The sequence below is a fragment of the Bacillus sp. SRB_331 genome, from assembly GCF_003264175.1.
Taxonomy (GTDB): Bacteria; Bacillota; Bacilli; order Bacillales; family Bacillaceae_G; genus Bacillus_A; species Bacillus_A mycoides.
Map to the genome: position 1 here is coordinate 1 of NZ_NADV01000047.1, position 57,671 is coordinate 57,671.

At 34.0% G+C, this 57,671-nt stretch carries 54 protein-coding genes and 1 pseudogene (1 of these 55 running past the window's edge); 14 read left to right on the forward strand and 41 right to left on the reverse strand.

Features of this window, described 5'->3' with window-relative positions:
- Window positions 1–106: 106 nt before the first annotated feature.
- From entD to gabP, 8 genes are all read right to left on the reverse strand, one after another.
- Window positions 107–1,072 (reverse strand): cell wall-binding protein EntD, encoded by a 966-nt coding sequence (gene entD, locus B5P42_RS27170; RefSeq protein WP_113735691.1) that lies wholly within the window; start codon window positions 1,070–1,072, stop codon window positions 107–109.
- Window positions 1,073–1,420: 348 nt separating this feature from the next.
- Window positions 1,421–3,280, reverse strand: a complete 1,860-nt coding sequence (locus B5P42_RS27175; protein WP_088034660.1) for a PTS fructose transporter subunit IIABC — start codon at window positions 3,278–3,280, stop codon at window positions 1,421–1,423.
- A 13-nt stretch (window positions 3,281–3,293) separates the two neighbouring features.
- Complete coding sequence (gene pfkB, locus B5P42_RS27180) at window positions 3,294–4,205, reverse strand: 1-phosphofructokinase (protein ID WP_002128626.1); 912 nt, start codon at window positions 4,203–4,205, stop codon at window positions 3,294–3,296.
- On the reverse strand, window positions 4,202–4,954 hold the full coding sequence (locus B5P42_RS27185; RefSeq protein WP_002128628.1) for a DeoR/GlpR family DNA-binding transcription regulator: 753 nt from the start codon (window positions 4,952–4,954) through the stop codon (window positions 4,202–4,204). Before B5P42_RS27185 ends, pfkB begins: the two co-directional genes overlap by 4 nt.
- Window positions 4,955–5,112: 158 nt before the next feature.
- Complete coding sequence (locus B5P42_RS27190) at window positions 5,113–6,276, reverse strand: iron-containing alcohol dehydrogenase (RefSeq protein WP_113735692.1); 1,164 nt, start codon at window positions 6,274–6,276, stop codon at window positions 5,113–5,115.
- Window positions 6,277–6,392: 116 nt separating this feature from the next.
- Window positions 6,393–6,935, reverse strand: a complete 543-nt coding sequence (locus tag B5P42_RS27195; protein WP_113735693.1) for a DUF420 domain-containing protein — start codon at window positions 6,933–6,935, stop codon at window positions 6,393–6,395.
- 316 nt (window positions 6,936–7,251) lie between these two features.
- Window positions 7,252–7,590: a hypothetical protein gene (locus tag B5P42_RS27200; RefSeq protein WP_078175321.1), complete on the reverse strand. Its 339-nt coding sequence runs from the start codon at window positions 7,588–7,590 to the stop codon at window positions 7,252–7,254.
- 133 nt (window positions 7,591–7,723) lie between these two features.
- Window positions 7,724–9,118: a GABA permease gene (gabP, locus tag B5P42_RS27205; RefSeq protein WP_000360102.1), complete on the reverse strand. Its 1,395-nt coding sequence runs from the start codon at window positions 9,116–9,118 to the stop codon at window positions 7,724–7,726.
- A gap of 269 nt (window positions 9,119–9,387) precedes the next feature.
- Here gabP and B5P42_RS27215 point away from each other — a divergent pair, with 269 nt between their 5' ends.
- Complete coding sequence (locus B5P42_RS27215) at window positions 9,388–10,470, forward strand: chitinase (RefSeq protein WP_113735694.1); 1,083 nt, start codon at window positions 9,388–9,390, stop codon at window positions 10,468–10,470.
- A gap of 54 nt (window positions 10,471–10,524) precedes the next feature.
- On the opposite strand, the gene B5P42_RS27220 is transcribed toward B5P42_RS27215, so the two are convergent.
- Together B5P42_RS27220 and B5P42_RS27225 are read right to left on the reverse strand one after the other, a co-directional pair.
- Window positions 10,525–11,736 carry a M20 metallopeptidase family protein gene (locus B5P42_RS27220; RefSeq protein ID WP_113735695.1) on the reverse strand — a complete coding sequence of 404 codons (1,212 nt, stop codon included), beginning with the start codon at window positions 11,734–11,736 and terminating at the stop codon, window positions 10,525–10,527.
- Window positions 11,737–11,860: 124 nt separating this feature from the next.
- A complete protein-coding gene (locus B5P42_RS27225) occupies window positions 11,861–12,754 on the reverse strand; it encodes a metallophosphoesterase (RefSeq protein WP_113735696.1) in 894 nt (297 codons plus the stop codon).
- Window positions 12,755–12,950: 196 nt separating this feature from the next.
- On the opposite strand from B5P42_RS27225, the gene B5P42_RS27230 reads away from it, so the two are divergent.
- Both B5P42_RS27230 and B5P42_RS27235 read left to right on the forward strand, forming a co-directional pair.
- Window positions 12,951–13,766, forward strand: coding sequence for a formate/nitrite transporter family protein (locus B5P42_RS27230; protein ID WP_113735697.1), 816 nt, complete (start codon window positions 12,951–12,953; stop codon window positions 13,764–13,766).
- A gap of 141 nt (window positions 13,767–13,907) precedes the next feature.
- Window positions 13,908–14,180, forward strand: a complete 273-nt coding sequence (locus B5P42_RS27235; protein ID WP_002033657.1) for an HU family DNA-binding protein — start codon at window positions 13,908–13,910, stop codon at window positions 14,178–14,180.
- Window positions 14,181–14,199: 19 nt separating this feature from the next.
- On the opposite strand, the gene B5P42_RS27240 is transcribed toward B5P42_RS27235, so the two are convergent.
- From B5P42_RS27240 to B5P42_RS27265, 6 genes are all read right to left on the reverse strand, one after another.
- Entirely contained in the window at window positions 14,200–14,679 is a 480-nt protein-coding gene (locus B5P42_RS27240; RefSeq protein WP_113735698.1) for a GNAT family N-acetyltransferase, read from the reverse strand.
- Between the two features lie 214 nt (window positions 14,680–14,893).
- Window positions 14,894–17,314 (reverse strand): heavy metal translocating P-type ATPase, encoded by a 2,421-nt coding sequence (locus tag B5P42_RS27245; RefSeq protein ID WP_113735699.1) that lies wholly within the window; start codon window positions 17,312–17,314, stop codon window positions 14,894–14,896.
- A gap of 94 nt (window positions 17,315–17,408) precedes the next feature.
- A complete protein-coding gene (copZ, locus tag B5P42_RS27250) occupies window positions 17,409–17,615 on the reverse strand; it encodes a copper chaperone CopZ (protein WP_002033654.1) in 207 nt (68 codons plus the stop codon).
- A 195-nt stretch (window positions 17,616–17,810) separates the two neighbouring features.
- Window positions 17,811–18,113, reverse strand: a complete 303-nt coding sequence (locus tag B5P42_RS27255) for a metal-sensing transcriptional repressor (protein WP_002014668.1) — start codon at window positions 18,111–18,113, stop codon at window positions 17,811–17,813.
- A gap of 292 nt (window positions 18,114–18,405) precedes the next feature.
- Entirely contained in the window at window positions 18,406–18,633 is a 228-nt protein-coding gene (locus tag B5P42_RS27260; RefSeq protein ID WP_002190443.1) for a hypothetical protein, read from the reverse strand.
- Between the two features lie 308 nt (window positions 18,634–18,941).
- Entirely contained in the window at window positions 18,942–20,012 is a 1,071-nt protein-coding gene (locus B5P42_RS27265; protein ID WP_113735700.1) for a helix-turn-helix transcriptional regulator, read from the reverse strand.
- Between the two features lie 87 nt (window positions 20,013–20,099).
- Between B5P42_RS27265 and B5P42_RS27270 the strand changes: the two genes are divergently transcribed.
- Window positions 20,100–20,789 carry a class I SAM-dependent methyltransferase gene (locus B5P42_RS27270; protein WP_044439841.1) on the forward strand — a complete coding sequence of 230 codons (690 nt, stop codon included), beginning with the start codon at window positions 20,100–20,102 and terminating at the stop codon, window positions 20,787–20,789.
- A gap of 37 nt (window positions 20,790–20,826) precedes the next feature.
- On the opposite strand, the gene B5P42_RS27275 is transcribed toward B5P42_RS27270, so the two are convergent.
- The 6 genes from B5P42_RS27275 to B5P42_RS27300 form a co-directional block, all read right to left on the reverse strand.
- A complete protein-coding gene (locus B5P42_RS27275) occupies window positions 20,827–21,645 on the reverse strand; it encodes an alpha/beta hydrolase (protein ID WP_060752168.1) in 819 nt (272 codons plus the stop codon).
- Between the two features lie 16 nt (window positions 21,646–21,661).
- Window positions 21,662–22,483: an ABC transporter ATP-binding protein gene (locus tag B5P42_RS27280; protein ID WP_113735701.1), complete on the reverse strand. Its 822-nt coding sequence runs from the start codon at window positions 22,481–22,483 to the stop codon at window positions 21,662–21,664.
- Between the two features lie 14 nt (window positions 22,484–22,497).
- Window positions 22,498–23,520, reverse strand: coding sequence for a FecCD family ABC transporter permease (locus B5P42_RS27285; protein WP_044439847.1), 1,023 nt, complete (start codon window positions 23,518–23,520; stop codon window positions 22,498–22,500).
- Complete coding sequence (locus B5P42_RS27290) at window positions 23,513–24,520, reverse strand: FecCD family ABC transporter permease (RefSeq protein ID WP_002014660.1); 1,008 nt, start codon at window positions 24,518–24,520, stop codon at window positions 23,513–23,515. Before B5P42_RS27290 ends, B5P42_RS27285 begins: the two co-directional genes overlap by 8 nt.
- Before the next feature lie 27 nt (window positions 24,521–24,547).
- Window positions 24,548–25,513 carry an iron-hydroxamate ABC transporter substrate-binding protein gene (locus B5P42_RS27295; RefSeq protein WP_002014659.1) on the reverse strand — a complete coding sequence of 322 codons (966 nt, stop codon included), beginning with the start codon at window positions 25,511–25,513 and terminating at the stop codon, window positions 24,548–24,550.
- A 302-nt stretch (window positions 25,514–25,815) separates the two neighbouring features.
- Window positions 25,816–26,574 carry an exodeoxyribonuclease III gene (locus B5P42_RS27300; RefSeq protein ID WP_044439849.1) on the reverse strand — a complete coding sequence of 253 codons (759 nt, stop codon included), beginning with the start codon at window positions 26,572–26,574 and terminating at the stop codon, window positions 25,816–25,818.
- A 154-nt stretch (window positions 26,575–26,728) separates the two neighbouring features.
- Here B5P42_RS27300 and B5P42_RS27305 point away from each other — a divergent pair, with 154 nt between their 5' ends.
- Genes B5P42_RS27305 through B5P42_RS27315 form a run of 3 tightly spaced genes read left to right on the forward strand, consistent with a single transcriptional unit; the run spans window position 26,729 to window position 28,744 of the window.
- Window positions 26,729–27,301, forward strand: coding sequence for a bifunctional transcriptional activator/DNA repair enzyme AdaA (locus tag B5P42_RS27305; protein WP_113735702.1), 573 nt, complete (start codon window positions 26,729–26,731; stop codon window positions 27,299–27,301).
- 4 nt (window positions 27,302–27,305) lie between these two features.
- Window positions 27,306–27,830, forward strand: a complete 525-nt coding sequence (locus tag B5P42_RS27310) for a methylated-DNA--[protein]-cysteine S-methyltransferase (RefSeq protein ID WP_002087987.1) — start codon at window positions 27,306–27,308, stop codon at window positions 27,828–27,830.
- Between the two features lie 2 nt (window positions 27,831–27,832).
- Window positions 27,833–28,744 (forward strand): DNA-3-methyladenine glycosylase 2, encoded by a 912-nt coding sequence (locus B5P42_RS27315; RefSeq protein WP_044439851.1) that lies wholly within the window; start codon window positions 27,833–27,835, stop codon window positions 28,742–28,744.
- A 34-nt stretch (window positions 28,745–28,778) separates the two neighbouring features.
- Here the strand turns inward: B5P42_RS27315 and B5P42_RS27320 are convergent.
- Together B5P42_RS27320 and pepT are read right to left on the reverse strand one after the other, a co-directional pair.
- Window positions 28,779–29,843: pseudogene (locus B5P42_RS27320) on the reverse strand (lactonase family protein).
- Between the two features lie 100 nt (window positions 29,844–29,943).
- Window positions 29,944–31,176 carry a peptidase T gene (gene pepT / locus B5P42_RS27325; RefSeq protein WP_113735703.1) on the reverse strand — a complete coding sequence of 411 codons (1,233 nt, stop codon included), beginning with the start codon at window positions 31,174–31,176 and terminating at the stop codon, window positions 29,944–29,946.
- 182 nt (window positions 31,177–31,358) lie between these two features.
- Here pepT and B5P42_RS27330 point away from each other — a divergent pair, with 182 nt between their 5' ends.
- Window positions 31,359–32,003: a YczE/YyaS/YitT family protein gene (locus tag B5P42_RS27330; RefSeq protein WP_088034632.1), complete on the forward strand. Its 645-nt coding sequence runs from the start codon at window positions 31,359–31,361 to the stop codon at window positions 32,001–32,003.
- 67 nt (window positions 32,004–32,070) lie between these two features.
- Here the strand turns inward: B5P42_RS27330 and B5P42_RS27335 are convergent, their stop codons facing one another.
- Together B5P42_RS27335 and B5P42_RS27340 are read right to left on the reverse strand one after the other, a co-directional pair.
- Window positions 32,071–32,646, reverse strand: coding sequence for a histidine phosphatase family protein (locus B5P42_RS27335; RefSeq protein WP_113735704.1), 576 nt, complete (start codon window positions 32,644–32,646; stop codon window positions 32,071–32,073).
- A gap of 222 nt (window positions 32,647–32,868) precedes the next feature.
- Complete coding sequence (locus tag B5P42_RS27340) at window positions 32,869–33,258, reverse strand: VOC family protein (RefSeq protein WP_002014647.1); 390 nt, start codon at window positions 33,256–33,258, stop codon at window positions 32,869–32,871.
- A 426-nt stretch (window positions 33,259–33,684) separates the two neighbouring features.
- Here B5P42_RS27340 and B5P42_RS27345 point away from each other — a divergent pair, with 426 nt between their 5' ends.
- A complete protein-coding gene (locus B5P42_RS27345) occupies window positions 33,685–36,405 on the forward strand; it encodes a putative bifunctional diguanylate cyclase/phosphodiesterase (RefSeq protein WP_113735705.1) in 2,721 nt (906 codons plus the stop codon).
- Between the two features lie 107 nt (window positions 36,406–36,512).
- Here the strand turns inward: B5P42_RS27345 and B5P42_RS27350 are convergent, their stop codons facing one another.
- Genes B5P42_RS27350 through B5P42_RS27365 form a run of 4 tightly spaced genes read right to left on the reverse strand, consistent with a single transcriptional unit; the run spans window position 36,513 to window position 39,861 of the window.
- Window positions 36,513–37,577: an undecaprenyldiphospho-muramoylpentapeptide beta-N-acetylglucosaminyltransferase gene (locus tag B5P42_RS27350; RefSeq protein WP_113735706.1), complete on the reverse strand. Its 1,065-nt coding sequence runs from the start codon at window positions 37,575–37,577 to the stop codon at window positions 36,513–36,515.
- A 48-nt stretch (window positions 37,578–37,625) separates the two neighbouring features.
- Window positions 37,626–37,970: a DUF6572 domain-containing protein gene (locus B5P42_RS27355; protein ID WP_181458839.1), complete on the reverse strand. Its 345-nt coding sequence runs from the start codon at window positions 37,968–37,970 to the stop codon at window positions 37,626–37,628.
- The gene (locus B5P42_RS27360) at window positions 37,970–38,878 is read right to left on the reverse strand and encodes an SDR family oxidoreductase (RefSeq protein WP_113735708.1); all 909 of its coding nucleotides are present in this window, start codon (window positions 38,876–38,878) and stop codon (window positions 37,970–37,972) included. The genes B5P42_RS27355 and B5P42_RS27360 overlap by 1 nt, the downstream gene beginning before the upstream one ends.
- Window positions 38,875–39,861, reverse strand: coding sequence for a UDP-N-acetylglucosamine 4,6-dehydratase family protein (locus B5P42_RS27365; RefSeq protein WP_002142824.1), 987 nt, complete (start codon window positions 39,859–39,861; stop codon window positions 38,875–38,877). The genes B5P42_RS27360 and B5P42_RS27365 overlap by 4 nt, the downstream gene beginning before the upstream one ends.
- Before the next feature lie 467 nt (window positions 39,862–40,328).
- Between B5P42_RS27365 and B5P42_RS27370 the strand changes: the two genes are divergently transcribed.
- Entirely contained in the window at window positions 40,329–41,507 is a 1,179-nt protein-coding gene (locus tag B5P42_RS27370; RefSeq protein WP_113735709.1) for a DUF2515 domain-containing protein, read from the forward strand.
- A complete protein-coding gene (locus B5P42_RS27375) occupies window positions 41,482–41,883 on the forward strand; it encodes a CBO0543 family protein (RefSeq protein ID WP_044442960.1) in 402 nt (133 codons plus the stop codon). The genes B5P42_RS27370 and B5P42_RS27375 overlap by 26 nt, the downstream gene beginning before the upstream one ends.
- 27 nt (window positions 41,884–41,910) lie before the next feature.
- On the opposite strand, the gene B5P42_RS27380 is transcribed toward B5P42_RS27375, so the two are convergent.
- The 10 genes from B5P42_RS27380 to B5P42_RS27425 form a co-directional block, all read right to left on the reverse strand.
- Window positions 41,911–42,333 carry a YfmQ family protein gene (locus tag B5P42_RS27380; protein WP_002088014.1) on the reverse strand — a complete coding sequence of 141 codons (423 nt, stop codon included), beginning with the start codon at window positions 42,331–42,333 and terminating at the stop codon, window positions 41,911–41,913.
- Window positions 42,334–42,398: 65 nt separating this feature from the next.
- The gene (locus tag B5P42_RS27385) at window positions 42,399–43,070 is read right to left on the reverse strand and encodes an LrgB family protein (protein WP_002137893.1); all 672 of its coding nucleotides are present in this window, start codon (window positions 43,068–43,070) and stop codon (window positions 42,399–42,401) included.
- A 23-nt stretch (window positions 43,071–43,093) separates the two neighbouring features.
- Window positions 43,094–43,450 (reverse strand): CidA/LrgA family holin-like protein, encoded by a 357-nt coding sequence (locus B5P42_RS27390; RefSeq protein WP_002190466.1) that lies wholly within the window; start codon window positions 43,448–43,450, stop codon window positions 43,094–43,096.
- A 33-nt stretch (window positions 43,451–43,483) separates the two neighbouring features.
- Window positions 43,484–44,917 carry a MocR-like pyridoxine biosynthesis transcription factor PdxR gene (gene pdxR / locus B5P42_RS27395; RefSeq protein WP_113735710.1) on the reverse strand — a complete coding sequence of 478 codons (1,434 nt, stop codon included), beginning with the start codon at window positions 44,915–44,917 and terminating at the stop codon, window positions 43,484–43,486.
- Between the two features lie 67 nt (window positions 44,918–44,984).
- Complete coding sequence (locus tag B5P42_RS27400) at window positions 44,985–45,782, reverse strand: alpha/beta fold hydrolase (RefSeq protein WP_113735711.1); 798 nt, start codon at window positions 45,780–45,782, stop codon at window positions 44,985–44,987.
- Window positions 45,782–46,462: a bacillithiol biosynthesis deacetylase BshB2 gene (gene bshB2 / locus B5P42_RS27405; RefSeq protein WP_113735712.1), complete on the reverse strand. Its 681-nt coding sequence runs from the start codon at window positions 46,460–46,462 to the stop codon at window positions 45,782–45,784. The genes B5P42_RS27400 and bshB2 overlap by 1 nt, the downstream gene beginning before the upstream one ends.
- A 32-nt stretch (window positions 46,463–46,494) precedes the next feature.
- The gene (locus tag B5P42_RS27410; RefSeq protein ID WP_002033711.1) at window positions 46,495–46,689 is read right to left on the reverse strand and encodes a hypothetical protein; all 195 of its coding nucleotides are present in this window, start codon (window positions 46,687–46,689) and stop codon (window positions 46,495–46,497) included.
- 194 nt (window positions 46,690–46,883) lie between these two features.
- Window positions 46,884–47,591: a GntR family transcriptional regulator gene (locus B5P42_RS27415; RefSeq protein ID WP_002033710.1), complete on the reverse strand. Its 708-nt coding sequence runs from the start codon at window positions 47,589–47,591 to the stop codon at window positions 46,884–46,886.
- Between the two features lie 30 nt (window positions 47,592–47,621).
- Complete coding sequence (locus B5P42_RS27420; protein WP_113735713.1) at window positions 47,622–49,031, reverse strand: glycoside hydrolase family 1 protein; 1,410 nt, start codon at window positions 49,029–49,031, stop codon at window positions 47,622–47,624.
- Window positions 49,032–49,236: 205 nt separating this feature from the next.
- Window positions 49,237–50,226, reverse strand: a complete 990-nt coding sequence (locus tag B5P42_RS27425) for a phosphatidylinositol-specific phospholipase C (protein WP_113735714.1) — start codon at window positions 50,224–50,226, stop codon at window positions 49,237–49,239.
- Between the two features lie 380 nt (window positions 50,227–50,606).
- Here B5P42_RS27425 and B5P42_RS27430 point away from each other — a divergent pair, with 380 nt between their 5' ends.
- The 3 genes from B5P42_RS27430 to B5P42_RS27445 all read left to right on the forward strand — a co-directional run bounded on the left by B5P42_RS27430 (window position 50,607) and on the right by B5P42_RS27445 (window position 55,457).
- Window positions 50,607–51,404: a cell wall hydrolase gene (locus B5P42_RS27430; RefSeq protein WP_002088026.1), complete on the forward strand. Its 798-nt coding sequence runs from the start codon at window positions 50,607–50,609 to the stop codon at window positions 51,402–51,404.
- A 301-nt stretch (window positions 51,405–51,705) separates the two neighbouring features.
- Complete coding sequence (locus B5P42_RS27435) at window positions 51,706–53,043, forward strand: NAD(P)/FAD-dependent oxidoreductase (protein ID WP_113735715.1); 1,338 nt, start codon at window positions 51,706–51,708, stop codon at window positions 53,041–53,043.
- A 494-nt stretch (window positions 53,044–53,537) separates the two neighbouring features.
- On the forward strand, window positions 53,538–55,457 hold the full coding sequence (locus B5P42_RS27445; protein WP_113735716.1) for an LTA synthase family protein: 1,920 nt from the start codon (window positions 53,538–53,540) through the stop codon (window positions 55,455–55,457).
- 99 nt (window positions 55,458–55,556) lie between these two features.
- Here the strand turns inward: B5P42_RS27445 and B5P42_RS27450 are convergent, their stop codons facing one another.
- On the reverse strand, window positions 55,557–57,671 hold the 3' portion of the coding sequence (locus tag B5P42_RS27450) for a dynamin family protein (protein WP_113735717.1). It continues 669 nt past the right edge of the window; 2,115 of the gene's 2,784 nt are visible here — the last part of the coding sequence; its start codon lies off the right edge, out of view — the gene reads right to left on this strand; it ends in the stop codon at window positions 55,557–55,559.

Sequence of the window (57,671 nt, forward strand, 5' to 3'; positions counted from 1 at the left end):
ATCGGAACCACCTTTTAAGTGCTTGATTTTTCAGGGCTTTTTTATTAAACTGTCCATTTTATAGGGTACAGTTCATTTTCAAGCAGCCGTTTTTTATTTTAATAAATTATTTTATAACTTTCACTTTAACGGATTTACGACCCCAACTATCAGCAGTGCTATCTGAACCAACTAAAACATCAATACGGTTTCCTTTAATCGCGCCACCAGTATCTCCAGCAATTGCTTCTCCATATCCTTCCACCCACACTTTTGATCCGAGAGGAATTACTTTCGGATCAACAGCAATAACTTTCATATTTGGATTCGCTGTTAAATCATGCCCCATCGCAGTTAACACACGACCACCATATGTGCCATTTTCACTCGGGTGAGCTGTGTAAGCTGTCGCTTCTACTGTTATTTCACGACCAGCAGGTTCACTTGTTTCAGTAGATTTCGCCACTGGCTTAGTTGCCGGCTTCGCTTGCGCTACTGGTTTACTTGATGCTCCACTTTTAACTGATTCTTTTCCGTTAACTGCCGTATCATTTTTAGCCGGCACTTTCACCTTAACTGATGTATCATTTTTAACCGCCGTTTTCACCTTAGTTGGCGCTTCATCTTGAGCTGGAACTTCTTTTCTTTCAATAACAGGTGCTGTACCTGTTAAAAATGGTATGTGAACATACGCCGCTTTCCCGCCATATTCGAATTGTAACCATTCGTTTTGTACTTGATTTGTCGTTTCAATCAAGTCATCTTTTTTAAGCGTGCCAAGAATTTCTGAATCAGTATTCGCTCCAGCACGAATGTTTAATACGTTTGCTGTTACATAATAAGAACTTTTCGTAAACTCAGCACTTACAAAAGCTTCTTTACCATCTAATTTAATTTTGGACCATCCGTTTTCTGTATTTATAACATCTAATTTATTTCCACTTAACATTTTACCTACAAGTTTTGATTCTACAGTTGGGTTTTCTCTAACGTTTAATACATCTGTTGTTACAATCGTTTCCGCTTTAGCAGAACCTGCAAAAATCCCAAGACCAAAAACTGCTGCTGTTGCTATACCTAATAATTTTTTCATGAATAGCCTCCATTTGCTTTGTTTTCGTGTTCTCATTATAGCAACAGTTTTTTGTAGAATTTCGAAAATCACACAATTACAAAGCATTCGTAATAAACGATTAATGATTTGTAACATAAATTTCCATATTAAAGAATTGTATTTCTACCAAAATTAGCAATAGTTTTCATATATTTCTCACAAATTAGTATAAGAATTTTTTTCCAGAAAAAATTACAGTATTACTTTTTTGTTACAAAAAAATCACTTTTCATTACATCTTTTACCAAAATCCATCATAATCCAATTATTAAATTACTTTTTGTAACGAAAAAGGAACAACTCCTATTAGCTGTCCCTTTTTATCGTTTATTTAACTTTCTTCTTCCAAACACCTATCATAATAGCTGAAACAATCGTTCCAATTAATATAGAAACAATATATAGCAACGGTTTATTCACTAATGCGATAACAAACAATCCACCATGCGGTGCCGGCAATGTAATTTGGAATAACATAGATAAGGCACCCGCGATACTTGAACCAACAACACAACTTACTATTACTCGAACCGGATCGGCAGCTGCAAATGGAATCGCACCTTCTGTAATAAACGATGCTCCCATAATATAATTTGTTAAACCAGATTTACGTTCTGCTTCTGTAAATTTTGTTTTAAAGAATGTGGTTGCGAATGCAATCGCAAGTGGCGGTACCATACCACCAGCCATAACTGCTGAGTGCACTCCAAAATTCTGTGCTTCTATTGCAGCAATACCAAATGTAAATGCCGCTTTATTAATTGGACCACCCATATCAATTGCCATCATACCGCCCAAAATAAGACCTAATAATATAGCATTCGTACCGTTCAAACCATTTAACCATCCTGTTAACATTTCATTTAATGCTACTACAGGCGGATTTACTACTTTTTGCATAACAACTCCTGTAATCAACAATCCAAAGACTGGATATAACAAAACAGGTTTAATTCCTTCTAACTGTACTGGTAATCCTGAAAATAATCTTTTCAATCCTAAAACAACATATCCAGCTAAGAAACCAGCAATTAATCCACCTAAAAATCCCGCATTCGCTTGTGCTGCTAAAAACCCACCTACAACACCAGGCATAAAACCAGGACGATCAGCAATAGAACTCGCAATAAATCCAGCTAAGATTGGTACAAGGAATAAAAACGCACCTGTTTTTCCTCCCCCAATAGACATGAACAATTCAGCTAAAGGACCTTCCGCTTTTATACCACCAAACGAAAACGCTAGCGCTATTAAAATCCCGCCACCAACAACGAATGGAAGCATATTACTTACACCGCTCATTAAATGCTTATAAATTCCTAGCCCTTTTTCTTTCTCTACATGTTCTGCCTTCCCATTCTCTTTGACACCTTTAAAGATTGGCGCATCTTGTTTTACAGCTCGATTAAGAAGGAATTCAGTTTTTCTAATACCATCAGCTACTGGCACTTGAATGACATACTTCCCCGCGAAACGGTTCATTTCTACCTGTTTATCTGCCGCAACGATAATCGCTGTTGCGCGTTCAATATCCTCTTTCGTTAAACCGTTCTTTACACCTGTTGATCCATTCGTTTCAACTTTAATCGCAATCCCTAACTCTGCCGCTTTTGCTTTTAAACTATCCGCAGCCATATATGTGTGAGCGATACCAGTCGGACAAGCTGTAACAGCTAATACGTATGGCTCATTCCCTTCCGGCTTTGCTACTTCAACTTCTTCGTCTTCTTTTTCATTCTCTTTTTCATCAAATAAACGGAGAAGCTCATCCTCATCCTTTGCTTCTAATAATTGCTTGCGGAACCCTTCATCCATCAATAACGTAGAGAGACGAGATAACGTTTCTAAATGAGTATTATTCGCCCCTTCACTCGCAGCAATCATAAAAAACAGATGTGCAGGCTGTCCATCAAGCGACTCATAGTTGATACCGCTTACACTTCTACCAAAACAAATCGATGGTTGTTTAACGGCATTCGTCTTCGCATGAGGTATAGCAATACCTTCACCAATTCCAGTTGTACTTTGTGACTCCCGCTTTAGAATAGCTTCTTTAAATTCAGCTTTACTATTTAAACGATTAGCACCATTTAATTTCTCAACTAATTCATCTATGACAGCTTCTTTATTTGAAGCTGTCAAATTCATAATGACTGTATCCCTTTTTAATAGTTCTGTAATTTTCATATGTTGCTTCCCCCTATCGCTTAGTTACAATTACTTGCGACAATAATTCTTCTACTTTTTCTTTTTCACATAAATCAGCTGAAAATGCTGTTGCACTCCCTGTTGCAACGCCATATTGAAATGCCTTTTCAATATCTTTTGTCTGTTCATATTTACCTACAAATCCTGCAACGAGAGAATCTCCGGCCCCAACCGAATTAATTACAACACCTTTTGGAACAGTTGCTTCATATATACCTTGTGCCGTAAATAATAAAGCCCCATCTCCAGCCATTGATACGATAACATGCTCTACACCTTGTTCAACTAATTTTCTTCCAAACGGTAAAACATCTTCTACTGTTGAAATCTCTACTCCGAATAACTCACCAAGTTCATGATGATTAGGCTTTATTAAAAATGGTTTATTTTTAATTACATGTTGCAGCGCACTTCCACTTGCATCGACTACTACGCGAATACCTTTCTCAGCTCCGAGCGCTGCGATTGATTCATAAAAAGTAGTTGAGATAGACGCCGGTACACTTCCAGCTAGTACAACACAATCTCCCTGCCTCATACTTTCGATTTGTTTCATTAATTGTTCAAATTGTTCATTTGTCACATTAGGACCTTGCCCATTTAATTCTGTCTCTTCTTGCCCTTTTATTTTCACATTAATTCGGGAATCACCGTCTACTTGGACGAAGTTTGTTGTTACACCTTCCGCCTGTAATACATCTTTAATAAATCGACCGGTAAATCCACCAGTAAATCCAAGCGCTACATTTTCAACACCTAAACGATGAAGAACACGAGAAACGTTAATGCCTTTCCCTCCAGGAAATTTCATATCTTTCTCTGCTCGATTTACTGCGCCTAAATCGAAGGAATTAACTTGTACTACATAATCAATAGATGGGTTTAAAGTAACTGTATAGATCATTGTTTATCAGCCTCAATTACATTGGTTTGTCTTTTATATTTTTCTAAATCAATTTCTAAATGGTTTGTAATAATATTCGCTTCTTCAACATTGGCAATTTTCGCAAATGCAACTTCTGAGAACTTACTTTCATCAATTAAGAAATATCCTTCGTTCGCAAATGTTAATGCCATTTGTTTTAAAAGTGCCTCTTCTGGATCTGGAGTTGTAAAACCAAGCTGTTCATGTACACCATTTGCTCCTAAGAAACATTTATCAAAACGGTACTTTTGCATGCTTTCCTGTGCCATAGCACCAATTAAAGCTTTCGTCCTACTTTTCATCATCCCGCCTAGTAAATATGCACGAATATTATTTTCAACTAAAGCTTCAATATGCATAAGTCCATTCGTAACGACAGTAACATCTTTATTTATTAAAAATGGAATCATTTCAAATGTTGTACTTCCTGCATCTAAATAAACGCAATCCCCTTGTTCAACAATACTAGCCGCATACTTGGCAATTTGTTGTTTTATTTGAATGTTTTTGGATGATTTTTCAATCATCGTTGGCTCCTGTCCTTTTCCTGTTAAAACAGAGGCACCACCATGAACTCTTTTTAATAACCTTTGTTTTTCTAATTGTGCTAAATCACGACGAATTGTCGATTCAGAGCTTTCTGTTCTTTCAACTAATTGCTGCAATTTAACAACTTTTTGTTCTTTTACAAGTTGCAATATCATTTGATGACGTTCAGGAGTTAACATTTTCTTCACCTCTTCTTTGATTACAGTATAATGAAAACGATCACAAAAATCAACCATAAACATTCACAAATAACCAAAACCAGTCACAAACAGTTATAGACAACAAAAAAGAAACCCATTTGATTGTTATATCAAATGGGTTTCTTTTTTCGATTCACTTATAAAGAAGCTTTATATATACTTAAAACATCGTCTTTATTTAATTTTTTAAAGTTACCGAATTCACCATAAGCCATCGCTTTATCCGCCATTAAGTCAATTTCACTTTCTCTAATAGCGTAATCAGCTAATGTTACTGGAGCTTCAATTGAAGTCCAAAATTGACGTAACGCCTCAATTCCCTCTAATGCAACCTCTTTATCTGTCTTCCCATCTGTTTCTACATCGAATACACGAATAGCGAACTGTTTAAAGCGACTCACATTTTCATCTATAACATGCTTCATCCAATTTGGGAATAGAATCGCGAGTCCGCCCCCATGCGGTATGTCATGAACAGCAGAAACTGCATGCTCAATATTATGAGTTGCCCAATCTCCTTTTACTCCCATCGCTAAAATGCCGTTTAACGCCATAGTACCGCAATATAAAATTGTTTCCCTATGCTCATAATTTTCTAGATCACTTAAAAGCTTAGGAGCTGTTTCAATTACTGTTCTTAAAACAGATTCACAATAACGATCTTGTAATTCTGTATTCATGCCGTGATGGAAATATTGCTCTAATACGTGCGACATAATATCGACCATACCATAAATCGTTTGATCTCTCGGCACAGACGAAGTATGTAGTGGATCTAAAATTGAAAACTGAGGGAATGTAACTGGACTGCCCCAGCCGTACTTTTCATTCGTTTCCCAGTTTGTAATTACAGATCCTGCATTCATTTCAGAACCTGTTGCCGCAAGAGTGAGTACAGTACCGAACAGTAACGCCTCGCTAGCAAATGATTTTTTCGTTACAATATCCCATACATCTCCATCATATTTACTACCAGCAGCAATCGCCTTCGTACAGTCGATTACACTTCCTCCGCCAACCGCTAAAATAAATTCGACTCCATTGTCTTTACAAATTTGAATCCCTTTCTTTACTGTTGATAAACGCGGATTCGGTTCAACTCCTGTCAACTCAAATACTTCCGCATTTATATCCTTTAAAATAGAAATTACATTATCATAAATACCGTTTCTTTTAATACTGCCCCCTCCATATACGAGAAGGACCTTTTTACCGAACTGTGGAATTTCAGTTTTTAACTGCTCTAATTGTCCTTTACCAAAAATAAGTTTTGTTGGATTACGAAATACAAAATTTTGCATATACCTTTACCATCCCTTCCATATGAAAAGCAACTATACTTTTGTATACCACACTTTTTTAATTTCACAAACAAATTTGCTTAACAAAAAAATCCCAGCCTTTAGGCTGAGATTTTTTATTGATAATAAGGTGAGATCATTAAGTAAACAATAACCCCAGATAAGCTTACATATAACCAAATCGGCATCGTCCAACGTACAATTTTACGGTGACGTGTTAATTGATTCGTAAAACCAAATACAAGTGCGAACAATGCAAGGGGTACAATAATCGCCGCAAGGATAATATGTGTAATTAAAATGATGAAATACACATATTTAATGAATCCTTCTCCACCGAAATGTGTTGCCGGTGCCAAGTAATGGTACGATAAATATGACACACAAAATAATAAAGTCGTTGTAAATGCTGCAAGAATAAAACCACGGTGCATCTTTACATTCTTTTTAATAATAGAGAATAAAGCTGCTAATAAAAATACAAACGTAAAACTATTAAAAATTGCGTTTAACATTGGTAAGATAGTTACATCAAAATGTACTTCCCCTTCATAGCCAACAGGTCCAAAGAACAAAAACAAAATAATCGTATTTACAATTACAGAAAGCGTTATCACAATAGGAGCATAGCTTTTCTGATTCGTTGATTGATCCACCAAATTGGTCACTCCTCTTCTTTCAAATATGTATAATTAACCTCACTATTTTAACATATTATTCACGGTGTAAATGTGACAATAGTTTGACACAGTAAGACAGGGCAAAGAAAAAACCCTTCTTAACAATACTTCTTAAGAAGGATTTTATCGCTTTATTATTCAAATAGCAATGCGATTAGTTTTTGTTAAAAAACGTACTGCTATACGCTTGATATATTTCAGACACTTGATATCCCATTAATGAAATTGCTGTTAATGAAAAGAAACCAATCATAAGAAATCGAAACCACATATAAATCTCCTCCTTGTATTTAGCTTAAAAAGCAGTCGCTATATTACAAGTTGAGTGGCACTCTTCATCGTCACTTTCCTTTTTCTTTACAATTGCTGTTATAAATCGAATCATAAAGAAAATCACAAAAGGAAATTGTTCGTAATTTACCTTGGCATAGTTTGGCAACGGCTCGCGCTGCACATCGAACGGAGATGAGAAGGAATAGAACATACCTTGCTCTTCCATATATACAATTACAATTTTCATACAAAACATTATTCCTAGAAATGAAACAATATCTTGCCATTCTGTCGTATATAAAAAGTTATACAGCTCTAATACGTACTCTTCCATCGTCATCCCCCCTTCCTTTTTTACCATTTTGCTCGCCTTCATATAAAAAGTCAAGAAAAAAGTTTATATTCACTATGACAATAGTAATTACTTGTTTCTATGATTATATATGATTCTTTTATAGCAATGATTGGGTGTAACTCTCTTCTAAAACAAGAAATTAGAATCGAACAGATTCCTCATTCTTACTTTTAGGATTCAACAATGTACTATTTTTATTTCTATTAAAAATAAAATAAGAAATTATTATAAGAACAGTAACAAGCATTGTTAAAAGCGCTTGTGAACGTAAAGATTCAATTGCGAGCATGGCAACTAAAACTGCTATAATCGCAGCAATTGTAACATATGTTACATATGGAAAAAGCCACATTTTCACTTTCAAATTTTGTTGTTCCGCTTTCCCCATTTTTTTACGTATCTTGAAATGTGAAACTGCTATAACGAGATAAACGAGTAACGCAATCCCGCCAGATGCATTCACTAAAAATAAAAATACTTTATCTGGAGATATGTAACTAAAAACAACTCCAATGTAAGCAAAGAAAGTTCCAAATAAAACCGCCCGAACTGGAACACCACTACTATTCAATTTCAAAAATGCCTTTGGCGCATCTCCTCTTTCTGCCATTGAAAAAAGCATTCTTGAGTTCGTATATAAACCCGAATTTAAACAAGAAAGTACAGCTGTTAAAACGATAAAATTCATAATTTGCGCTGCCGCTGGTATCCCTATATGTTCCAGTACCGCCACAAATGGGCTTTTTAGTATGTTCGCCGAATTCCACGGAAGGAGTGTAACAACTACAGCGATCGATCCAATGAAAAATACGAGAATACGCCAAATTACACTATTTGTTGCTGTTTTGACTGCCTTTACAGGTTCGGCAGACTCTCCAGCGGCCACTGCAACAATCTCAGATCCCATAAATGAAAATATAACGACGGTGATTCCAAGTAACACCGAACTTATACCATTTGGCATAAATCCTCCTTGACCTACCAAATTCGAAGTGCCAGGTGCTTCCGTTCCTGGTACAAATCCTAAAATAACAGCTAGTCCAAGACAAAGGAACAAAACAATACTTATTACTTTAATAAATGAAAACCAATATTCAAATTCTCCAAATGATTTCACCGAGAAAACATTCGTCAACGTTAATAAAATCGTTAATATTAAGCTTAATAACCAGAGTGGGATTTCTGGAATCCAGTATTGAATAATACCAGCACCTGCTGTAGCTTCTATTGCAATAACAATTACCCAGAAAAACCAATATAGCCACCCAATTGTATAACCTGCCCATGGACCAATTGCCTCTCTTGCATATGTTGCAAATGAACCACTTGTCGGATTAATAGCTGCCATTTCTCCTAGCATTCTCATAACGAAAATAACTAGAAGTCCTGCTAATGCATATGAAACGATAGAACCTGGACCTGCTGAATGCACAACCGCACCACTTCCAACAAACAAACCAGCTCCTATTACGCCACCAATGGAAATCATTGTAATGTGGCGTATTTTGAGGTCTTTCTTAAGATTTTTATCCAACTCTTGTACATCCCCTTCCAAACTTAATTTTGAAATTTATGTAAGAGTATTATGTGAAAAATCTTATCCTATACTTTAAAATATATCAAAATATTCTGAATTTAACAATCGTAATTCTACCTCCTTCAAAAATTATTTCATTAGGTTTAATAATTTCCCATACACAATTGTTGAGAAAATTATAGTCACCTTACAAAAGAATGAATTTTCAGATATCATTAAATAAACAAGATTATACATCTAGACAACTTTTGTATAGGAGTGTTGATATGTTAAACAAGTTTAAATTCATTTGTTGTACTTTAGTAATTTTCTTACTGCTACCGCTAGCTCCCTTTCAAGCACAAGCAGCAAACAATTTAGGGTCAAAATTAATCGTTGGATATTGGCATAACTTTGATAACGGTACTGGCATTATTAAATTAAAAGATGTTTCACCAAAATGGGATGTAATAAATGTATCTTTCGGTGAAACTGGTGGTGATCGTTCCACTCTTGAATTTTCCCCTGTGTATGGTACAGATGCAGAATTCAAATCTGATATTTCCTATTTAAAAAGTAAAGGAAAAAAAGTAGTTCTTTCAATAGGTGGACAAAATGGGGTCGTTTTACTTCCTGACAATGCTGCTAAACAACGTTTTATTAATTCCATACAATCTCTAATCGATAAATACGGTTTTGATGGAATAGATATTGACCTTGAATCAGGTATTTACTTAAACGGTAATGACACTAATTTTAAAAACCCAACAACTCCTCAAATCGTGAATCTTATCTCAGCAATTCGAACGATTTCAGACCATTACGGTCCAGATTTCCTATTAAGCATGGCTCCTGAAACAGCTTATGTTCAAGGCGGCTATAGCGCATATGGAAGCATCTGGGGTGCATATTTACCGATTATTTACGGAGTGAAAGACAAACTAACATACATTCACGTTCAACACTACAACGCTGGTAGCGGGATTGGAATGGACGGTAATAACTACAATCAAGGTACTGCAGACTACGAAGTCGCTATGGCAGATATGCTCTTACATGGTTTTCCTGTAGGTGGTAATGCAAATAACATTTTCCCGCCTCTTCGTTCGGATCAAGTCATGATTGGACTTCCTGCAGCACCAGCGGCCGCTCCAAGTGGCGGATATATTTCTCCAACTGAAATGAAAAAAGCTTTAGATTATATCATTAAAGGAATTCCTTTCGGAGGAAAGTATAAACTTTCAAATCAGAGTGGCTATCCTGCATTCCGTGGCCTAATGTCTTGGTCTATTAATTGGGATGCAAAAAACAACTTTGAATTCTCTAATAACTATAGAACATATTTTGATAGTCTTTCCTTGCAAAAATAATAAAAAACAACAATAGGTTTTATATGACCTATTGTTGTTTTTTATTTATGTAAATTACTTTTTCACTTCTACATGATGAAGAAATTCTTTTCCATCTCTTGAATAACTATTCACAAGACTTAAAAGCAACTTCCCACCAACCAACATCGCACGTTCATCAAAATCGAATTGAGGATGATGGTGTGGATATGTTGCCCCTATTTCTTCATTACCGGCACCTGTGAAGAAAAATGCTCCTGGAACATGTTCTAAGTAATATGCAAAATCTTCTCCGCCCATAATAGGTGGTACTCCCATGACCCTTTCTTTGCCAAAATCGTGTTCCGCAACCGTCATAAAATGACGTGTTTCAGCTACATGATTTATTAATATTGGATAGCCTCGTTTATATTGAATATTAACTTCAGCATGAAGGGACTGACAAATCCCCTCAACAACTCGTCTAAATTCCTTCTCCATATATTCTCTCACTTCAGGATCTAACGTTCGAATGGTTCCTGTAAACGTAGCAGTATCCGCAATAATATTATCGGCTTGCCCGGCATGGAATGTACCAACTGTTAAAACTGCTGATTGAAGTGGATCGACTTTTCTACTCACTAAAAGTTGCAACTGATTAATAACTTGTGTTGCAACGATAATAGCATCTACAGTATGATGTGGCATACCGCCGTGACCACCTCGCCCTTGAATCTTCACTTCAAAAGTATCAGCTGCCGCCATCATTGCTCCAGCTTTCGTTCCAACAATTCCTAAAGGCATCTGAGAAGATAAATGTGTACCAAAAACAACATCTACTCCTTCTAAACAACCATCCTCAATCATGGCAATTGCTCCGCCAGGCTCTTTCTCTTCTGCATGTTGATGAATAAGGACTATTTTTCCTGAAAGTTGGTCTCTGTTATCACTTAATATTTTTGCAACTCCTAAAAGTGTTGCTGTATGTCCATCATGGCCACAAGCGTGCATTACACCAGGAACCTTTGATTTATATGAAACTTTCTTTTCATCTTGAATAGGTAGTGCATCAAAATCAGCACGTAGCGCCATCGTCTTCCCAGGTATTCCACCTTCAATTACGCCGATTACCCCTCTTCCCCCGACATCTGTTTTCACATCAATATGAAAACTTTTTAAAATTTCAGCTATTTTTTTCAGTGTTTCTATTTCTTGAAACGATAGCTCTGGGTATTGATGAAAATCTCTTCGCCACGAAACCATTTGATTATATAAACTTTCCAATTCTTTATGCCATGTTTCTATCATAGAAATTCCCCTTTCTTTTTAACAGTTTAAATAAAAAATACATAATATTCTGTATTTAATCAATAAAAAAAGAGAACTTTCTTTAAAAGTACTCTTAATTCTTCAAAATATTAAACGTTCTACTTCAGTCACTACTTTGCTTCAATACAAATAGTGAAAGTTCCGGTACACTCAAAAATCTAACAGGCATTCGGGTTGTCCCAATACCACGATTTACGTATAAATGTAACAGCTTACTCTTCCCTTCTAATTCATACATACCTTCAACATGACTCTCAGCTAGTTTTGTAGTAATTAAAGGACCTACAAAAGGAATTTGAACTTGTCCTCCGTGACTATGTCCTGACATTTGAAAATCGACTGGATAACGAGATACTTTATCTACAACATCCGGCTCATGTATTAATAGCATATTGAAATCTTGTTGTCTTAAGTTTTTTAAAGTCGAGTCTATTTGTGGCTTCCCTAATAAAAAATCATCCAAACCTGATATTGTAATATACTTGCCGTTTTCCCCTTTAATTTTCTGCACTTCATTTACTAACACAGAAAAACCAGCTTCCTCCATATACTTTTTGTAAAATAAACTACCGCCCCCACCTCTATCATGATTCCCAAACACAGCATATTTTCCTAGGGGAGCTTTAATTTTCTTCAAAATAACCTTTGCTTCTTCTCTTTCCGCACTATAGGATCCAAACTTATCTATTAAATCTCCTGTAAAAACTACTATATCTGGATGTAATTCATTCATCTTCTCCACCAAATTTTCTAGTTGTTTCAATGTAAAATCTGGTCCTAAATGTAAATCTGAGAACTGCAATATTTTTTTATTATTAAACTCTTTAGGAATTGTAGGAGCTTCTATTTCATTCCACGTAACTGTTACTAGTCTTCTTTCTATTTCAGTCGCATAGAAATACAAACTTACTGGTATCATTAATATACTTATGAAACTAATAATAAATATCTTTACGATTGATTTTTTTCGTTCTTTTTTTACATGATGCGTATTCATGTTTTCACCTCTAAAATCACTTTAAATCCTTATTGTTACATTAATGTGACAACATGAACAATGTTCGTTATATCCAATTTCAGCCCCACTCACTTTGACAAATTTATACAGAAATCATATCATATTTTTATCATACATAGATTCTTTAAAATGTTTCTTCTATTCATTCCATCATTCTATTAAGGAGAGGTTATTCATGTCTGTATTTACACCAGAAGAAATTACGGAACTTGCTGCTAATTCTGGAAGAAAAAAAGCTCATTTATCATTGCTCCCTATGCTAATTCTCGGTTTTTTTGGTGGTGCTTTCATAGCATTAGGATATTTACTTGATATCCATGTTATCGGAACAATGCCAAAATCTTGGGGATCATTTACTAGCTTTTTAGGTGCTGCCGTATTCCCTATCGGTCTTATACTCGTTATCCTTGCAGGCGGTGAATTAGTAACTGGCAACATGATGACCGTTTCAATGGCATGGCTTCACAAAAAAATCGACTTATTTCACTTCATACGAAATTTAGTTATTGTTACGTTTAGCAACTTCATAGGTGCTATATTCGTCGCTTATTTTTTTGGTCATATCGTCGGCTTAACGGAGGGAGCTTTTTTAGCAAAAACAGTTACTATTGCACAAACTAAACTACAAGATACACCACTGCAAGCCTTCATTTCTGCAATCGGGTGTAATTGGCTCGTTTGTTTAGCTGTTTGGCTCAGTATGGGAAGTAAAGAATTTATCGGAAAGATTGTCGGTATTTGGTTCCCTGTTATGACTTTTGTTGCGATTGGATTTCAACACGTTGTAGCCAATATGTTTGTCATCCCAGCTGCAATTTTTTCTGGTCATTTAACTTGGGTTGAATATTTTCCAAACTTCATTTTTGTTTTCTTCGGAAACTTAGTAGGGGGTATGTTATTTGTAGCATTACCTTATTTCATATCTTATAATAAGAAACTACCTTCCAATAAAGAGCAAACTGCATTAAAGAAAAAATCTGTATCCGCTTAAATTGAATGTCTATAAATTGGTCCTAAAAAATATTACAAATTTCATTTTTTTTGCGAATATATGTACGTACACTTGTTCTCGAATGTTTTATACGTTATAATAACAACTTAAATAGCATTATTTACATATGAGGTGAAAAACATGAATAAGACAGAATTAATTAAAAACGTAGCACAAAACGCTGAGATTTCTCAAAAAGAAGCTACTGTAGTTTTACAAACTGTAGTAGAATCAATCACTAACTCTTTAGCTGCTGGCGAAAAAGTACAACTTATCGGATTCGGTACATTCGAAGTTCGTGAAAGAGCTGCTCGTACAGGCCGTAACCCACAAACGGGTGAAGAAATGCAAATCGCAGCTTCTAAAGTACCTGCTTTTAAAGCTGGTAAAGAACTAAAAGAAGCTGTAAAATAATGAAAAATAGCCTTCTCATTTATGAGAAGGCTATTTTTTTCATGACATAATTAATAAAAATCTGACCATTACGCTGCTTATTTTGTTCCTTTATGCAAATAAAACCTTTGCTTTCAAAGAAAGGTTTTGCTGTAATACTCGCCTCTGTATATATATCCCTATGCTGCAAGTTCACTGCTTCTTTTTCTAACTTCTGTAGTATGTATGATGCTATCCTTTTTCCTTGATAATCTTTATGCGTAAATAAGCGATCTACGTAATGATCATCATTATAATCCCCAAATCCCACTATCACACCTTTATAATCAGCAACGTAACAAATATTCTTTTCTAAAGACTGTAGCCCTCTCTCTCTATCTAGTCGCTCTGGGGCCCACGCCTGTAGCTGTAACTCGTTATAATCTTTTGCATTCACCGTATGAACCGTTTCATAGAACAATTGTAATACTTGCTCTAAATCCTCCTTCTGGAATGTTCTAATTTTAATATCTTTAAACATATGTAAAACTCCTTATCAAACTAACTCTTTTATTTCGGTTATCCGGATAATTATTTCGTGTTTATTTTCGAAGCAGTTTCTTCCAATATGATTCTACTTCTGCTCTTTCTATATTATATCGACTTTTCCTTCTAAACGAACAATAAACAATACTTATACAAAGTATTGTTTATTGTAAAAAAGCATATTAAATTCGCTTTATAGCTGAAAGTGTTTAAGATTTCAATTTAACTCTTTGTAATCTTAATGCATTTAATACGACTGATACAGAGCTAAATGCCATTGCTGCACCTGCAACCCAAGGTGCTAAGAAACCGAGCGCCGCAATTGGAATTCCTAGGCCGTTATAAGCTAACGCCCAGAATAGATTTTGCTTAATATTTCTAATCGTCATTTTACTCATAAAAATTGCATCAGCAATACTATTTAAATCACCACGGATTAACGTAATATCTGCCGCTTCCATCGCTACATCCGTTCCGGTTCCAATTGCCATACCGATATCCGCCGTAGCCAGTGCAGGAGCATCATTTATTCCATCTCCAACCATTGCTACTTTCTTACCTTGCGCTTGCAGTTTTTTCACTTCTTCTGCTTTTCCTTCTGGTAATACTTCTGCAATTACGTGATCAATACCAACTTGCTTAGCGATTGCCTGAGCAGTTTGTGTATTATCTCCTGTAATCATAACAACGTCTAGACCCATTTTCTTAAGTCTTGCGATAGCTGCTTTTGAAGTATCTTTTACAGTATCCGCAACAGCCACTATACCAGCATATTCTTTATTAATCGCAATAAGCATTGCTGTTTTTCCTTCTCGTTCTAGCGCTTCCATCGATTTAGAAACTTCTTCAATATCAATATTAAACTTCTTCATTAATCGGCGTGTACCAATTAATAATTGTTTTCCTTCTACAACTGATTCGATGCCGAATCCCGGAATCGCTTCAAATGTTTCTGAACTTGGGATAACAATTTTCTTTTCTTTAATTCCTTCTACAATCGCTTCTGCAAGTGGGTGTTCAGAATTTTTTTCTGCCGCACCTACTAAACGTAGTATTTCTTCTTCATGGAATCCATCTGCTACAATTACATCTGTTAACACCGGCTTCCCATTTGTCACAGTACCTGTTTTATCTAGAATAACTGTATCTAATCGGTGGGTTGCTTCTAAATGCTCCCCGCCTTTAAATAAAATGCCATACTCAGCCGATCTTCCTGATCCAGCCATAATAGATGTAGGTGTCGCAAGACCTAATGCACACGGACAAGCGATAACAAGTACTGCTATCATTTTCTCAAGTGCTCCGCCAAAATCACCAGGTGTAACAAATAGCATCCACACTGCAAATGTGATAATAGCAATTACAACTACAACTGGTACGAAAATACCAGAAATTTGATCAGCTACCCTTTGAATAGGAGCTTTTGAACCTTGAGCCTCTTCTACTACTTTAATAATTTGAGCTAATGCAGTATCTCTTCCTACCTTAGTTGCTTTAACTTTTAAAAATCCATTTTTATTCATTGTAGAGCCAATTACTCCATCCCCAATTGTTTTATCAACTGGAATACTCTCGCCTGTTAACATCGATTCATCTATCGCTGATTTTCCTTCTACAATTTCTCCATCTACTGGGATTTTTTCACCAGGTTTAACATAGACAACATCACCAGCTACCACTTCTTCGATTAAAATTTTCATCTCTGTTCCATCTCGCACAACTGTGGCAGTTTTCGCTTGTAGTCCCATCAACTTTTTAATAGCTTTTGATGAACGCCCTTTTGCTCTCGCCTCAAATAATTTACCTAAAATAATTAAAGTAATAAGTACCGCACTCGTTTCAAAATATAAATCTGTCATATGTTCTGAAGAACCAATCGACCTAATACTTAAATAAACACTATAGAAATAAGCTGCTGACGTTCCAAGTGCCACAAGAACATCCATGTTTGCACTTTTATTGCGTAGCGCTTTATAAGCACCAATATAAAACTGGCCTCCAATGATAAACTGAACCGGAGTTGCAAGAGCTAGCTGCACCCAAGGGTTCATAAGCACATCAGGTAAATAAATAAACGATGTAAATGAGAAGTGGCTCACCATTGCCCACAATAACGGGAATGATAAAATAAACGAAATAATAAATTTCTTCTTTTGTCGTTCAATTTCTTGTAAGCGATGATCTGTTGATCCATCTTGCTCATCTGATTTCACTTCTAATTTATATCCTAACTTTGTAATCGCACTCTTCATTTCATTTACACTGATTTCATCAGGATTAAAGTCTACCGTTGCTGACTCTAAAGCGAAATTTACTGTCGCTCCGTTCACACCTTCTAACTTATTTAAACGCTTTTCTACTCTATTCGCACATGCTGCGCATGTCATCCCTGAAACAGTAAACTCAGCTTTATCACTTACAATTCCATATCCTAGCGACTCAACTTTTTCCTTAAATTGTTGTGGATTTGTTTTATGGGGATCATACATTATTTTTGTTTTTTCAAGTGCAAAATTTACATTTGCATCATGAACACCTTCTACTTTTTTCAGGCCTTTTTCAATTCTATTTGCACAGGCTGCACATGTCATGCCTGATATTTGGAGATTGGCCTCTTTTTGTTCATCCATGTCTCTCACCTCTATATACCCTTATAAGGTATAATTTTTAGCAAAATAAATCGTACTCCATATAAAGTACGATTTATTTCTATATTAAAAATTATTATTGAATTTCATAGCCTTGATCTTCAATTACAGCAACGATATCTTTTAACGTTACAACTGATGAGTCGATAGTAACTTCAACAGTTCCTTCTGCTAATTGAACTTTTACTTGTTCAACGCCGTTTAGTTCTTTCACATTACTTTCAATAGAATTTACACAATGCCCACAAGACATACCCTCAACTTTTAATGTTAACTGTTCCATTTAAAATCCTCCTCTTGTTTATTCATTGTTTATTAATCACAACTACATCTTACCATACCCCCCTAAGGTAATCAATGGTTTTGTATCATGATTTTTATTTTTTTCTAAAATCTTTATTTTTTTGCTCTAATTATGAATTTATATATCTTCTCCTATATAAACAAAAGCCAAGCTAGTCAAATACTAGCTTGGCTTTTATGCTTTTGAAAAACGTTCAAATACTGTCATTAATTCTTCAATTGCTTCGTCACCATTACCATTTTTAATAGCTCCTGAAACACAATGACTCGTATGATTTTTTAAGACACCCATTCCTACTTTTTTCATCGCTGCATTAATCGCAGAAATTTGAACTAAAATATCCACGCAATAACGATCATTTTCAATCATATTTTGAATACCACGGACTTGGCCTTCAATTCTCTTTAATCTATTTATAATTTGTTCTTTTTCTTTTTCTGATCTATGTGTTACTGATTCATGGTCCTTATGATCCATATTATCACCTTCTTAAAGTTTCTCTTCATCCAATAAAACAATTGCTTTTATGAGTATACCAATTATATCATCAAATATCTATGTAGGATACCCCATATGAGTATATTTTCGCTTTATGATTATTCTTAACACATCATTAGCTTCTCAGTCTCAATTAATATGATACCCTTTCTTTTTTTCAAAAAAACAATAATAAGCAGGGATTGTCCATCCCCGCTTATTATTCATCCACAAATATAAAAGTCTCAATTTTCACACGTGTAAATTGAGACTTTTTTCTTCCTATATATAATTATTGCTGATCACATACTTTTGTATCATTCACTACTGAAGTTCCTTCAACGGTTACCGTATGAAAACAGTCATTTACACGAACTGTCACAACATTATCTTGCCGATCAATGATATGATAGTCATTAAAATTTTTATTCAGAGCACTGCGAATTTGTTCTCCTTCATAAATTGGAATACCATGTGATAAAACCCAAATAAGCCCAGCGATAGCAAGAATAGTTTTCATACGATCTACCTCCTTGAGAATATAGTGAACTTTTAATCCATGCTTTTTCAGCTCTATTAATCATGAATGGAATGAATCAAGCCTTTTTGGAAATAAGTTCATTTCGTCTATTTTATGTTTATGCTAATTGTGACCGAATTGTGACAACTTTTTGTCTATTTAGACGAAAAGTTGAAACAAAACTTTCAAAAAGGACAATTCTACTTATAAAAAAAGGTTATGGAATGTTTCATCCATAACCTTTTTTCAGCCCTATTCTACAACTCATCCACCGTACTTCATGTGATTTTTGTAGAGTTATTTTATTTTTATTCATCGACATCAAAACAAAATCTTGAAAAAACTTCCCACACGAGTTCATTTCTACTACTTACCCCAGTCTTTTCAAAAATGGATTTTAAATGATCTTGTACCGTGTATATAGATATACAAAGTTCATGGGCTAATTCCTTTGTCGACATACCTGTAAGAATTTTACGTATTACTTGCTTCTCACGTGTTGTAAAACTATACACTTCCGTAATAAGCGGAAAGATTTCTTCCGGTCTTGCTCTTTCGAATAGAACAACATAACCACCCTGAAAACTACTTGTACGTTCTAACTTACTGGCCCGAATGATTAAAAAATGTCCATAGGCTAAAGGTATACAAACTTTTTCTTCTCTATTCATACAACCTACATTATATTCGTTAGCCTTTACTTTCGAACAAACCGCACGTATTGGCCTTGGTATTTCTTTTATATTTAACTGTTCATACTTTCTAAGATTTGAGAGCCAATCGCTGCCATCTTGATTCCAATATAATAAATTAAAATCCTCACTTAATATAATCGTGCCTGTCCCTATTACCTTCTCTTCTGAAAAAGGTTTAGGAAATGCCTTTTTTAAAGCCTCTCCAGCAATTGGAACTATCGTTGCCAAATACTTACAATCATCTATATGAAAAGCGGGACTTGTACTCCCTCGAAATAAACTAAGATGCCCAAAACAGTTCCCCTTACTCATACAAACGCCCCTTAATTCATCTCCAAAACTTGCTGGTTTTAAAATATTTCGGTATCTAGAGCTTTTCTTTTGTTCACCATTTGTCACCATACTAAGAGAAGCAACATGAGGATAGTGTTCTGATAAATATTTAAATTTATTAAAATCATCTTCTAGAAATTCATTCATAAACAATTGTGGATGAATCTTTTCAACACTTTCATCCGTAAATGCCCCATTAGATAAAAAAGAAATTGGGTCTATAGCTGTAAAACAAGCGGCGTCAAAATCAATGACTTTACGTATTAAGTGGAGAAATGACTCTTGAAATGTCCTTATAGAACTTATACGATTCGCTACCATTGTAATTTCTTTCGTTATTTTTTCATACATCCTCTTCCCCCCAGATTTACGGGATTGTTTCCCTTCATAATTTCATTCCATAATAAACCTATAATACACATACTTAGGAGGTTAAAAATGAATTGGAATGATACTACCGTAAATTCATATGAACAAAGAATTCCATGTAAAATCCCAGGCTACTACAACCTATATGAAATGATGAATCATTTCTTGTTTACTACACTCCCTAAAGAAAATATGAATCCAAATTTACTAGTTATAGGTGCTGGTGGTGGACAAGAAATTCTCTCAATAGGCAAACAAAATAGCAACTTATCTTTTACAGGTGTTGATCCATCTGAAAGCATGCTACAGCTAGCTAAAAAAAGAATTGAAAGCGAAGGCATACAAAATCAAATTCACTTTGTACATGGAACTGTCCATTCATTATTAACCAATCCATTATTTGACGCTGCTACTTGTATGCTTGTTCTTCATTTCATCCCAACTATTAAGGAGAAAAAAGAGCTTCTTAATGAAATTAGTAGTCGCTTAAAACCTGGTGCTCCATTCTTTCTCTCTACAATAAATGGTGTACCCCATACAAGTATGTTTTCTGCACAATTGAATGCTTGGCGCAACCACATGATGCAAAATCAAATTCCATTAGAAGATTGGAACCGATTTGAAAATTCTTTTGAAACAGAAATATTTCCTATTTCTGAAACAAATCTACTAACTATCATGAAGGAATGTGGCTTTATTCACATCACTCGCTTTTTCAGTAGCTTTTTAATTGATGGATACGTTGCCTTTAAACAATAATGAAAAAAGGTAAGCAATTGCTTACCTTTTCCCTCTTCTATAGGTGACTAATAAACCTTAACCCTTTACTTAAAGAAGTCGGCACAACTGACGCATGATTTTCCCCTTCAGCTTCATAAAACGTAAATCTAAACTGATCGTGTTTTACTTGGAGAAGGCGCTCTGACAATTCGTTTGCCCCTACAACCATATGCTCTCGTTCTAGTGCCCCAACTGTAAGGAACACTCCCGTTTCAAACTTGGCACTATTTAATTCACTTATAAGATTCTCTTCTTTTTCAAGCACAGATTGGTTATTCCACCAAATAGATGGACTACTTATAAAATAATTTTGAAAGGCATTTACGTTTGTAAATAGTATATGTAAAGCAAATAAACCACCTAGCGAATGCCCAAATAACGTTTGTTTTCCTTTATCAATCTCAAAATCATTTTCGATTTGAGGCTTCAGTTCTTCTTCTATAAAAGTAAAGAAGTTATGTGCTCCTCCTGTTTTAGGCCACGGTTTGCCATCCGGTTTTAAAGGCGCATCTTTTGAAATTACGCTAGGCGTAAAATCATAACATCTTTCTTCACCTGAAAATGCCCCTTCAATACGATAACCAATACCTACTATAATGGCTGGTGAAACACCTGTTTTCTCTGCTCTAACTGATTGTATTTTAACCGCTTCATGGAATGTTTGAAAAAAGGCATTGCCATCTAATACGTATATAACAGGATATCCTGACTCTGGTGCTGGCTGCCTCGGCTTTGAAATATGAATTTGATATTCTTTACCTTCTAATTTTGAATACATTTTCCACTGTTCTGTATTAAATGTAATAACCTGCTGTTTTTCAATAGTAGTATTCATCTTATATCCCCCCTTCTTAACTCGTTACATATATTTCTACTTTCTCTTCTTGAGATACAACGCTATCGTAACCGAAACAAACAGGAGACCCATTATACGGATCAATCATGACACGTGCATCAATATGAAATACTTCTTTTAACACTTCATTTGTAATTATTTCTTCTGGGCTACCAGTTGTAACGATTTCCCCTTCCTTCATTGCAATAATTCCATCTGAAAACCTTGCTGCATGGTTAATATCATGTAATACCATAACGACCGTACAATTATGTTCTTTATTTAACTTCTCCACAATTTGTAATACATCTAATTGATGAGACATATCAAGATATGTAGTTGGCTCATCTAATAGCAACACTTCTGTCTCTTGTGCTAAAGCCATCGCTAGCCATACCTTCTGTCGTTGACCACCTGATAAATTTGCAATTTGTCTCGTTCGAAATTCAGAAGTTTTCGTTATTTCTAATGCCCAATCAATCATTTCTTTATCTTTTGAAGTTAACTTATTTACGTTATTTCGATGTGGATAGCGTCCATAAGAAATTAACTCTTCTACTTTAAGCTCTCCTGGTGCAATTGGAGTTTGTGGAAGTAAAGCTAACTGCTTCGCAATTTCTTTCGTTGGAATTGTATTTAAATCCTGTCCTTGCAAATATACTTTACCGCTCTTTTGCTTTAAAATTCTTCCCATTGTTTTTAACAATGTCGATTTCCCGCACCCGTTTGGTCCTATAATTGTCGTTACTTTTCCTTCTTGTATTTCCACATTTAAATCGCGAAACACTGTAAGCTTTTCATAACTCGTTTCTAAATTTTTTGCACTTAAAATACTCACTTTTATTCCTCCTCTTACGCTTTCGCCTTATAAAGTAAATATAAGAAATACGGTACACCGACAATAGAAATAACGATCCCAACAGGTAACTCTACAGGGGTGAAAACTGTTTTTGCAATAAAGTCTGAAGCTATTACAAGGAACATTCCGATTACTCCACACGTAGGAATTATATATTTATGCTGAATACCGACGAGCCTTTTCGCTATATGCGGTGCCATTAATCCAATGAAACCAATACTTCCTGAAACAGCAACACATGCACTCACAAGTCCGATACTACTTAATAGTAAAATGGATTTCTCTCGTTCTACTGCAACACCTAAACTTGTAATACTCGTTTCTTCCAATTGAAATAAATCTAATAAATAAGCTTTCTTTTGTATAAGTGGAATTAAAATGATAAGCCACGGTAACATAGCAACAATATACTTCCAGTTTGCACTATATATGCTTCCAGACACCCAAACTGCAGCCATCTCGAAATCAGTTGACTTCATTTTGAGCGATAAATACATAGAAAACGCTCCAAATCCAGATCCAATTGCAATCCCTGTTAATAAAAGACGTTGCGAGTCTAACTTACCGTTTTTCCAAGAAAACAGATAAATTATTATAGCGGCTCCTAGCCCACCGACTAAACCAAACATCGGCATCATCATAATAGAAATCCAGTCTGTGCTCTTTAATTGCCCTTGAAAGAAGAACATGAAAATTACGATGGCTGTACCTGCTCCGGCATTCACTCCTAAAATACCTGGGTCCGCCAATCCATTTCTCGTAATCCCTTGAATTACAGCACCCGCAACACCGAGGCCTAATCCTACTAATCCAGCAATTATAATGCGCGGAAGGCGAAACTCAAAAATAACTAAATCATGGTCTGGTACTGGATCTATTCTAAAGAGTGTTTTAAATACATCTGTAATCGTAATATCAAACGTACCATTCGTTAAACTAATATAAATAGCACATAATATTAAAAATATACTAATCCCCATTGTCATTCCAAAACGTTGACTTGAACTTTTAAGCATGTCTCTCTCCTCCTCTTGTACGGATTAAATAAAGGAAGAAAGGAATTCCAATTAAGGAAGTAACGACTCCAATTGGTGTTTCAAATGGATAGTTTACAAATCTACTTAAAATGTCACATAATGCTAAGAAAACTCCACCAATAACGCCTGCGCAAGGCAAAATCCACTTATAATCTACCCCAATTATAAAGCGCGTAATGTGTGGAATAATTAAACCTACAAAACCAACTTTCCCCACTAAAGCAACTGCTGTTCCTGTTAAAAAAATAACTGATAAAATTGCCATCGCTTTAACTAGTTTTGTACGCTGACCTAGATTAATAGAAACTTCTTCTCCTAAAGAAAGAATGGTAATAGATTTTGATATTAATAGTGCTAAAATTATACCAATTATCCCAAATGGTATCGTGATTTTAATGATATTAGGGTCCACTTGATCTAACTTTGCATTAAACCAAAAACTAACATTTTGAGAAATTTGGAAATATGAAGCCATCGCAGCCGATACACTACTTAAAAATGTTCCAATAACTGTCCCTATAATTGCTAATCTAACAGGGGATAAGCCATTTTGAAGGAGTGAGCCAAAACCAAACACTATACCGGCTCCTAGTGCAGAGCCAATCATTGAACATAAAACCATACCAATCGATGACATTCCCGGAAGAAAAATCATGCAAAGTGTAATAACAAAGGCTGCACCATCCGTCACACCCATAATAGAAGGGGATGCAAGATAGTTTCTTGTCATCCCCTGCATAAGTGCTCCTGATATGGCTAGAAATGCTCCGACTAAAAGAGCTGCAACTACCCTTGGTAAACGTGAAGTAATAATAATATTATGATTTACATCGCTTGAATCAAAATGAAATAAAGCATTCCACACTGTTTCAGCATCAATGTTTTTCGCCCCATATAAAACAGAAAGTATAACTGTAAATAAAATCAATATGGGTGCTATACATAAAATGGTTACTGGTACCGCATTCGTTTTCTGCATATCATTCAACGCACCTTACTTATTGTATTATTTAGATAAATTTTTCACTGCTTCTTTTAAGAATGCTGTTTTACTCCAAGCTGTGCCACCTTGGGCCATTGGATCTACAACGTTTACAAATACTTTCTTTTCTTTCGCAGCATTCATACTTTGCCAAATTGGATTGCTTTCAATTTCTTCTAGCACTTTCGGGTTTTTATTTTCACTTGCCTCATATTGTAAGAAAACATAATCTGGGTTAAGTTCAGCAAGTTTTTCAAATGAAATTTTCTCTTGTGCTTTTACAGTTTTAAGTTGTTCTGGAGCAGTTAGTCCAAGATCTTTATAAATTACAGGGTTGAAGTATACTCCTTCTGGATATAGGAATAATTCATTTGCTCTTAGTCTAATTACAAGTACTTTTTTGTCTTTTAACTTATCTCCTAATTTTGCTTTTGCTTTTTCAGCGTCCGCATTGTAATCTTTAATAATTTTTTCTGCTTTATCTTTTTTACCAGTTAATTCTCCCATTAACTTTAAGTTATCTTCCCAATCTGTTGAAACGTGTGATACCGGGAACGTCGGAGCTACTTTCGTAAACTTTTCAGCTGTTTCTGCTGGGAATTTCGTACTAGATGTAATAACATCCGGTTTTAATTGAAGTAATGTTTCAAAATTAGGTTGCATTTTTTCACCCACAGATTTTGCACCCTCTAATTCTTTTTCAAGATACTTTGGTAATTTACCACCTACAGTAATTGCACCGACTGGTTTAATTCCAAGTACTGCTGCATCTTCCATTGACTCTAAACTAGCTGTCGCAATTTTATCTACTTTTGCTGGTACTGTGTATTCTTTACCTAAATATGTAATTTTTCGTTTTTCATCTTTTTTTGTTTCCGTAGCTTTTGTCTGTTGCTTTTGTTCCCCTGAAGTTTTATCCGTACTATTACATGCTGCTAAACCTACACTTAAAACTGTAACCATCCCTAATGTAAATAACTTCTTGTTCATCTTTATATATCTCCTCTCAAAACTTGTAAATAGATTATTTTTATATGAAAACTTAACTACATGAAACTTGTCCCAAACATATATTTCATTAGATTAATAATTTTATCCGGAACTCATTCTCATTCACTTCCCCTAAACTATAATTCTTTTACACTTCATCCATCGATAACCTTTTCACTGATAATGATTATCGTTACTAAGTATATATTTAATATGCAATTATTTCAAGAATGATTTGAAAAATTTTAACAAACTGAATTAAAAAGAAGTATCCGCCTATTATTAGCGAGATACTTCTTTTTTTAGAAATTTATATGTAATTCAACTGGACAATGGTCTGATCCCATTATTTCACTGTTAATTTTCGCCTCTGTTATTTTGTCTTTCATTCTTTCCGAGACAACAAAATAATCTAAACGCCATCCAATATTTTTTGCTCTCGCTCCCATACGATACGACCACCACGAATATGCTCCTTCCTGATCAGGATAAAGGTAGCGATACGTATCAACAAATCCTTCTTCTAAAGTACGTGTAAACTTCTCCCTCTCCTCATCAGAGAATCCAGGGTTTTTACGGTTACTTTTTGGATTTTTTAAATCTATTTCTTTATGTGCGACGTTTAAATCTCCGCAAAAAACAACTGATTTCTTTTCATTTAATCGTTTAATATAGGCCCTGAAATCATCTTCCCATTTCATTCTGTAATCTAAGCGTTCTAATCCACGTTTGGAGTTTGGTGTATATAACGTTATCATATAAAAATCTTCAAATTCTAAAGTAATGACTCGTCCTTCTTGATCATGTTCCTCAATTCCTAATCCGTATGTAACAGAAAGCGGTTCCTTTTTTGTAAAAATAGCCGTTCCTGAATATCCTTTTTTCACAGCATAATTCCAATATGTATAATATCCATCTAAATTTAAATCAATTTGTCCACTTTGTAATTTAATCTCTTGTAAACAAAATATATCTGCATTGGATTCTTCTAGATATTCTAAAAATCCACCTTTTGCAATAACTGCTCGCAAACCATTTACATTCCATGAAATCAACTTCATCTATGTTCCTCCTCTTGATGTGCATTTTCAATTTTCATGCTAACACAAAATAGATACCCTATCATAGTTTCATCTTTGTAATCTTGCTCTTACATTCGTAAATACGTACATACGTACTTTATTCAGGTTATACTAATGCCAGAGGTGATGTTCTGTGCATAATGAAGAGTTCACAGTAACAAATGAGTATTGGCAAGCAATTATTCATAATGACTCCACATATGATGACAAATTCTTTTACGCTGTAAAATCAACCGGTATTTTTTGCCGACCATCATGTAAATCGAGAATACCGAATAAAAACAATGTACGTATTTTTCTTAAGGCAGAGCAAGCATTACATGAAAATTTTCGTCCGTGTAAACGTTGTAAACCAAACGGGCTAACTTTACCTAATGAAGAATGGGTAGAGCAAATTAAAGAATATATCCAAAAACATTATTGTGACGTGCTAACCCTCGACTTACTCGCAGAAATATGCCATGGTAGCCCTTATCATCTACAACGCACTTTCAAGAAAATTGTAGGGATTAGTCCAATAGAATATATACAGCAATTCAGAATTAAAAAAGCGACAGAATACCTTTCACATACAAATCAATCCATTATGGAAATTAGTACTGATGTCGGGATAGAAAATCCGGAGTATTTCGCGACTTTATTTAAAAAGAAGATAGGATTTACCCCTACTGAATATCGAAAAAAGAACGGAATAAAAGAGGTATGAAATAATGAAACCATATGAAAATAAAACTATATATTGGACATTGCTTATTCATAAACATTGGCGTATGCATATTGCAGCTACTTCAAATGGATTATGCTTCATCGGATCGCAAAATGAAACTTTTGAAGAACTAAATACGTGGGCTAGCAAAAAACTGCCACAACATACATTAATCCAAAATCCAGATTATCTGCAAACATATACAAAAGAACTTATCGAGTATTTGGAAACCAAACTAGAAACCTTTACAATTCCTATCGATGTTTACGGAACTGCATTTCAATTAGCTGTTTGGAATACGGTACGTGAAATTCCTTATGGGGAGACACATTCTTATTCAGAGATTGCGGAAAGAATTCAAAAACCTAACGCTGTACGTGCAGTTGGGACTGCCGTTGGGGCAAATCCTCTGCTTATCACTATTCCTTGTCACCGCGTTATTGGGAAAAATGGTAAACTTACCGGTTTTAGAGGTGGTTTAGCAATGAAAAAAGAATTGCTCAAATTAGAAGCGCTTCGGGAGGAGTAAATATGACAGAGGATTGTAATGGAATATTGTCTTTAGTCGTTCCAAAAGAATTTAGTTTTCAAGAAAACTTACGCTATCTATCGCGTTCTAAAAATGAATGTATGTTTCATATTGAAAACAATAAAATCTATAAAGTCATTCCTGTTCAAAACATAAATCCATTAGTTGAAATTGGTTTGAATGCCGATAGTAATATTCAAATACGTTTTTTAGGAGAATCATATGTCTCTGAAAAATGGGCACACGATGCCGTATCTAACTATGTAAAAGAGTGGTTTGATTTAACTACTGATTTAGCTCCCTTCTATAAATTAGCTAAACACGACCCACTCCTTCAAAAACCCATTAAAGAATTTTACGGTCTTCGTACTTTGGGAATTCCGGATTTATTTGAAGCACTATGCTGGGGGATTCTAGGTCAACAAATCAACCTCACATATGCCTATACTCTAAAAAGAAGATTAGTCGAAAATTTTGGCGATTATGTAGATTGGAACGGTAGAAAACATTGGATATTCCCATCACCTGAAGTAATAGCAAATTTAGATGTAGAAGATCTCGCAACATTAAAAATGACTACAAGAAAGTGCGAATACTTAATTGACGTCGCGCAGCTCATTACAGAAGGTAAATTATCAAAAGAATCTCTATTACAAATACAAGATGTGAAGCAAGCTGAAAAACAATTAACTAGCATTCGCGGTATAGGGCCATGGACAGCTCACTATGTTTTGATGCGTTGTTTACGATTCCCTTCAGCTTTTCCAATTGATGATGTTGGTTTGCATAATGCAATTAAATTTATAACAGGTTCCGAAAAGAAACCGACTAAAAATGAAATAAAAGAATTTGCATCAAATTGGACAAATTGGGAGTCTTACGCGACTTTTTATTTGTGGCGGGTGCTATATTAAAATTTCCTAATAAAAAATAGATAGGGAAACCTATCTATTTTTTCACATGTAAAAACTTCACACATACTGGCTCTGGAACATTTACGTCCGTCTGTACAAGCGTTAGCTCCCCTGTCATTTCATCCCTAGCAAATAAAGTCAAAGTATTAGATCTTTCATTCGCTGCAATTAAAAATTTTTCATCCGGATCTAAAGAAAAATCACGTGGCCAATCCCCTTCTGTCGATACTGTTTCAATAAAAGCGAGCTCTCCATTGTGCCCATTCACTCGGAAAACCGCGATACTATTATGTCCCCTATTTGCTGCGTAAACAAACTTGCCATCAGAAGAAATGTGAATTGCACTTCCGTAACTATCTTTTCTAAAATCTTCAGGTAATGTAGAAATGTATTGTTTTTCTTTAAAACTGCCACTCTTTGCATCATATTGAAGTACAATAATCTCTGAACTTAATTCTGTCATAACATATGCATACTGCGCACTTGGATGAAATATAAGATGCCTTGGACCACTACCATGTTTTACAGATCACCGTGTAACTTCTATTAGTTCTCCATCACTTTCTTTATATGTAATCACCTTGTCTATTCCTAAATCAACTGCTACTACATATTTTTCATCAGAAGTAAAATCCATATAATGAGCATGTGCCTTTTCTTGCCTTTCCTTATTTGGTCCTGACCCTTTATGTTCTACAATTACCGTAGCAGCATTTAAACTTCCATTATCCTTTTTCACTAAATAGGACTCTACTGTTCCTTTATGATAATTAGCTGCTACTACTATACTATTCTCCCGATTCACACTTACATAGCACGGCGATACCCCTTCTAAAACTTGCATGTTAATCGAATTTAGATTACCGGATTTATTATGAATGGAAAAACTAGCAATTCCACCTAACCCATTATCTTTCGCAACAGAATAAAGGTACTCGTTGTTATGACTAATCGTTACATATGTCGGACTTCCTATATGAGCTGCTAATTCAATCCCTTTAAGTTCTCCGATGTTCGTATCAAGTATAAATTTATAAATCCCCTTACTCTCTGCTTTGGTATATGTCCCTATATAACCATGAAACTGATTTTCACTCATAACATTTCCCCTTTTACAAACGTCTTGTAACAAGTTTCACTTTGTATTTTTTACTATAGAAAAGAACCAAGTAGCACTTCATTACTACTTGGTTCTCTTTTTAAGCTTGTTCTTCAAATCGTCTTGCGATTTCTACAATTACTTGAACAGCTTTTTCCATAGTATCTACCGAAACATACTCAAATTTACCGTGATAGTTTTCACCACCAGTGAAAATATTTGGCGTTGGTAATCCCATATACGATAATTGTGATCCATCTGTTCCACCACGAATTGGATGGATGTTCGGTTCGATATTTAAACTTTTCATCGCTTCATATGCAATATCAACAATTTCTCGCACTGGTTCAATTTTTTCAAGCATGTTATAGTACTGATCATTCATCTCTAAAACAATCGCATCTTCACCGTACTTCTCTTGCATGTTTTTCACAATATCTTTAATGTTATTTTTACGCGCTTCAAAATGATTACGATCAAAATCTCGAATAATATAGTAAGCTTTACTTTGCTCGACATCACCATTTAAAGAGAGTAAATGATAAAACCCTTCATATCCCTCTGTATATTCTGGCGCCTCTTCTACTGGCAACTGTCTATCGAATTCCATAGCGAGTTTACTTGCGTTACGCATTTTGTTTTTCGCTGTTCCAGGATGTGTATTTGTCCCTCTAAAAGTTAATTTGGCGCTTGCAGCGTTAAAACTCTCATATTCTAAACCACCTAATGGACCTCCGTCCATCGTATAAGCAAACGATGCACCAAACGCTTCTACATCAAAATGAGCTGGCCCACGACCAATCTCTTCATCTGGTGTAAATGCTACTCTTATTTTTCCATGCTTAATTTGCGGATTATGTATTAAATAATTCATTGCGACCATGATTTCTGTAAGACCAGCTTTATCATCTGCTCCAAGAAGTGTTGTACCATCAGTTGTAATAATTGTATGTCCTTTATATGATGGTAATTCCGGGAACTGTTCAGGTGTTAACACAACATTTAATTCTTCATTTAACGTAATCGCATTACCATCAAAATTTTCATGAATTTGTGGTTTTACATTTTTCCCTGTAAAATCTGTTGCTGTGTCTAAATGAGCTAAAAAGCCGATTACAGGAACATCCTTATCTGTATTAGCAGGCAGTGTTGCCATTACGTAACCATTTTCATCCATCGTCACTTCTGATAACCCAATCTCTTTCAACTCTTCCACTAATAACTTACCAAACTCAATTTGCCCTGGTGTTGTAGGCACTGTATGACTTTCTTCATTTGATTGTGTATCAATCTTTACATATCTCGTAAATCTTTCAATAAGTTCTTGTTTCAAATTCGTTCACTCCTTTTATAGTTCTCTCTCTATTATAATCCTTATAACGAAATATTTTAACTTTTTTGACTGTGGAAATATATATCTATTTACATTTTTAATAAATCATAAAAAGACATAATATTTGTACATTGAAATTCAAACATGTAATATACATCATTATATATTGGGAGGTTTTAAAGATGAGGCTAACTCTCTTTCGCTATTTTCTTTTTTTCCTAGGATTAATTTTTTTTGGACTTGGAAATGCTCTCGCAGTCAAAGTTAAATTCCTCGGTTTACATCCTTGGGAAGTTTTAAATATGGCTCTCTACCAACGGTTTGGGTGGACAATTGGTACTTGGAGTGTCATATGTGGATTATGTCTCGTTCTTATCTCTTTACTAGTAGATCGAAAATATATAAACGTGGGCACATTTTTAAATGCACTACTTATCGGTCCTATTATGGACTTTTTCTTACAATTAAAAATCCTTCCAAACGCTAGTGATTATTTATGGATAAACTTACTCATTTTATTTTCTGGTATTGCAATTACAGGAATTGGGGGCGGCATGTACGTCGCGGCTGGCATTGGTGCTGGACCCCGCGATGGATTCATGCTTACCATTTCTGACAAAACTGGGTTATCTATTAGCCGTGCTCGAATCATTGTAGAATGCTTTGTACTAGTCATTGGATTCATGCTAGGAGGTCCTGTTTTTATCGTAACTTTTCTATACACTTTTATTCAAAGTCCAATATTCCAGCATTCATTTAAGGTATTTCAAAAACTCTTACATACTTTAAATAACAAAAACAAAGAACGTATTAGTGAAAATATTTAAAACTCAACTTAATGCAAAAGAGTGTGTTTTAAAAGTAATTTTTAAAACACACTCCATATACCCCATTTCATTCTTCTCTCCATAATCTCTCTACATTCATTAATTGCTCTTCTTTAAATTCTAGCTTATATATATCCGGTTTGGATGTATTCATTAAAAATTCAAGTCCATATTGATTATCAAAATAGTTCATCATTAGTGTCATTACAAGCCCATGTGTACCAATTACAATTTTATGTCCTTGAAAATTCATTAATATTTCTTTTAACACTCTCACTACTCTTCTCTGACAATCCGCATATGACTCTCCATCCGTCAGTGCATATTCTGGATTAAAAAACATCTCCTTTACAAGTGGGTACACTTCCTTATCCGATATAATTTTATCTTCATTTGAAAACTTACACTCTTTAAGATTTTCATATACTAATATTTCTTTTTCATGGAGATTCGCTGACTCTTCTATCGTTAACATAGCCCTCTTATACGGACTTGAAATGAAAGTATTAATTCCCTCTGTTTCTAATATCTCAGTTATTCTTTGAGCATCTAAAATTCCCTTCTCAGTTAATCCACGTGTTCTTTCATTTCCTTCTAATTTTGGCGATTCACCATGCCTAACCATATAGATATATGTATTCATAATTCCTCCCTTTTCTATATCCCTCTTTAAAGACATGACTATCAACCCATAAGAATATACGTTCTTATTTCATATCTTTCCAGAAAAAAATATCAAATGTTAATCTTCAGATAAATTCACAAAAAAGCTTCTCCTTGATTTTATCCCCTTCAAGGAAGCTTATATATTTTCTTTTACACTATCAAAACTCAAAACGTCTTTCTCCTCTAGTTTCGCCACACCTCATTCTTCTATTTTCATCAATACAATTCTCCAACCATCCGGATCTTCTATCGTTATCCCCTTTTCTTTCCAATACGGATTTTCTGGTTCTACTTCACCATACCCCATTGTATGCAGCCTTTTACTCACTTTTTTCATTTCACTATCTTCTCGCATGTAAAATACAAGTAAGTTATCTTTTGTTGGAGCTGGACATGGGCTCCCATCTATATATCTTGTAAATTCTAAATGATATTCTTCATCTGGTAGTCCAAACATGACGCCATCGTAACCTTCATGACCGTAAAATTCACCTATACGCTTTAAACCTAATCCTTTTTCATAGAATGCTATAACCTCTTCAAACTTATCTGTTGGACGTGCTATTCGAAACTTCACCCAATTTTTCATGCTTTTCCTCCCATACTAAAAACGTAATGAATGACTATATTTTATTGTATATACTTAAAACATTTTTGAAATCCCTCATTAGTATGAAAATAGATACATACAAAGGTGTTACTTACTAGCCTATAACAATCAAAAACTCACCTAGAAAGAAAATCCCATCATTTTATATGCAAATTTGCATCTCCACTTGCAAAGCACTAAAAAACCTTTAAAATATACTGGATGACTAAATATACAATTCCCATCTAAAATCTTGATACACTAAAAATCATTAAATGCAGTGTTTTTTCATTTTCAAGAATTATTGCACTCTTGTTTTTTTCCTTATAAGCATGCTTTTTATAAGGAAATCTGATACAATCCTTAAGTAATATTATTATGTACAGATATTACGAATATAGTACATACTTAAAGAAGGTGATCTTTTTGAAATTAAATAAAAATTTACAGCTATGTATATTAATCACAACATTAATATGCTATTCAATCTATTTTATGTTTTTCTTTCTGTTCCCTACTAATTTTTCAAATTTCAATGTACGCTTCGCTTCACTCATCGTTGAAGTCATTACATTTATATCGCTAATTTACTCTATATACTCTAAAAAAGTTAGTTCAAATCCTTTTTGGATATGTATTACAATTGCAATTGGTAGTTTTTTATTAGGAAAAGTAGTATATACGTATCAAGATACCTTTTTCGAACTTCCAATACATCATTTTACTATTTCTGATGTATTTTACATGTTTTTTCTATTCTTCTGCCTTATCGCTTTCTGCTATAAGATCTTAAAAGAATGCACTAAATGGGAAAGAGCTTTCTTTATTTGTGATATATGTATAGTACTTACTTCCATATTCACATTAGAATGGTATTTATTTAATCAGCCAAATTTAAATATATTCTCACTTTCACTCGGAGATATTTTCCTTTCATTTCTATATCCAATTGCAGATCTATTATTTCTTCTACTAGGTGTTAGTCTCTTTTTCCGCCCAACAATTTTTAAGTCCAAGCGGAAAATTTATATCTTTATTTTTGTATTGATTAGTTCTGCAACTTTTAACTATATTTATTTTTACTTAAATACCCATTTATCAACTGACACTATAACATTTTTACGTCTTTTATATAGAATACCTATATTGCTTATCGCAATAGCTGGGTCTATTTTAGAAGATGATAATAGCCATAAAAATTATTTCATTGTAAACCCTATACTAGGAAAAAAAGTATTAGTCGTATTTCCCTATCTTGCTGTTGCAATACTAATCGGGTTTACATTAAAAGAACAAACATCGTCTTCAACTCTCATTACAGGAAATTGTATCGCTTTTGTTTTCGTACTTATTCGCCATTCTATTGTGCGTATGCAAAACGACACCCTAACAAAACGTTTACAAGTATTTAATGCTCAACTAGAAGAAAAAGTTACTTTAAGAACTTCTGATTTAGTCCATAAATCAGAGGCCCTATCTCAGAAACAACAAAAATTCAAATCATTATATGAATATCATCCTGATCCCATTTTTACGATTGATTTAAATGGAATATTCTTAAATGTAAATAAAGCAGGAAGCATACTACTTGGAGCACCAACGAACGAGTTACTTGGTGAGACATGTTTTTCTATTATTTTAGATGCAGATAAACATAAACTGATATCTGCATTAGAAAAAGTTAAACAACAAGAATCAGCATCCTTACAACTTAGTTCTCAATATAAAGATGGATTTACTTATTTTTTATACGTTACCATCGTTCCTATTATGATAGATGGAGAAATTTCAGGAAGCTATATTATGGTAAAGGATATTACCGCACTAAAAAAACAACAAGAAGAAATAAAATATTTAGCATTCCACGATACTGTAACGAAAATTGGGAACCGATCCTTTTTCCATAGGAAGTTAAGAAAATTTATAAAAAATGCTCAAACAACACAAAGTGAGTTTGCATTATTATATTTAGATTTAGATCGCTTTAAAGTAATTAACGATACACTTGGACATTCGTCAGGTGATTACATATTAGAAGAAGTAGCAAAACGTTTCCAATCATGTCTTCCATCACATACTCATCTGTCAAGAATCGGTGGTGATGAGTTTACAATCTTAATTGAAAACTATACTGACGAAGATTCCTTATTCGAGTTATGTAACCAATTATTTGAAAGCATGGAAAAGCCGTTTGTCATACATGAGCATAAATTAACTTTATCACTGAGTATCGGTATCTCCATTTATCCACATTCCGGAATCGATACCGCTACACTTCTGAAAAACGCTAATGTTGCAATGTATGATGCAAAGGCAAAAGAGCTTAACTCTGTCTCTATTTATGACGATGTAATCGCTAAAAAAATCGAAAGACGATTACGATTAGAAAAAGATTTACCAAACGCAATACAAAATGAAGAATTGTTCCTTTTGTATCAACCTCAAGTTGATAGTGAATCTAATAAAATTATCGGTGCAGAAGCTTTAATCAGGTGGAATCATCCTGAATTAGGTGTTATTTCTCCATACGAGTTTATTCCGATTGCAGAAGAAACACTACAAATTATTCCAATAGGAAAATGGACATTACAGCAGGCTTGTGAGCAAATGAAACGTTGGCACGCACTCGGATATTCGCATTTAAAAATAGGGGTAAATTTATCTGCTAAAGAATTTGAACAAGAAGGCTTTGTAAAATCTATTTCTTCTACTTTAGCAACTACAGGCTTACCAGCAAGTTCCCTTGATCTAGAATTAACAGAACGAATTGCAATGATGGATGAGAGAGAAACATTGATAAAACTGCGTACACTAAAAAGTTTAGGGATTCACATTTCAATCGACGACTTTGGTACAGGCTATTCTTCCCTAGCCTACTTACCTTTATATCCAATCGATACGTTAAAAATCCCAAGAGAATTTATTACAATGTCTGAAACGTGTGAAAATGGAATGGAAATCATTAAAACAATCATCACATTAGCAAATACATTAGGAATGTCCGTCATTGCTGAAGGCGTAGAAACGAAAGAACACGTAAATTTCCTTCAAAAAAATAAATGTCAGTTTATTCAAGGTTACTATTACAGTAAACCTATTTATGCCAATGCATTTACTAAGCTGTTAGAAAACGGTATTCGTCCATAGTAAATCAAAATGCATATAACTCTATACGGAATGTAATCGTTATAGGTAATAATGAATTTGAACAACTATAGTAAAAAGGAAAGAAAATAATTTCTTTCCTTTTTTTATTATTTAACTACTTCATTTATTAAATCTATTAATTGATGAATTCCCTCCTCATTTGTTTTCTTAAATCCATTCATGTTTTGAATATATCTCTCCTTATTTACATACAACTTATTTACCACATCTGTAAATGTACTGGTGCTTATTCTATCTTGAAGTAATACTTCCGCATATCCTTGCCTAGAAAAATAGTCAGCATTTAAAACTTGATCCCCTCTACTGGAACCATTAGTTAACGGAATAAGCAACATCGGTTTCTTCAAAAATAACAATTCAGAAATAGCAGTAGAACCAGCCCTGGAAACTACAACACTTGCCATATTCAGTATATGTGGCAACTCTTCCCCTATATATTCAAATTGCATATAACCTTCCATTCCGATAGAAGGATCCACCTTCCCTTTACCACACATATGAACAATATTAAAACTTAATAATAATGTATCTAAACTTTTCCTTACCATATCATTTATCCACTTAGCACCTTGACTCCCACCCATTATTAACAATACCGGTTTATCTTGCTGAAATTCACAATACCTTCTTCCTCGTAATACGTTACCTCTCTCAATTTCTTCCCTTACAATTGGTCCTACATAAACCTTTTTCTCATTACTTACATTCTTCCCTGTATGAGGGAATGTTGTGCATAGTTTTGTAGCAAAAGGTAATGCTATTTTATTTGCAAGTCCTAACGTGCTATCTGGTTCACGTATTACGATAGGTACACTATTTAACCATGCCCCTATTACTACAGGAACTGAAACAAATCCTCCTGCCGAAAAGATAACGTCAGGCTTTATTTTCTTAATTAATTTATAACTTTGTAAGCAGCCTTTTATAATTTTAAAAGGATCTTTAAAGTTCTCCCAATCCCAATATCTCCGGAGCTTCCCCGTTGAAATACTATTGTACTTAACATTTTGAACTAATACTTTTTCAATTCCATTTTGAGATCCAATATACTCAACTCCCCATCCTTTTTCCATAAATTTAGGAATCAATACCATATTAATCATTACGTGTCCGGCTGTACCGCCCCCAGTAAAGAGAATCTTTTTATTCATAACTTATATCCACCTTTATCATTTAAAGTCTAGCTTTATAGTAATCTTTCAAATGTACATTAACTTACTATGATTTATATAAATCTTTAACTCCAGACCTATGTCTTGAAAAAGATCTTTGATGAGTTCATAAAAATCATTTCCATACTCACTACATTCATACTGAGTAAAGACTTGGATTACAGGCCTAGTTCCTGTATATATTGTTTTGGGTTTTCGATTAACCTTTTCCACATATGCTCGACATGTATTTATCGCCTCATAGATGCGCAAAACATGTTCTTCTTCATCTTTCCAATCCAGCGTATCAACAATCGAAAGCGATAGCATATTTTGATTATTTATAGTCTCATAACAATTCATATATTTCTTACATCCTTTTATATTTTTCATTAAATGCAGATGTCACTACACTTCGCATACTCAAGTACATCTTTTAATGATTGCTGAAATGGGATTTCTGGAACCCAACCTAACTTTTTTATATCCTCTAATACTAAACTTTCATTTGAGCCGCTCTCACTATTCTCTGTTTCTTTTATAGTAAAATTCAACTGTGTTAATCCTTTATATTGTTCCAATACATCTAATAAAGAGCGTTTTACTCCTGATCCAATATTATATTGTTTTCCATTTATACCATCACGTAATAACACATGATACGATTTAACTGCATCACGTACATCTAGAAAGTCTCTAATATCTTTCAAACTGTTTACTTCAATAATCGCCTTACTTCTACCCGATTCTATATCTATCATTTTTTTTGCGAGAATTGAACAAACACCATTCGATACTCCTGGACCAATTAAATTTGAGGGCTTTGCAATGATAATATTTGAATCCATTAATCCGCCCCAAGCCTCCGCAATAATGACTTGCATAGTTTTACTTAAACTATATGGATTTGAAACTTTTATGTTTTTCATACTATTTGCTTGCAATGCAGATCCTATAACTAATGTTTTACAATGCGAGGCTTCCTGCTTAATGGCTTCTAATAAATATAAAGTCCCTATTACGTTAATCTCTATATATTCCAGAGAAGCTGTCCAAGACTCATTAACTGAGTTTCTTCCTGCTAAATGCAATACATAGTCTGGTTTTATTTGTTTAATTACCTTCATTACTTCACTCTTATTTGTTAAATCACAAGTAATACCATTTTCGATTTTTTCTCTATGTGAACGATTTTGAAACATAGGAATTACATGAAAGCCCTGCTCTAAAAAATATTGGCAAGCATGACGTCCTGTGAAGCCATTTGCACCAGTTATTAAAAGGCTCGCATTTCTTTTCATCGTAAAAACCCTCCTTTTTCTAACATTTGTTTCACCTCATGTTTTGTAAGTAAGTCTTGTTGAGAACTAAAACTCTTCACATCCACAAGCGGATAACTAGCATAATATTCTTGAAGTCCTTCTATAGGAATAGTCGGTAGTACCACAAAATAATTTTGATCAAAACTAATACTTGTTTTACTCTCTACCTCAGATAAAAGCATTTCACTTAATTTTTCACCAGGTCTTATCCCTACCTCTTTTATCTTCACGTTTTCTTTTTTTGAATCTTCAATCAATATTCTTGCTAAATCCGTTATTTTACATGCTGGCATTTTCATAACAAAGATTTCTCCTCCTCTTCCTTCAGATGCTGCTTTAAATAACAATCCAACAGCATCTTCAATGGTTAAGAAAAATCTAGTCATATTTGCATCGGTAATCCCTACTTTTGAAGATTGCTTAATTTGCTTTTTAAAAAGCGGTACCACACTTCCACTCGTTCCTAAAACATTTCCGCCACGAACACAAATGAATTTTGTTTTCTTCGTTTGCACATTCGCATGAACCATTAATTTTTCACCAATTGCTTTTGTCATCCCATACGTATTTGATGGATCGGCCGCTTTATCAGTTGAAACATATATAACTTTCTCAACTTGATTCTGGATAGATGCTTCAATTACATTTTGCGTACCATGTATATTTGTTTTTATAGCTTCATAAGGATAATATTCACATACTGGAACATGCTTTAAAGCCGCAAGATGAAATACATAATGTACACCTTGGCAAGCATATACTAGTTGCTCTTTATCACGAATATCTCCAATAATAAATTTTAATCTCTCTTCATTTATAAACTGTTGCTGCATTTCAAACTGAACCGTTTCATTCCTTGAAAAAACTCTAATTTCTTTCGGTGATTTTTCTAATAGTTGTTTTATAAGTTCATGTCCCCACGAACCTGTACCACCAGTAATTAAAATTATTTTATTAAGCATTCCTTTTCCTCCTACCATACATTTCAATTCAAATTATATTTATTAAGGTTATTGAATTATTTTCAATTGATTCAAATCATAATCGTCGTTTGTTACATTTAATTGACAAAATAAAAAAACAGAAACTATTTTTTAATAGTTTCTGTTTTTCATTTCACTTCTTAGCAATTAGACTTTCTTTATACTGTTTGAATGATAACTATATTACTGGTTTAAAAAACACCGCTCATTTATTTCTTATACTCGTAATAAAATAAAGTGAAACTTTAATTAGTGGGGATTTTGTCCATCCCCCACTGATTATTAGTTGAATCAATCGGGCTTTTACGAGCAGCCCCACCCTCACCTAACTTCTTTGCTTTAGCCGACTTTTGAGATGGGAGTCTTACTGCTCGTTAATAGCGGGATAAATGGAATGATTCATAACCAATACCACATTTAAACTCATAGCAAAGGGAGGTAATGGAATGTACCAAAGCAATTCAAACAATACATCTAAAGAATTCTCTAAAGCACTCCCTCTCTCCCTATTCGACGTGAAAAACGAGTTACAACAAAAAAGCGATCTCATCTCTTCTGTTACCATATATAAATTAACGAAAGAAGAGCAACTTATCATCGATAAAATTAAAGCTCAGACAAAAGAACTAAATAAAAATAATGTCACAAGAACACGTGCATACTACCAATTTTACATTCAATATCCAGAAATACATTGGGCACTACTTGGGCATATCGTATCACGTAACGGTGGCTGGAATATGACAGATTTAAAGGGAGATTTATATACGAGGCTTTTATCCGAGAAAGATCAAATTACATTTTTCTCTTTTTTAGAAAGAGGAAATTGGCTCATTTTCCAAGATGTATATCCTCAATTTTTACTATATGAGCAAAGTGTAAAAAAATCAAAAAAGCTATTTCACCTTCTCACTCACTTAAATGTTTCTACATTTATGGAAACAATGTGGAACGATTTTTGGAAAACAGGTAACAAAAAAACATTAGCGATCGCAACTATTGTTAATGAACAAAACTACTTAGAAAAAAGAGTTATTCAAAATGCACACTTTAAAAAGACTGTATTAAATAGTATTGGATTTAAACTCTTTGATTTTTTTCAGTTTAATCATATCCTTTTCCCATTTTACGAAAATGATAAAAAGCAAAAAGTATTACTATTTGGTGATACAATGAAACATTTCACTTCTTTGCATGAACGAATTTCACTTGGAAAACGGTTGTATTCATTGTTATTTCGGGATACACATATTTTATCTCAAATAATAAACTGGGTCCATCACCATCCACATACAGGCTCAAGAAAAGATTACTGGCCCCATTTATTTTCTAGTGTAAATGAATCTTTTTCGCGTGAGTTTTATAAACGCCGAATAAAGAAATGCCAGTTACGTAGTGACGCGTATCGTATATACAGCCCTGCACTCATCTATGCATGGCGGGATATGAAACATGAAGAAGTTGAAAATGAAGATTGGTTTAACGATTGGCAAGTTGTAAATTATTTAGTTGATAAGGAGGAAAATATAAATGGAAAAATTACAGAAGACTACTGCAAAACACTCGAAAAAATTGAACTCGCAATTCTCGCAAAGAAAAATGTCCTCCTTCGAGAAGAAGAATGACTTTTTAGCATTATTAGTTACAGTCTTACTTTCTTCTATTATTGGAACTTGCTTAGATGCTTTCTTTGTGCATACACAAATATATTCCTTTCCAGTTAGACCTTTCTCATCTATATTTTCAGTTAACATAGGCTTTACGTTGTTTGTGCTACCAATTTTAACAATCATTTTCATACAAATTTCAAAAACATTATCTGCAGTTTCTAGAACTCTATTTATTATTTTAATAGGGCTTTGTGCTAGTATTTTTGAACAAGTTGCTGAGAGGTTAGGTTTATTTGTACATAACGGGAATTGGCATCATGCTTATTCTTTATTTGGATATATCATTTTCTTTTCTCTTATTTGGAAATTATATACTTGGATGCAAAAATAAAGAGACCGTTATAATAACGGTCTCTCCTTAAGCATAATCTTCAGTCACTGCTACTGAACGACTTTGAAGGCTTTTTGATCGCAAACGATATGCAACTACTTTCTTCTTATATTGCTTTACTACATCAACGTGTTCCTCGTAGCTATATATAGAAAATCTAATCTCTCTTTTTCCTTTCTTCGTCTCCATGACTATCGGTGTACCATTCCCTTGTGGCGGAAAATAATGTTTATCTAAAAATAAAGCCTCGTTAAATTCATGAATAACTTGAAGTTTCATTTCTCCTTCTATACTTTCCCCATCTACCGTTACAGTAGTATTTTCCTCATCAAGTTTTTGGTGTAACTCAAATCTACTAATAATTGATTCTACAACAGAAGTTGGCATACTAGAAACTAGTACTTTAAGAGCACCAAAAATAAATAATGTAACTATAAACCATGTTGTCATTTTAATCATCTCCATTACGCTCTAAAATGAGTAGTGTTATGCTCCTTATTACGATTCATTAATTTTCAAAATAAAAATTTCATTCCATAAGGTACTAATATACTAATAAGTATCCCTGTTACAATCATCGTTACCGAACCGATAGTTGCCTCTTTCTCTCCTTCTTTCACTAGACGGCTCACACCAATAATATGTGATGCACAGCCCATCCCCACTCCTTTTCCAATCGTACTTGTTATTCGGAAAAACTTAAGTACTGTCGGTCCTATAATAGCACCTGTTATTCCTGCAACAACTACAAAACTAGAAGTCATAGATGGAATGCCACCAATTTGATCCGCTAATGAAATAGCAATAGGCATTGTCGCTAATTGTGGTAAAGTTGTTAATATAAGTTCCTTATCTATATTTAAAATCCCACCAATCACTACATTCATACTCGTTAAAGCCACTATACCTATCACTACGCCGATTAGTATCGCTAAAAAGTTTTTCATAAGTATCTTTCGCTCTTTAAATAGAGGTATGGCTAACGCTACAATTGCAGGACTCAAAAAACCTGAAAGAATGTCTCCCCCATTTTCCTTATACTCATGATGAGAAATACCAAATATCAAAAATAAGCAAATCATAATTGCTGTAACTGTTAATACCGGTAACGTAAATGGAAACGTAAATTTTTTATATAACTTTGTCGCCAATAAATAAATTACTACAGTAATAATAATTAAGACCATTTGAATCGTGCACCTTGTCGATTTTATTTTTTTGATGTTACTAATAATTGACTTACATACCCTGAAACAATCAATGTTACTACCGTACTTGCAATTACTAAAAGGAATATAACACTCCCCTTACTTAAAAGAAAAGATCCATATTCCATTAATCCTGTTGTCGAAGGAATTAGAAATAACGGTAAAAATACTATTAACTTTTCTGCCCCTACCTCAAACCACTTTAATGGAAAAATACGAGTAGAAAGGAGTAGAAACAATATTAACATCCCTATTAAACTTCCTGGCATCGACAGATGGAATACTCCTTGAATCCACGTACCAGCTAAGCTAAACACATATAGCACGCCTACTTGAAGTAAAAGCGTCACGTACTTCATTTCTTTCCCTCATTTCCATATTACGCTTCGCTATTATGAAATCTCATTTAATGTTTCCGCAAACCTTGTAACTCCAAGCTGAATTTGTTCTACATTCGCTCTGCCAAAAGTAAATCGGATATATTCACTTTTCGAACCTAGGACGCTTCCTGGGACAAATGCTACACCATTTTGTATAGATTCACCTAGTAAATGATATTCATCAAACGTTCCTTGCACTTTGCACCATAAATGTATTCCGCCCTCAGGAACAAAAAAGTCAATCTGGTCCCCTAATATTTCTTCAAGCTTTCTAATTAACTCATCTCTTCTTTGTTTCAGTTGTCCACGGAGCATCGTAATATGCGTATGAAAATCCTCAGATTCTAAAAATTGGTTCGCTACCCACTGTGTAAATACACTATGACCGAAATCAACTTGCTGCTTCGCATCTGCCAATCTCTCAATTACGCGCGTGGGGCCAATTACCCAACCAATACGTAATCCTGATGCAACAATTTTTGATAATGAGCTCACATAAAGAACATTCCCATTTTGATCCATCGATTTCAATGTTGGATTCACTTCTCCATTAAAAGAAGTCAAACTATACGGATCATCTTCTACAATCGGTATACCAAATTCAGAAGATAGTTCTAAAACCTTTTTACGTCTTGCCAATGAAAGTACCGTTCCAGTTGGATTTTGATAATCCGGATTTAAAAACACCATACGAATGCGATGCTTTTTGTGCAAATCGATTAAGTCATCTGGATTCATACCATGCTGATCAACTGGTAAACGGAATATTTTTAAACCTGCTGATTTAAACATCGGAAGTGAATAACAATAGGAGGGATCCTCAATTGCAATCGCATCTCCAGGCTTTAACAAACATTGAACGATAAGATTAAGTGCTTGCTGAGCTCCAGATGTAATAAGAATAGAGCTTGAATCTGCTTCTATTTGTTTATATTGCTCGACATGTGCCGCAATGGTTTTTCGCAACATTTCATTTCCAAGCGGATGGTCATAACCGAGATTTCCCATAAATGTTTTCTCCGACAAAATTGTTCGAAATCTATCACTCGGAATTAAATCTGATGACAATTCACCACTCGCTAAATTGATTAAATCATCTTTTTGTGTTTCCGTTCGAATTTGTTGAACAAGTGGTACATTAGGTAAGAACGATCCATCCTCAACGTACCTACCCCAGTTCGGTATTCGTTTATGTGACACACCCCATATATCTGTATTCACCCGAGTGCCACTTCCTTTTTTCCGTTCTACTACCCCAAGTGATTTCAATTCCTCATAAGCAGCTACGACCGTACTCCGGTTCACTTGTAAATTCTGTGCTAACATACGCTCGGAAGGTAATTTTCTATCAGAAGGGAATTCACCGGTAGAAATGCCTCTTTCAATGTAATCAGCAATTTGTTTATAAACTGGTATCTTATCTTCACGATTCGGTTGCCATTCCATTTAGTTCCCTCCTCTCCAAGCTGGTGTCCTGAACTCATTAATAACAGTATTCACTGCAAAAATGGTATTAATCAAGCGCATGATTTAAAAATGCCTCTACCGTCACATTAAAGCTAGTAGGCTGTTCTAAATAAGGCAAGTGCCCACTATTTTTCAACTCAACGAAAGTCACGTTTCTCAGGTGTTTTTCAAATTCTCTCACATACTTTTCCGGAACAAAATAATCATTCTCTCCTCGTATTATTAATGCAGGACATGCAATGTTAGAGAGGTATGGTCTTTGATCGTAATCAACTAATTCAGCGAATAGCCTTTGAATATGCGTCGGATGAATCGTTTGTAGGGATTGATGAAATCCTCGGACAATTGCATCATTATCTTCTACTCCCATTGCTCTCAATAACGTATCAGCCCAAGTTTTCCCTTTTTCCTGCAAGCTAAGTAAATCATATACTTCAAGTCGTTCTTTACGATCTGCCGGTTCTAAATAGGGAAATGCATTTACAACAATTAAGCTAGAAACAAAACGTGGATATTGAATAGCAAAATCGATACCCACTCTAGCTCCTTTTGAAAGACCACAAATTGTTACTGATTTTAGCTTTAAATGATTACATAACTCATATAAAACATTTGAATATTCTTTAAAACTAATTTCCATCCCTTCGGATTTCCCATGCCCAGGTAAATCGAGTGAGATTACGGTCCATGTCTTCTTGAAGTATTTTCTTTGATATAACCAATTATTCGAATTTCCTCCAAGACCGTGTAAAAACAATATGACAGGACCCGATCCTTCTATATTGTAAAAAATCTTTCGATTCTTATATTCAAAATACATATTCATCACCTTCAGATGTAGCATCACATATTTTTATCTTTGAATGAATATATCCAAAACGGTTCTCTTTCTAACCACTCAACTGTGCCTGAAATACCGTCTTCATACTCCCTTTCCAGCTCATCCACTTTAGTTGTAAATTGTGATGCATGTGCTCGTAATGCTTCCAATTTTTTCGGAACATATTTTTTCACTTCATTTTTAAAATCTGGAGGTCCTATTTCGTCTTCATGATTTTTCGAAAAAGCTACAGCATAAAAGGCTGGTCGTTTACTTTCCGAAATATTAGCTAAGGCCTCTACTACTGCTTCCCCTGTTGCATCGTGATCCGGATGAACTGCATACCCAGGATAGAAAGAAATAACTACAGAAGGATCCAATTCTTCAATACAGTTTTGAATCAAGCTTCTTAATTTTCCAGGCTCTTCAAATTCAAGAGTTTTATCACGATATCCCATCATACGTAAATCTTCAATCCCTAAAATATCTGTAGCTCGCTTTAACTCTTTCTCTCTAATTGTATATAAAGATTCACGAGTTGCAAAAGGTGGATTCCCCATCGCTCTCCCCATTTCACCAAGTGTTAAGCAAACATAAGTAAGAGGGACTTTCTGCTCAGTATAAGCCAAAATTGTTCCAGCCACGCAATACGACTCATCATCCGGATGCGGGAAAACAACTAAAACGTGGCGCTCATTTTTCATCAATATATTAACTCCTTCATCATATACAAACTTTATAAAATAACGACCGCATACCAAGTAACTCCTACAAGAAGCACTAAAAGAAGAATGACATAGATAGCGGATAAGTTTTTCACATTCCTCTTTGTAGACTTACCGTAATTCTCCTCTACATTTCGTGCGACTAGTACGGTCCCAAACAGTGATACAACTACAATAATAACAACTAGTGAAATCGCAAAACTCATTGTCTTCCACCTCTCTAAGGCCAGTCTATTTTAAAGCATGAATAAAATACTACCTTTCTTCTCTTATCATAATAGAAGTTTGTAAAAAACGGACCAACCACTTTTGTGTTTTTTTGCTCATCCACTTTAAAAATAAAAAGCAACTGCTCACTTAGGACCAGTTGCTTTTTTTACAAGGCTACTTATATTCATTTTCAATTAAAATTAATTCGATTTAAAAGTTTGGTCTTTTCATAATGAAACATTGATTGAGATAGCTCGAAAATTGTTCCATTTACAAGGTAAACTGTATTTTCAATAAGAAGCGCTGGATCACCTTCATTTAGTTCTAAAAGCTTTGCATTTTCTTTATTTATTTTTTCACAACTAATAACTTTATCGGCAAAGCCAATATTTAATCGTAAATCCTCAATGAAATAACTGTATACAGAACTTAATGCTATTTCTTCATTCAAATAAGGAATGATATCTTTTTTGAAATAACTTACTTCAATAGAGAATGGTTTACCGTCTACAATTCTTAAACGCTTCAAAAAATATAGTCTAGTTCCAATCTCACATTGCATCCGTTCTACTATCTCTTCATTTGCCTCTATTACTTCAATCTCTAGCACTTTCGTTTCAATATTTTGTGAAACGAGATTTTTCGTTAATCCACGTAAACTTCCTAAATTAATGTAATCTGTTACAGAAGTTTCACGTAAAAACATACCACTACCTTGCACTTGAAAAATATAACCTCTATTCACAAGTTGACTAATTACTTTACGTATCGTATTACGGCTTACTTCAAATCGATTCATCAACGCTTCTTCTGTAGGTAATTTTTTCGTTTCATTAAAAAGCCCATCTCGAATGTTTTGCTCTAACACATCTGCAATTTGTTTATACTTTGCACTCATACACTTTCTCCTAAAATACTCTTTTATCTGTTATAACTCTTCTCCTCTCGTTTCGATCACATGTTTATACCAATGAAACGAAAGTTTCTTCTTACGTTTTAAGTTATCATTATGATCGACAAAAATAAAGCCATATTGCTTTTTATATCCATTTAACCAACTTAACAAATCAATAACTGACCATGCATAATAACCTTTTAAATTAATTCCCTCTTGAATTGCACGCTTCATTACTTTTAAATGCTCTTCAATAAATTTAATTCTCGGAACATCTACAATTTCTCCGTCAATGATTGGATCTTCATCACCAAGTCCATTTTCCGTTACATACATCTTTATGTCGCCGTAACGTGCTTTCAACATATGCAATCCATCTAAGAAACCTTCGGGAGATATTTCCCATTCCCATTTTGTATATGTTTTATCATCCATTTTAACTGTTCGATAAAAACCATCAAAAGAAGGATTACCTGGAGCAAGTGTTGAGTTTTCTCGAGAATGTTCTTCATTCTTTAGATCCATATCGTATCTTTCCACTCGTATCGGTTGATAATAATTCAAGCCAATAAAATCATTTTTCCCGGCATTTTGTTTAATGATTTCTAATTCTTCACCCGTCCAATTAGGAGTCCATCCTTTTTCCTTTAATTGCTGTACAACATAAGACGGATACTCACCTTTTAAAACTGGATCGTAGTACCAATGCGTTTCATATTCATTCGCATGATTTGCTGCTAGTATATTTTCTTTTTGATCATCCACACTATAAGCAGGTAAGAAAACATGTGTAATCCCTATCTCCCCATACTGTTTCAGCTGCTTGTACACCGCAACTGTTTTCGCATGCGCATAAAATACATAATGAGTCGCTTGAAAATACTTTGGAACATCATTTTGTATTCCTGGTGGATGTGCACCTTTTAAATAGCCTAATCCACAAAACATTACTGTTTCATTGAAAGTAATCCAATGTTTCACTCTATCACCAAATGCCTTAAAGCAAATTTCTGCATACTTTACAAAAGCCTCTGCTGTTCGTTTATTCGTCCACCCACCATCTTTTTCTAACGGTAATGGTAGATCCCAATGATATAAAGTGGCAAACGGTACAATCCCGTACTTTAAACATTCATCAATTAAATTGTTATAAAATTTAATTCCTTTTTCATTTACCTCTCCATCTCCAGTCGGCAATATTCTCGCCCAAGAAATCGAAAAACGATACGATTCCAATCCCATCTCAGCCATTAAACGAACATCTTCCTTATATCGATGATAATGATCAACCGCTACATCACCATTTGTTCCATCGTATGTTTTGCCAGGAATTTTTGAAAACTCATCCCAATTCGTAACACCTTTTCCATCCTCATTCCATGCACCTTCTACTTGATAAGAAGCTGAAGCAGCTCCGAATAAAAAATCATGTGGAAACTTCATAGTATATACCTCCGTTTCGTTAGAATAAATCAAATTCATTATCACATATTTGATTTATAGGTACAAATTTTATATGTAGTAATTATAGCTTAAGTTTCGATTTTTTTCTATCATGAACGTACGATATGTAAAACTATATTTGATGTTAATTTTTAGAAAACAAAAAAGAAGCGATGTATTTCATCGCTTCTTACTATGACAATCTTTACTCTTTTACAAGTGACTTATTCGCTCTTATAACTTCTTCATAAAGTATTGGGGACCATTTTTCATTTATATAATCTTGAATTACCCAGCCCACTCTCGTAGGATTCTTTTGCTTCATATAGTTTGCAATTTCAGGATTTATGTAGGACGCATAATAATATGGACTATTCCATGCTGTACCACCAGAAGACAAGCTTGTAAAATTAATATATAGATGATTACAATCTTCACTGTTGTTAATCGTTTCATTTATCGTATCTTTAATAGATTTTACTTTCTCATCATAACTCACTTTATATTTATCTTGTACTGTTACATTTACATTTTGATTTACAGTTGTCGTAAACGTCTCATTATCTGGCCAATAAAAATTATTATATCCTCCAGATTCATTACTACCACTGTATCTTTTTAGTAGCACAATTTTTCCTCGAGCATCTCCAAGTCTTATATTCCCTTCTGTTTTTAAAAAGATAGGATCAGGAAAATAATTTTTTTCAAACGTACTACTAAATGAATCTTCTGCCCCTTTCATATCCTCATACTCTTTTTTTAAAGACATAATAATCGTTTCACTTGGATTATCTTTTAAAAATTGTTTCGCTTCATTTATAAATTCATGCAATGTTACATAAAGATATAATGGCCCATGATGAAGAACTATCGTATTATCATCTGTTAAACGCCCTCTAATATCAAAAATTCTAGCTCCGTGATCCATTTGGTAACGAAAATTATATTCTTGCGTCATTCCCCATACTTGCTTTATCGGATTTTGCAACTTGAACGTTCCACTATCATGTGTTCCTGGAATTGAAATTCGTGCTAACGGTACGTTATCGGGTATAGGTTGCATCCATTTTGACCAGTTTTCAAGCCCATTACCAGCGCTAACAGCAACTGCTTGCTTATCATTGAAAGCAAATACAAATGTGCTAAGTATAGTACTACATATGAATAATTTCAAAATAAACTTCTTATTACTCATTTTTATTCCTCTCTTTTCTGTTTTATATCAAACTTATTGAATATATTATAAGCTACTTAATAAATAATGTTTCATAAATATGGAATATTGCATAGAAGTACAATTTAAAAACATCCACATATTCTCATCTCAATGCATTAAAAAAATTTAATATCCCTTTTCACTAGATAAATTATAGTAAGCAACAACTCGAACTTCAATGGGCTTTCATATGCAATATTTCATATTTGGGTCCTACATGATATAAATAAAAAACTTATAATGATTGTTTATTCTGTACGTGCTAATATACTTATATTAAAATATAAATACATATCTTATATACTCTGAACTACATTACTCAACAGTTAAAACTTAATTTTTTATTGGGAGGATTTACAATGAAATTATTAAAAATAAAACATATAATTCCTTTATCTGCGGCAGCAATTACATTCGTATGTAATCAAGGTGTAGCTGAGGCTTCCACCATTCATACAGTAAAAAAGAATGATACACTTTGGGGTATCAGTAAACAATATGGAGTTTCCATACAATCTATTAAACAAGCAAATAATAAAGGAAAAGATCAAACTTTTATTGGTGAACAGTTACATATTCCAGGATCCATGAAATCAAATGAGGTCACTGTTCATCAAAACGACAAACCTAAGAACATCTCTGGACAAATTATTTATCAAGTACAGCCGGGAGATTCATTAGAAATTATAGCAAAGCGTTACAATGTTACCGTTCAATCTATAAAACAAATTAACAATACAGTCGGAAACAAGCTTTATACAGGACAACATTTAAAAATCAATTCAAGTATTTCAGAAAAAGAAAAAGACTTAATGGCACGCTTAGTTACTGCTGAGGCAGGTGGCGAATCATATAAAGGAAAAGTAGCGGTGGCGAAAGTTATCCTGAATCGTGTAAATGCAAATGGTTTTCCAAATACAATAACAGGTGTTATTTATGAACCTATTAAACGCGGATATGCATTTACTCCTGTTACCGATGGTAGAATTAATCAGCCTGCAAGCGCAGAAGCAAAAATGGCAGTAGAAGAGGCTATCTCTACAAATGGAATACATTCTGATTGGCTTTATTTTTACAATCCAAAAACTTCAACAAACAAATGGATTACGACACGTCAAACAGTAGCGGTAATCGGTAACCACGTCTTCGCTAAATAAAACTATAATTCTCTTCAAATTTATGCACTTAACAACTATTTCAAATGATTAGCAGACCTCTTCACTTAAAAGGTCTGTTTTTTATATGTAAGATTTTATTAATCATATGACATAGTGATCATTTAAATCTATTTCTTCTTTCAAATAAAAACATTTGTATTTACTCCACCACTCGGAGAAATTAAAAAAGCATCAAGTTCAAAAACTCCCTCTTTATTAATAAAAGCTATTTCTTAACTTCATAAAAGTGTTATACACTAAGAAAATAAAAAACAAACTATTCGTTAGCAGGTGAAAGAATATGTATGATGTTACAATTATCGGAGCTGGAGTGAGTAGCATTTTTATGGCTTATTCACTAGCTACAAGTAATAAAAAGGTTTTAATTCTTGATAAAGGTAAAGCGCTAAAAGATCGCCATTGTCCTTTAGACCAAGGAAAAGTGTGTAATTGTACTACATGTGATAAATATTTCGGGTTTGGTGGTTTAGGAAAATCTGAAGGGAAATTTAATTATACAAACGGATTTGGCGGAGAACTTGAGCAAAAAGTCGGTAAAGAAGGCTTTTTACAACTTATGGCTGAAGTAGATGAGATTCTATGTCAGTTCGGAGGAAATTCTGTTTCAAAATATTCTACAGAAAATCCAACTCTTAATAAGAGAGCTGAAACGTGTGGTTTACAAATGCTCACAACAGAAGTAAGGCATCTTGGCACTACACTTTCAAGTAATATTTTTCAGCAGCTCTACGAATTTTTACTTACGAAAATAAATATCCGATTTCATATAGATGTAGAGCATATCATAAGGCAGAAAGATCATTTTAGAATAGCTACAAATCAAGGGATAGTTCAATCTAAGCAACTCGTATTTGCAACAGGACGTTCCGGGGCTGATTGGTTAAAAGAAATATGCTCTTCCCTTGAAATTGCACAGGAGCAAACTCGTGTAGATTTAGGTATTAGAGTAGAGATGAAAGAACATCAATTACGTTCTATATTAAAAGATACATTTGAGACGAAACTTTCTTATCAGCATGAACATTTCACGGCTACTACTTACTGTATGAATCCAAAAGGACGCATTATTCGAAAGTACGAAGAAGGTTTAGTTATGCCTGACGGTCAAAATTTTCGAGAGCAAGAAACTGGCACTTCTAACTTAAATTTCACTTTATTTATCCCGCGCTATTTTCCAACTCTCAAAGAAGCAAATGTATACGCAAGTTCAATTATTAAAAACATTAACCAAGGACGAGATCGGATTGTTATACAACGTTTAGAGGACTTAATAAAGAAACAACCTACAGCGGAGAACAACATGAAACATAATCGTATACAGCCTACACTACACGGAGATTATGGAGACTTGAATAAAGAAATTCCTCCACTATATATTGAAGGACTCAAAAAATTTTTATTACGTTTAGAACAATTTATCCAAGAACCTATCGATCAAGATACTTTATTATATGGAATTGATGGCAAGTTCTACGCTCCTACAATAAAAATCAATAACCATTTTGAAACAAGTATGAATGGGCTATTTTTAATTGGAGATTGTTCAGGCGTCACTCATTCATTATCTCAAGCAGCTGCAAGTGGCCTGTATGTTGGAAAATACTTGTCTGACATTTAATTGCTATAATTTAGATACCAATCAAACATTTTGAGTTTCACCAGTACTTTACTTATGTAGTAATAGCATGAATGAAATCCTTCCCGTGCTACTGATTAACCCACAAAGAATCGGGATTTTACAAGATACATATTTAATATAACCATGTATGTAAAACTATTGACATTCAATTCTAACAAATTGAATGTCAATAGTTTTACAAGTCTCTATTCATTTTCACTTTTATTTGTTCGATATTTTGTAACATCGCCGTAGTGTTTAATATGTTAGGATGTCTATAAGTATTTTTTACTACAACTATGACTTTTTCTGCTCCGTTTCTAAAAAAATTAGATTTATGTTACTTCGCTTTAAAATTCTCCATTATATGTATATGAATACTTCAAATTATTACCTTTAGAAAAATATAATCTAAATAGTTCACCACACTCTAATAGTTATAAAAATATAATATATAACATTAGTTAAATAAATTCTATAAAGAAGGTGTAAAAATGAAGAATAAAATAAATTTACAACTGCAAAATATAAGCTTTGTTATAATAATTGCTTTAGCAGTATGGTTAAAAACATATCTTATTACGCGATTCAGTTTTGATTTAAAAATTGAGTCTTCTACACAAGAACTTATTTTGTTTATTAGCCCTCTCGCTGCATCGTTAGCATTTGTTGGATTAGCATTATTTGCAACCGGTGAAAAGAGAAATTATATAGCGCTATGTATTAATCTCTTATTAACAATCGTACTTGTTGGGAATGTAATGTTCTATGATTTTTATAATGATTTCGTTACGTTACCAGTACTTGGACAAACATCGAACTTCGGCCAATTAGGCGGCAGTATTATAGAAATATTGAACTACAAAATTATACTCGCATTCGTAGACATTATTTTCTTCTTTATTTTATTAAAAAAGAAAGCAATAGTCTTTAAAACAGAACGTGTAACTCATTCTGCACGCTTATTATATTTTCTTTTAACAATTGGTGTATTTTTTGCAAATCTACAGCTTGCAGAAAAAGAACGACCTGAATTATTAACGAGATCCTTCGACCGCGTAATGCTTGTGAAAAATTTAGGACTATACACTCATCAAGTATATGATTTAACACTACAAGTAAAAGCTGGATCCCAAAAGGCACTTGCAGATAGTAGTAAATTACAAGAAACTGAAAACTACGTAAAATCAAACCAAAGTGAACCAAATCCTAATATGTTTGGTGCAGCGAAAGGAAAAAACGTAATTGTCGTTACTCTTGAATCCTTGCAAACCTTTTTAATAGGTGCATCCGTCAATGGTCAAGAAGTTACACCGTTCTTGAATGAATTCATAAATGAAAGCTATTACTTTGATAACTTTTTCCACCAAACTGGTCAAGGAAAAACATCAGATTCTGAATTTCTAATAGATACATCGTTGTATCCATTAAATCGAGGAGCTGTATTTTTCACGCACGGTAACAACGATTATACTGCGACTCCAGAAATTTTACGTCAGCAAGGCTATTTCACTTCTGTATTCCATGCGAATAACGCAACATTTTGGAATCGTAATATTATGTACTCTGCTCTCGGTTATGATCGTTACTATAATGAACTTGATTACAAAATTACGCCCGAAACAAATTTAAATTGGGGATTAAAAGATATCGAATACTTTGATCAATCAGTAGATATATTAAAAACTGTTGACCAACCCTTTTATGCTCGTTTCCTTACTTTAACGAACCATTATCCATTTACGTATGATGAAGATACAAAATTCATTGAACCATACAACTCTGGAAATGGCGTATTTGATCGTTATATCGTAACAGCACGTTACTTAGACGAATCAATTAAAAAATTTATTGAGCGTTTAAAGGCCGAGGGAATGTATGATGATTCTATTATTGTGTTGTATGGTGATCATTATGGCATTTCTGAAAAACATAATCGCGCAATGGCACAGTTTTTAGAAAAAGATCAAATAACAGAATTTGATACTTTAAATTTACAACGTACACCTTTATATATTCATATGCCTGGACAAACAGAAGGTCAAACGATTTCAAAGCCTACGGGACAAATCGATATGAAACCTACTATTCTAAATTTACTTGGGATTGATACTACGAAAGATATCCGCTTTGGTCATGATATGTTTTCAGATGAATATACCGGTTTTGTTGTTTTACGTGATGGTAGCTTCGTTACAGACAAGTATGCATATACAAATCATACTTTTTATAATCGAGAAACAGGTGAGGTTGTAGATTTACCAAAAAAAGAAGCTCAAGAAATGATTAACCGTGCACAAAATGAGTTACGAATGTCTGACAAAATTATTGAAGGCGATTTATTACGTTTCTCAGAAAGTAATAAAATTAAAACTGGAGAAGTAAAAACTAAAATTAAAGAAACTGAAAAGTAATCTATATAAAGAAAGGGAGCAACTCATTACGGTTGCTCCCTTTTCCCCTCTTATAACACATGATGCAATTTTATATAAAAAACTTGATATATTTTACTTTTATTCTACGCTTGTTTCTAAAGTTAAATCTGTATAGGCATTATCCTCACCTATATTTAAGATTACTTCACATTGACGTAATCTCAATTCAAAGAGCGTTATAGGATCATGATAAACTTCAGGGTTTGATTTCATTTTATGCAGTTTATCTTGTTTTTCTTTTATTTCTAAATGAGTGTTTTTTACAGCTTGTTCCAACGAGCCAAATGGATTTCTGAAGAACATATTAATATCCCGCTCTTGTGTGTTTTCAAACAGCTCAAACTGCAAGAAAAATTTCTTCATAATAGAAGCCGTTACATCGGTATAATCTTCATTTTCTAAATACTGTTTGTATTTGTTATATAGCATAGCTTTATTTTTAGGAAGAACTCCAAATAATTTACCGGCACTTTTCAGTAAAAATTGTGCTGGCGTAAATCGGCGTAAAATATTTACTTCTTCCATTTGTATTCTAGTTGTCATTCTATCAGTATCTCTGCGCCAGTCATCAATTACTTTAAAGTCACATTCTAACTGTATTCGATTTTCTCCAAATAAAGAATTAAGTCCTTCACTGGTTTCTGCTAAGTACAATTGACTTTGAAGGAGCTCGTTATTAGAAGTCGCAATCCAATTCTGCATAGAGCGAGCAAGATTAGGTAATACAGTTTGTTCTAGATATTGTTGCACCCTTTCATTCATCGCTGTATTTAGTTCAATATCAATGTGCCCAAAATCACTTTCTTCACTAATTAAATCGGAACAACTCTGCAATAGTTTCGGAATATGTTCTGTAAGATCATTAGTAATTTCGTTTTTCATTGTACGATATGTTTCTGTAATTAAATGAATTTTTTCCTTCTCAAAAGCAGTAAGGTTATTAATACAAGCATTTAGTTTAACTAACATATCTTCATTCCAATTAATAGAATCCACTAGATTATTTTCCCTCTCGACGCGTTTATCCAAAAGATATGTAATTGTTTTTCTAATGAAAAACAATAGCTTTTCAGTACGTTCTGCATCGATATTTTTATGGTTAAAGTTAAAATGAATAAACTCAGTTAAATCGTTTAGTTGTTTACTATTTGTATATAACGAAGAATAAGGGAAAACTCTTGCATTAGGGAAATATGTATTTATTCTCACTTGCGTATCTTGTATAACTCTTTTTGCTTCTGCTTCATTATAAATGTTATCAATTTTATTTAATAAGAAATGAACTTGTAGATTTGGTGTATGTTCTTGGATACTTAATAGAATGTCACGTTCTTTGTCAGTAAAAGGTGAATCCGTATTCAATACGAATAGTAATTCATCTACAGAGTTTAAATATTCAAACACCTCATCTCTCGCGTCATTGTTCCTATTAAAGCTAGGTGTAACAACGAATGTAAGTTTATTTTTACTTAAAAACCTGCATGGTAATTTAAATTCAACACACGCTCTATCTCTATATGTTTGACGATGCACTGCCATCATGTTATGGAAATCAGAGAAATTCTCAGTTGTTGTAATTTCCGAATCTGTTATAGCGTTAATTTCTGTATAAGCGTCATTTTTAAAAACAACTACATTTGAGATTGAGTTTTCTAATATATTTTCTCCTAAAATAGAGTTAATAAATGAAGCTTTTCCGTTCCCTGAAGTTCCAGTTACTAATAGGCGATTTGTTCTTAAATCTGCAAGCTCACCAACTAACCAGCTAAATCGGTTACCCATTTCTAAATCATGTTCTTGTGCCCAGTGTGTAATAGATTCAAAAAGATGTAAACTATACTCTAAGCCATTCACATGATTAATAGAATATGACAGTAGGTCTTCTGCATCTTTTATATCCGCTGAATCTATTTTAGAAGGAAAAATCTCATCCCATGCCAATACTGCTGCAGATGGAAATACAGCATGAGAGGGATTGACTACCTTTAACCAATTTGTTAACAGGTTTGGAATGATATCGTGTAATTGTCTAAGCATATATTGACCTTGAATTAATTCAAAGTATGTTTCTTCGTAAAGAGAAGAAATTTCGTCCCATATATCGGACGAATGTATTTCGATATGTATGAAAAATTCATTTATTGTGTTGAGCCATAATAAGTAATTTTGTTCATCTTTATAGCTGTGCCAAAG

Bases quoted from the DNA above. Each gene is read 5' to 3' on its own strand.
- entD (WP_113735691.1), bottom strand. From the start codon at position 1,072: ATGAAAAAATTATTAGGTATAGCAACAGCAGCAGTTTTTGGTCTTGGG.
- B5P42_RS27175 (WP_088034660.1), bottom strand. From the start codon at position 3,280: ATGAAAATTACAGAACTATTAAAAAGGGATACAGTCATTATGAATTTG.
- pfkB (WP_002128626.1), bottom strand. From the start codon at position 4,205: ATGATCTATACAGTTACTTTAAACCCATCTATTGATTATGTAGTACAA.
- B5P42_RS27185 (WP_002128628.1), bottom strand. From the start codon at position 4,954: ATGTTAACTCCTGAACGTCATCAAATGATATTGCAACTTGTAAAAGAA.
- B5P42_RS27190 (WP_113735692.1), bottom strand. From the start codon at position 6,276: ATGCAAAATTTTGTATTTCGTAATCCAACAAAACTTATTTTTGGTAAA.
- B5P42_RS27200 (WP_078175321.1), bottom strand. From the start codon at position 7,590: ATGGTAAAAAAGGAAGGGGGGATGACGATGGAAGAGTACGTATTAGAG.
- B5P42_RS27215 (WP_113735694.1), top strand. From the start codon at position 9,388: ATGTTAAACAAGTTTAAATTCATTTGTTGTACTTTAGTAATTTTCTTA.
- B5P42_RS27220 (WP_113735695.1), bottom strand. From the start codon at position 11,736: ATGATAGAAACATGGCATAAAGAATTGGAAAGTTTATATAATCAAATG.
- B5P42_RS27225 (WP_113735696.1), bottom strand. From the start codon at position 12,754: ATGAATACGCATCATGTAAAAAAAGAACGAAAAAAATCAATCGTAAAG.
- B5P42_RS27230 (WP_113735697.1), top strand. From the start codon at position 12,951: ATGTCTGTATTTACACCAGAAGAAATTACGGAACTTGCTGCTAATTCT.
- B5P42_RS27235 (WP_002033657.1), top strand. From the start codon at position 13,908: ATGAATAAGACAGAATTAATTAAAAACGTAGCACAAAACGCTGAGATT.
- B5P42_RS27240 (WP_113735698.1), bottom strand. From the start codon at position 14,679: ATGTTTAAAGATATTAAAATTAGAACATTCCAGAAGGAGGATTTAGAG.
- B5P42_RS27245 (WP_113735699.1), bottom strand. From the start codon at position 17,314: ATGGATGAACAAAAAGAGGCCAATCTCCAAATATCAGGCATGACATGT.
- copZ (WP_002033654.1), bottom strand. From the start codon at position 17,615: ATGGAACAGTTAACATTAAAAGTTGAGGGTATGTCTTGTGGGCATTGT.
- B5P42_RS27255 (WP_002014668.1), bottom strand. From the start codon at position 18,113: ATGGATCATAAGGACCATGAATCAGTAACACATAGATCAGAAAAAGAA.
- B5P42_RS27260 (WP_002190443.1), bottom strand. From the start codon at position 18,633: ATGAAAACTATTCTTGCTATCGCTGGGCTTATTTGGGTTTTATCACAT.
- B5P42_RS27265 (WP_113735700.1), bottom strand. From the start codon at position 20,012: ATGTATGAAAAAATAACGAAAGAAATTACAATGGTAGCGAATCGTATA.
- B5P42_RS27270 (WP_044439841.1), top strand. From the start codon at position 20,100: ATGAATTGGAATGATACTACCGTAAATTCATATGAACAAAGAATTCCA.
- B5P42_RS27275 (WP_060752168.1), bottom strand. From the start codon at position 21,645: ATGAATACTACTATTGAAAAACAGCAGGTTATTACATTTAATACAGAA.
- B5P42_RS27285 (WP_044439847.1), bottom strand. From the start codon at position 23,520: ATGCTTAAAAGTTCAAGTCAACGTTTTGGAATGACAATGGGGATTAGT.
- B5P42_RS27290 (WP_002014660.1), bottom strand. From the start codon at position 24,520: ATGCAGAAAACGAATGCGGTACCAGTAACCATTTTATGTATAGCACCC.
- B5P42_RS27295 (WP_002014659.1), bottom strand. From the start codon at position 25,513: ATGAACAAGAAGTTATTTACATTAGGGATGGTTACAGTTTTAAGTGTA.
- B5P42_RS27300 (WP_044439849.1), bottom strand. From the start codon at position 26,574: ATGAAGTTGATTTCATGGAATGTAAATGGTTTGCGAGCAGTTATTGCA.
- B5P42_RS27310 (WP_002087987.1), top strand. From the start codon at position 27,306: ATGAAACCATATGAAAATAAAACTATATATTGGACATTGCTTATTCAT.
- B5P42_RS27315 (WP_044439851.1), top strand. From the start codon at position 27,833: ATGACAGAGGATTGTAATGGAATATTGTCTTTAGTCGTTCCAAAAGAA.
- B5P42_RS27330 (WP_088034632.1), top strand. From the start codon at position 31,359: ATGAGGCTAACTCTCTTTCGCTATTTTCTTTTTTTCCTAGGATTAATT.
- B5P42_RS27335 (WP_113735704.1), bottom strand. From the start codon at position 32,646: ATGAATACATATATCTATATGGTTAGGCATGGTGAATCGCCAAAATTA.
- B5P42_RS27340 (WP_002014647.1), bottom strand. From the start codon at position 33,258: ATGAAAAATTGGGTGAAGTTTCGAATAGCACGTCCAACAGATAAGTTT.
- B5P42_RS27350 (WP_113735706.1), bottom strand. From the start codon at position 37,577: ATGAATAAAAAGATTCTCTTTACTGGGGGCGGTACAGCCGGACACGTA.
- B5P42_RS27355 (WP_181458839.1), bottom strand. From the start codon at position 37,970: ATGAAAAATATAAAAGGATGTAAGAAATATATGAATTGTTATGAGACT.
- B5P42_RS27360 (WP_113735708.1), bottom strand. From the start codon at position 38,878: ATGAAAAGAAATGCGAGCCTTTTAATAACTGGTGCAAATGGCTTCACA.
- B5P42_RS27365 (WP_002142824.1), bottom strand. From the start codon at position 39,861: ATGCTTAATAAAATAATTTTAATTACTGGTGGTACAGGTTCGTGGGGA.
- B5P42_RS27370 (WP_113735709.1), top strand. From the start codon at position 40,329: ATGTACCAAAGCAATTCAAACAATACATCTAAAGAATTCTCTAAAGCA.
- B5P42_RS27375 (WP_044442960.1), top strand. From the start codon at position 41,482: ATGTCCTCCTTCGAGAAGAAGAATGACTTTTTAGCATTATTAGTTACA.
- B5P42_RS27380 (WP_002088014.1), bottom strand. From the start codon at position 42,333: ATGACAACATGGTTTATAGTTACATTATTTATTTTTGGTGCTCTTAAA.
- B5P42_RS27385 (WP_002137893.1), bottom strand. From the start codon at position 43,070: ATGGTCTTAATTATTATTACTGTAGTAATTTATTTATTGGCGACAAAG.
- B5P42_RS27390 (WP_002190466.1), bottom strand. From the start codon at position 43,450: ATGAAGTACGTGACGCTTTTACTTCAAGTAGGCGTGCTATATGTGTTT.
- pdxR (WP_113735710.1), bottom strand. From the start codon at position 44,917: ATGGAATGGCAACCGAATCGTGAAGATAAGATACCAGTTTATAAACAA.
- B5P42_RS27400 (WP_113735711.1), bottom strand. From the start codon at position 45,782: ATGCTACATCTGAAGGTGATGAATATGTATTTTGAATATAAGAATCGA.
- bshB2 (WP_113735712.1), bottom strand. From the start codon at position 46,462: ATGAAAAATGAGCGCCACGTTTTAGTTGTTTTCCCGCATCCGGATGAT.
- B5P42_RS27410 (WP_002033711.1), bottom strand. From the start codon at position 46,689: ATGAGTTTTGCGATTTCACTAGTTGTTATTATTGTAGTTGTATCACTG.
- B5P42_RS27415 (WP_002033710.1), bottom strand. From the start codon at position 47,591: ATGAGTGCAAAGTATAAACAAATTGCAGATGTGTTAGAGCAAAACATT.
- B5P42_RS27420 (WP_113735713.1), bottom strand. From the start codon at position 49,031: ATGAAGTTTCCACATGATTTTTTATTCGGAGCTGCTTCAGCTTCTTAT.
- B5P42_RS27425 (WP_113735714.1), bottom strand. From the start codon at position 50,226: ATGAGTAATAAGAAGTTTATTTTGAAATTATTCATATGTAGTACTATA.
- B5P42_RS27430 (WP_002088026.1), top strand. From the start codon at position 50,607: ATGAAATTATTAAAAATAAAACATATAATTCCTTTATCTGCGGCAGCA.
- B5P42_RS27435 (WP_113735715.1), top strand. From the start codon at position 51,706: ATGTATGATGTTACAATTATCGGAGCTGGAGTGAGTAGCATTTTTATG.
- B5P42_RS27445 (WP_113735716.1), top strand. From the start codon at position 53,538: ATGAAGAATAAAATAAATTTACAACTGCAAAATATAAGCTTTGTTATA.